Raw genomic sequence first — 57,671 nt, 5'->3', positions numbered from 1 at the left:
TCACCGATTTTGAACAGTTCCATGCCGACCGCATGGCCTCCCGCATCCTCGATATGGGTGATGTGCTCACCCTTATTGAGCAGGCTGAACGCACCTGGAGTGAAGAACAACAGGCCGAACTCGCTACGAAGATGAGCGCCGGGGAATTCGATCTGAACGATTTCCTGGTGCAAATGAACCAAATCAAGCGCATGGGTTCCATGAAGAAGTTGCTCGGCATGCTTCCGGGCATGGGCCAATTCCGGAAGCAGCTGGACGAATGGGATGAATCTTCCATGGTGCGTATCGAGGCGATCATCCAATCCATGACGCCCGCAGAACGCGCCAACCCGAAGATCCTCAACGGTTCGCGCCGGCAGCGTATCGCCGCCGGTTCAGGCACCACCGTGCAAGAAATTAATTCGTTGATCGAACGGTTCACTCAAGCCCGCAAAGTTATGCAGCAAATGTCGAGCGGTATGCCCGGCATGCCAGGAATGCCCGGTGCGGGCGGCGGTTCGCGGCGGCAAAAGCGGGCTCAAAAGCGCCGTTCTGGAAACAAGAAGGGCCGTTCGGGTAATCCCGCAAAACGGGCCCGGCAGGAAGCCGAAGCCGCAGCAGCTGCACAGCGGCGCGAACAAGCCCGGGCGGCTAACCCTTCCGGGTCTGCATTTGGCGGTGCGGGTGCGGGCAGTGCCTTCGGCGCAGGTGCACAAGACGCGAATCTTGCGGCCGGTTTGGGCGGGCTCGGCCTGCCCGGTAACGCGGGGCAAACCGGCGGGGAACAACCAGATATCGACCTGGACGAGCTGAAGCGTTTCCTGCGGTAGACGAGGCGAAGCGTTTCTTGCGGTAGACGAAGGGAAGCGTTTCCTGCGGTAGTTAGTGGTGTTGGCTACCGGCGTCGTGGTTGCACTTACTTTTCCGGTGAGGGCGCGGCAGGCTGGCCGAGGCTTAGCGCGAGGCTTGACGCGAGGGGGTTAGCCCCGGTTCCGGTTCGGGGCCCCATTTGGCAGCTAGTTCGTGTTTGGGCCTTGTTCGCCCGCAACCCCAGGTTCTGGAACAGGTTCCGATACCGGTTTGGGGCCCCGTTCGGCCCCAGGTTCTGGAACAGGTTCCGGTTCGGTGAGAGCTTCGATAACGACGTCGGGAATCGCATCTACCACCCCGCCCAAAGGTACATAACCTTCGGGAATGTCTTCGTAGGAACGCGGATCTTCCAAGGGTTCTACATGAATAAGTACCCGCAGGCCCGGCACCGCTGCGCGCAATTCTTCGGCAAGGTCTTCCGCTGCCTCATGCCCTTCCCACACCGTCCACGAACCGGGGACTAGCATGTCCAAGTTTGCGTATGAATCGCGCCCAGAAACCCGCGTTTGCAGCCCGTGGAAACGGATATTTTTTCGCGCGTGGCTACGCAAGATCTGCACTATTTTCTCGATTTCGGCAGCAGGGAGCGCAGCATCCATCAGCCCGGCCAAAGATTCACGCACGAGTTTTGTTCCCGTAAACAGAATATTGACGGCTACCAGGATCGCAATAATCGGGTCGAGTTGCTCCCAACCGGTTACCGCCACCAAACCGATCCCAACCACGACGCCGACGGAGGTAGCCACATCGGTGAGCAAATGTTTCCCATCCGCTTCCAAACTAATTGAGCGGTGTTTTGTACCTGCCCGCAATAAAATAGTGCCCACCGCGCCGTTGAGTACCGAGGCGATTGCTACTACGAGAATGCCCCAACCCAGATCTGAAAGCGGTTGCGGATGGAGCAGATGATCCACCGCCGAAACGATAATCACCGCTGCGGCCACGAAAATCATGGCGCCCTCCACCGCGGAAGAAAAGTATTCTGCTTTCGTGCGCCCATACTGATAGCTGATATCAGCCGGCTTCCCGGCGGCAATCAGCGCGAGCAGAGCGATTACCGCGGCCACCAAATTGACCAGCGATTCTGCGGCATCAGAAAGGAGGCCTACGGAGTCCGTCAAAAAATATGCCCCCGTTTTCAAAGCAATAGTGATGACTGCGGCTGCTACCGACAGCCACGCGTAGGCAATTAGATTGACTTTCTTTGGCTGTGTGTTTTGTGAGTGTTTCACCTGTTCCGCCTGTTCCGCCTGTTCCGCCTGTCCTACCAGTTTGGCGTTTGCGTCTGCTGCGCGTCTCGCACCTGCTTGCACCTGTTGCTTGTCCTGCACTTTGCTATTGTCCCGGAAACTCGGCCGTTTCGCCATCTCGGGCAAGGAGCGCGGCGGAAGACCAGGGTGCGGAACTCCGCTGGCTAGCAACTAGCAGCGGTGATGCGCTCCACCAGAATAGGAACTGTTATAACCCCGGATTTTCTGGCAGAATAAACGGTTGTACTTGGAAGGTCTCAAGCCCTCTCAATTGGGATGCTTCTTTGTTCATGGGCGCGAATGGTGTGCGTAGTTACCCCCAACGTCCCTTCGGGTCCGCTTAAGTCAGAAAGGCATGACCGCACAAGTGGCAGTCAAAATTCGTTTGAAGCGCATGGGTAAGATCCGTGCGGCGCAGTACCGGGTTGTCGTCGTCGATGCACGTAAGAAGCGCGACGGCCGCGTGATTGAAGAGATCGGCTACTACGATCCGAACACCAATCCGTCCACGATTCTTATTGATTCCGAACGGGTCCAGTATTGGCTCGGCGTGGGCGCACAGCCTTCGGATCCGGTCCGCGCGCAGCTCAAGGTGACCGGCGATTGGCAGAAGTTCAAGGGCTATCGTGATGGCCAGGAAGGCCGGCTGCGGTTCCCGGAAACCGTTAACAAGGAAGAAGCTCGCAAGGCGGCAGTGGCGGAAGTGCAGGATGAAGCTGAAAAGCATCGCGCTGCCGTAGCCGAAGCCAAGGCCAAGGAAGAAGCTGAGAAGAAGGCTGCGGAAGAAGCAGCGGCAGCAGAAGCCGCGGCGGAAGAAGCAGGCTCTGCAGAAGCTGCAGCTCCGGCCACTGAGGAGAACTAATGCTAGTTGAAGCGCTCGAACACCTGGTTAAGGGAATCGTAGATGCGCCGGATGAAGTGGAAGTTGTTTCCAAGGAAACCCGCCGCGGTGAACTTCTCGAAGTTCGCGTGAATCCGGATGATCTGGGCCGTGTTATTGGACGCGGTGGGCGCACAGCTAAAGCCCTACGCACGGTAATGAATGCACTTGCCGGGCGCGGTGGCGTGCGAGTTGATGTGATCGAAACCGATATCGCCTAGTTCAGCAAGTTCAGCAAACTGAGCTAGTTGAGATAGCGGCTAACTGGTGAGGCCGGTCCACCCCGCAGGGTGGGCCGGCCTTTCCTGTACATGCCACCGCGGGTGCGTTGATCTACCCGGGGCCGCGTTGAGCTGGCCGTGGACGGCGGTGCTCTGGCCGGAAGGGCGATGGGCTAGTCAGGGTGGTGTTTAACTAGCTAGGGATGGTGTTGATCTGAACGGGACGGGGTAACCTACCCGGTACGGGTATGAAGATTGCGGTGGTTCGGCGTCGTCGGGAACAAGGCTCCGGCATGCGATAATGAGGCGCTGGTAGGCGGCATCGGGGCGCTCTGCAAAAAGTGGGTACGGCTCCCCGCCGCCCCACGGGCGCCGTATAAACCGCCATAATAGAAACGGCACAAGTGCGCACAAACGGCACGAATGGGAGACGTAATGCAGCTGACGGTAGGCGTGATTGGCGCCGCGAAGGGCCTGAAGGGCGAGGTGCGGCTCGAGGTCCGTACCGATGCGCCGGAAAAACGTTTGCGAATCGGTAATAAGCTCGAAACAGATCCGGCGGAATTTGGGCCGCTCACGGTGGCCCGCACCCGCGAGTACAAAGGTTCGCTTTTCGTTATGTTCGAAGAGGTGAAAAACCGCAATACCGCGGAAGAATTGCGGGGCACGCGGCTCGTGATCGAATCGGATGAAGACGAACCGGAAGATGACGCCTGGTATCCCCACGAACTCGTCGGGCTGGAAGCACTGGATCCGGAAGGCTATGAATTGGGGATTGTGGCCGGGCTCGAACACGGTGTGGCCCAAGACCTGTTACTCGTACGCGAACAAGATGGGCGGATCACGCGCGTTCCCTTCGTTAGCGAAATCGTTACCGAAGTAGATATAGACGATAACTGTGTGGTGATGGATCCACCGCCGGGCCTGTTCTCGGAAGAAGAGCTAGTTATCGTGGATGGCGACGCCGAAACTCCGGCCCCATCCGCTCCGGCACCGGCAGAGGAGCCCGAAAAATAGTTATGCATATTGACGTCCTTACGGTATTTCCAGAATTCTTCTCCGTCCTCGATCTTTCACTCTTGGGTAAAGCCCAGGAGAAAGGGCTTCTCGAAATCGCGACCCATAATCTGCGCGACTGGACGCACGATGTCCATCGCACGGTAGATGACACCCCGGCCGGCGGCGGGGCAGGCATGGTAATGAAACCAGATGTGTGGGGCGCGGCCATCGACGACTTGCTCGCACGGCGTTCCCAAACTAGCCCGGTAGGGGAGGCCCCGGAAAACGCCACCGCGGCAGCTATAAAAAACGCTACCGCCTCACTCTCGGAAAGCGCCCTAGCGCCGGCCCCGGAAAACGCCACCGCACCGGTTCCACAAAACACCGTGTTGGCAATTCCGACGCCGGCCGGGGTTCCGCTTACGCAGGAAGCATGCGGCGAACTTGCCCACGCGGCACATATTATTTTTGCGTGCGGCCGCTATGAGGGCATTGACGCCCGGGTAGCCGCGCATTACGCGCAACGCGGCTTGCACGTATTTGAGTATTCTTTGGGCGATTATGTGCTCAACGGTGGGGAAGTTGCGGCTCTGGCACTGATCGAAGCGGTGGCCCGGCTGATTCCCGGGATGGTTGGCAATCCGGAATCTTTGGTAGAGGAATCGCATGGGCGGGCCGGTTTGCTCGAATATGACAATTACACTCGGCCGGTTGCCTGGCGCGGTTTGGAAGTGCCAGCAGTGTTGCTTGCGGGCGATCATGGGAAAGTGGCGCGCCTGCGGCGCGACCAAGCTATTGCCAAAACGGCTACGCGCCGCCCGGATATGATCGCTCGTCTGCAAGCAAGCGATCTTGATAAAAAAGACCGTGCGGCCCTTTCCCAGCACGGCTGGTATCTGAGCAAAAACAGTGCCCACCCGTGCCGTCTGCAAATCGAAGAACCACATCGGGATGATTTTTCGCGGCTCGCGGCGCTCGCGGCTCGCAATTTCCCGGATGCTTGCCCACCCGAAATGACGGAGGCGGCAATCGCGGAGTTCATTGCTGAGAATCTGAGCCCGCAGCGTTTTGCAGAGTATTTGGATCCGGATTCGCCGTGGCTTACTCTCGCCGCCTACGCGAATGGGGAACCCGTGGCTTATACGCTCAGTCTGATACCGGAAGGAAATGGCGTGGCCGGGCTGGAAGATGGCGCACCAGATGCTCAGATTGGGGATTTGCGGGAAGGCCCTCTCGTAGAACTCTCGAAGTTCTATGTGGATCGGGACTGGCGCTCTTCGGGGCTGGCCGGCGCGCTCTGGCAGGCAACTTTGCAGGAGTATCGCACGCGGCTCGCAGCTTATAAAGCTCCGTATGTGTGGCTGGGCACGAATGGCAAGAACCGGCGTGCACACAAGGCCTACCGCAAACTTGGGTTCCGTAAACTTGCCCACCGCAGATTTACAGTAGGCGGGATTCTGAACGAAGACCTTGTATTCGGCCGTCCGATTCTCACGGACTGGCCGGAATCCGAGGAATAGAACCGGAGCTGCAGTAATACCAAAGGAGCCAGAAAGACTAGGCGGTTAGAAAGGCTAGGGGCCACGGCCGGCCCAACACGCAAACTAGCCATTTCGGATGCGGTACGAAATCGCGGAATTAGCCCCTTTGGATGCGGTACGAAATCGCGGAATTAGTCACCGCGGGGGATGAGCGGAGCGAAACTGGTGTACATTTGCTGCGGTGATACGGGTGCGTGCGCGACGAATCTCTCGTTTTATGTGACTGGCGACAAGTGGATTATGCGCGCGCTTGTGGCATAATGATTTGGTTGTTTCTCGCACGTAAGTGCGTTTGCCCGCCGCAGGGGGTAGAGCACGCGAGTCTAAAACGTTGTACATATCGCTGCTGACCTGCGCGCAGTGGCGGAAGGTGAAAACTGATGCAGACCCTTGATGCTGTTGATGCCGGGCAGCTCCGCGATGACATCCCGGAGTTCCGTGCCGGTGATACCGTTCGCGTGAACGTAAAGGTTGTTGAAGGAAACCGCACCCGTACCCAGGCCTTCGAGGGCGTTGTTATCGCCCGGCAGGGTGACGGTATTCGGGCTACTTTCGACGTTCGGAAGATTTCCTTCGGTATTGGCGTGGAACGTAAGTTCCCCGTGCATTCTCCGTCGATCGAATCGATCGAAGTGCTCTCTCGTGGTGTTGTGCGCCGCGCGAAGCTTTACTATCTGCGTGATCGCCACGGTAAGGCGGCTCGTATTCGCGAACGTATCGCGGATCGCTAGTACGCCGCGGCCATGCAAGCCGCAGTATTGTCTATTGGGGCTCGTCGCGGTTGCGACGGGTCCCAATGTTCTACTTTCAGCGATAAGCGCGTTTGTCATACGTTCAGCGATAAACGCGCCGTGCCGCAGTGAGTTATCGTAGGGAAATGTGGAAAAATGCCAGAAGGAACTGGGAGTGCGATGAGCTCACAAGCAGATGAGGAAATGAGCGAAGACCAAGTTGTGCGCCGTCGCGTAGAAACTGCGGAAGACTCAGACACCCTTGACCCTTCGGCTGATGCGGAGCTTGCTTCTTCGGTTGGTGCAGAACCTGCCTCTTCAGATGGTGAAGTAACGGAAGAGCCACCAAGCATTCCGCCTTCGTTCCCACCGTGCTCCGCACGCCCGTCCTACGTGGAAGGGGGCGAAACCGAACCAAAGGTAGTAACCAGTAGTGCCCCGGGTACCAGTAGTGTTGCCAGTAGCGGGGCAGGTACCGGTAGCGCTAGTTTCGTTACTGCTAACGACGCCGAAAGTAAGGATGCGGAAGAAACTCAATCCTGGCAGCGCACGCTACTTGAAATCGTCGCGGTAGTAGCCTCCGTCCTTTTGGTGTCCGTAGTGATTAAAACCTTCTTTGTCCAGGCTTTCTCCGTCCCCTCTGGCTCGATGGAAACAACGCTGCAACCGGGAGATAAATTCTTCGTTAACCGCATGGTGAAATCGGAAGATGAAATCCGGCGCGGCGACGTCGTCGTCTTCGTAGACCCGGGTGGTTGGCTCACGATACCGGCCGAACAGAAGAACCCGGTGGCGGAAGTAGGCCAAAAAATCTTGCAAGGGGTCGGCATTCTTCCCGCAGATACCGGCCACTATTTGGTCAAACGCGTGATAGGTAAGGGCGGGGACCACGTGGAATGCTGTACCGCGGAAGGACGAATTTCCGTGAACGGCGTGCCTATTGACGAGCCTTATTTAGCTCCCGGAATTTCGCCTTCGCTGGAAGCATTCGATGTGACCGTTCCGCGCGGCAACCTGTGGCTCATGGGAGATAACCGTTCGAATTCGAAGGATTCGCGTTGGCACCAGCGGGAAACCGGGAATGGTTTCGTGCCGGTAGATAACGTGGCGGGCCGTGCCTTTATAATCTTCTACCCCTTTGATCGGGTCGGGAAGATAACAGATAACACCGCGGCGTTCGCAAACGTGCCGGATCCGGGAGGGGTTGCGGTTGGCGGTCAGTAACGGCCCCACTGGTCGCCGCGGCGCTAACAGCCAGCGCGGCCACGCCACTCGCCGTAGCTCCAACAACGGGCGCGGCGCTACCACTCCTCGTAAATCGGCTAGCCGGCAGGGCACCCAAAAGCACCGTAAATCGGCTAACCGGCACGATCCCACTAGAACTTTGGAAAAGGAGATGCTTGCCGAGCTTGCCGCCACCGGCACGCACACAGCGGCAACGGTAAACTCGGCGCGCGCGCAAGGGCAGGCAAACACAAACCCGGCTGGTAGCAAAGCGCGCGGTCCTATTTTGGCCGGCGTTGATGAGGTAGGCCGCGGTGCGATTGCTGGGCCGGTGTGCGTAGGAATTGCCCTCGTGGACGAAACTGTGCCCGATACTTTTCCGCCCGGCCTGCGCGATTCAAAAATGTTGAGCGAAAAGGCACGTGAAGGCCTCTATAGTGCGGTGCGGGCCTGGCCGCTTGCGGTGGAAGTCGGGTATGCGAGTGCGGCAACGGTAGATAGCTTTGGAATTATTGGGGCTTTACGGGCGGCCGCGGCGGATGCGTTAGCCAAACTCGCCGCACGTGGCTACACGCTCGATGCGGTTTTGCTAGACGGCACGCATAATTGGTGGACAACAGAGCCAGACGCACTGCTCGAAATAGGTCCCGTGCTTCCTGCCATTCCGGTACGCACGGTTCGGAAGGCAGACGCGGACTGCGCGGTAGTGGCCGCGGCGAGCATTGTGGCAAAAGTTGAGCGTGATCACGTAATGGTCGCGCTTGCGGAGCAATATCCCGGCTACGATTGGGCGAGTAATAAGGGGTATGGGAGCGCCGGTCACGGCGCTGCGCTAAGCTCGCTCGGGGTGAGCCCCCAGCACCGTGTGTCCTGGCATTTGCCTGGGGTGAGGAGGAACCAGCATGAGCGAAATTGACGGTTATGAAGCAGAGTGCGAACTTGCATTATTCCGCGAGTATCGCGATGTAATTAAGATTTTCCGGTACGTGGTAGAAACCGAACGCCGGTTTTACCTGGCCAATGATGTAGACGTGAAAGTGCGAGCTTCACGTGCCGGCGACGTCTTCTTCGAAGTCACTTTGACGGACGCGTGGGTATGGGACCTGTACCGTTCCTCCCGGTTTATTCGCGGAGTGCGAGTAGTTACTTTTAAAGACGTAAATATCGAAGAACTCAACCAAACCGATATCACCCGAGAGCTCGATTTGGGCCCCGATTTCGGCAGCCCAAGCATCGGCCAGTAACCACGCTGAGTTGTGCGGTCAGTAACCGCACTGCGTTCCGCGGGCGCCGCGCCAATATTTGGCGCAGGCGCCTATTTTCTGCACCTACTCTGGGCCGAGTTTCCTGGGTTACAGGTCTGAGCACGCGGGTTTACTGTGCTACACGTGTTTATGTTCTAATCGCGCGGGTTTACAGGTCTGAGCACGCGGGTTCACTGGTCTGAGCCCCCTGATTTTTTTGTGCTAACCGCGCAGGTTTCCACAGTGTGCTTGGCGTACCTGATATTCACAGGCGAACGACGCCGTTGCCGCGCCGCGCTCGGGTTTGGCCACAATGGCGCCATGACCACGAAGAGTACATTTATTAGGCCCGGGCCCGATTTGGAATTACCGGAACTCCCAGCCCGGCCCAGCCGTCAAGAAATAGGAGCCTGGGGTGAAAATATTGCTCGCCGATATCTGGAAACAAGTGCCGGGCTAGAAATACTTGCCCAAAATTGGTGTTCCCCGCATCGCACCGGCGAACTCGACCTGGTATGCAGGGACGCACAGGCCGGAGAACTAATCGGGGTGGAAGTCAAAACGCGGCGCGGAGCCAACCAGGTTCCTGCTCTATTGTCATTGACCACACAAAAACGGCAACGTTTGCGCGCTTTGTTATATGAATGGTTGGCCGCACATCCGCAACCACATGCGAATCTGCGTCTAGATTTTATTGGCGTGGAAGCGGGCCATAAAACTTGCCAGGCTCTGTATCACCTGAGGAATATCTAATGCGGGTGAAAGTAGCGCACGCAGTAGCCATCAACGGGGTGGCGGGAGCAATCGTCCGGGTTGAAGCGGCAAGCCTGGCAGGAATACCAAGTTTCACTGTTGTCGGCTTAGGCGATACCGCAGTTTCTGAATCCCGGGAGCGGATTAAAGCCGCTTTTGCGGCCACCGGTTTGGGTTTTCCCCGCACCCGGATCACCGTTAATCTTTCCCCAGCGGACCTGCCGAAAGTTGGTACCGGTTTCGACGTGGCAATCGCCGGAGCGATTATGGCCGCTGCCAGCGGCCGCGAACTACCCGCCAACGCGGTTTTTATTGGCGAACTCGGTTTAGACGGTTCGGTACGGCAGGTACACGGGGTATTACCGGCAGCGCTAGAAGCTGCCCGGCAAGGTTTCCATACCGCGTTTGTGCCTCACGGGTGCGGCCAGGAAGCTGCCCTGGCCGGTCTGGCGGTACAAGAACTGTGGCATTTCAGCCAGATCGCGCGCCTGTTAGAAGTAGACGCTCTGCCGGTACCGCCCGCACCGGTAATGGAAACAAAAACAACAGCGGCGGAATCGGTACCCGATATGCAAGACGTATTGGGGCAAGAAGAAGCGCGCCGGGCGGTCGAAATAGCGGCGGCGGGCGGCCATCATGCTTTGCTCACCGGGGCGCCAGGTATTGGTAAATCCATGTTGGCACAACGCTTACCCGGGATTTTGCCGCCCCTATCGCGGGCCGCGGCGGTAGAGGTAGGGGCAATCGCGAGCGTGCTCGGCGAATTTTCGGGCACCCTTTCCCACACCCCGCCCTTCGCTGCTCCGCATCACACTGCTACCGCGGCGGCTTTAGTAGGTGGCGGTAATCGGCCGCGGCCGGGAGCAGCCTCCCGCGCCCATCACGGTCTGCTGTTTTTGGATGAACTTCCAGAGTTTCGGGGTAACGCTCTGCAAGCTCTACGCCAGCCCATGGAAACCGGGGAAGTCCAGGTTTTTCGGGCTCGTGGCGCTTTGCGTTTCCCAGCCCTGTTCCAACTGATTGGGGCGGCTAACCCGTGCCGCTGTGGCAAATATATTGATAGCCCGGCGCAATGTTCTTGCCCGGTCCGGGAGCGGATCCGGTATTGGAACCGAGTAGGTGGGCCGATTCTGGACCGCTTCGATATCAATATTGTGATGCGCAGGCCGAGCCGGGCGGCGCTGGCCATGGCCAGCGCGGAAGCCAGTGCGCCAATCGCACAAAGAGTAGCCCAAGCTCGGGCGCGGCAAGAACGCCGTTACCGAAACTGTGCGTGGGCTACGAATGCGCGGGCGCCCGGTTCGTGGATACGCCAACACACGCATCTGCCCGATACGGTACAAAACCAGTTCGAACAATTACTTACCCGCGGCGAAATGAGTATGCGCGCTCTGGACAAAATAATGCGAGTGGCCTGGTCCATTGCAGACCTGGCCGGCCGCAAGCATCCGGAACTGGATGATTTTGCCGAAAGCTACGCCATGCGCCGCCACGGCATAACGGCCAGCTAAACCCACCGCTACGGCATAACCCCCAGCTAAGCCCACGGCTACCGCCAGCCGGTACACCGATACACGAGTTGCCGGGCTTATCCGCACAGCTCTCTTGGCGCACTGGTGTTTTTCCGAACAGATTTTGAAGGCCAGCCAGCTGATTTCGTTATGTCTCGAATGCCGACAGTCTTATTACGGCCGGCTGCTACGAGTCATTAAGACCGGCCGCCACGAGTCTTACAACAATATGAAACCTCGAGCTCCGAAAGGATAAAAGCGCATGCACGATACGTACTCGCGCCCAGATGACCCCGAAAACCAGCCTGCCGCCACACCGGGTGCTACCTACAACCAGCACGTCGCCACACCGGGTGCTGCAACGGCGTCTCCTCGCCACCCGCAACAAATAAATGCTGCCAGCGAAGCTACCGACGAAGCGACCGCCAAAGCTGCCGGCGAAGCTACCGACGAAGCTGCCGAGCAACGCGCCGCCATGGCCTGGACGCGCCTGGCCGAAGGTGAAGATTATGCCGCGATGGCCTTGGTACAGGAAATGGGATTCGCCCTCGCCTTAGATTTTGTGCGCAATCCGCATTCCACTCGCGCTCTTCCGGAGCCAATCAGAAAAGGCTTACAACGCTGGACGCCGCGGCTAGACGACGCGGCTTTCGCACAGGACTTGAACAATGCCCGGGCGAACGGTTTGGGTTTCGTGCGTTGGAACGGTCCGGGTTATCCGCGCCAGCTTTTAGACGCTGCTTTTACATCCTTGCAGGCCGTACCACCGCTCGGTCTGTGGTACAGCGGCGATATTTCTTTACTGCACCAGCCCAGTTTGGCACTTGTCGGTTCGCGCGCAGCGAGTGCTTATGGCACACGGCTGGCCACCGAGTTTGGGTTCGAAGCAGCCCGGCACGGCATTCCGGTAGTTTCCGGTGGAGCTCTCGGGATCGACGCCGCGGCTCATCGTGGTGTTTTGCAAGGCGGCGGGAAAGCCATCGTAGTGTTTGCCAGTGGAGCGGATCGGATATATCCACGTGCCAATGCGGAGCTTTTCGCGGAGATTCGCCGCACCGGCGGCCTGATAATCTCTGAATCCCCGCCTGGCGCGGCCCCACACCGGCACCGTTTCCTTTCCCGAAACCGTATTATTGCCGGGGTTTCGGCAGGCGTCGTCGTCGTGGAAGCGCCCTATAGATCTGGCGCGATTTCCACCGCCCGCCACGCTCTTACGCAAGGCCGCCCCGTCGGCGCGGTTCCAAACGCGGTGGACGTGCCGCACGCTTTAGGGTGTTTGCGGCTATTACGCGAAGGGGCGATTTGTATTCGCGGCGCGGCAGATGCCCTCGAATTGTTGGGCAACGACGCCGTTTCTCCCGGCTCGCATTCCCAATTGGCTTTGGATATTAGTCCGGGCTTGGCAAAATCAGACCCTTTGGCCGGTGATCCGCTAGCCGTGCGTATTCGCGATGCCTTGCCAGCAGTGCGGGCGGCAAGTACGGAACGAATCGCGGCCACAGCCGGGCTGGGAATTGCCGAAACTATGCGGGGATTGGGCCGTCTAGAACTGGCGGGCGTTGCCGAACGGAAAGCTGCTGGCTGGCGGCTCACTCAAACCGCGCGCGAAGCCAGTGCGCGGAACGCAAACTAATAGCCTAAGCAGAACCGGTGCGGGCTATGGTTGAAGCATGGCTGGTACGGTGGCGCAGATTCTCGAAGAATATAAACGTGACCTTTCCCTGCGGCGGGGTTTTTCGCCGCACACGGTGAAGGCATATACCCGCGAAGCCCGCGAATTTTTGCAATATTTGGCCGAACTTGCCGGGCAAGATCCAAGTGAAACCCTCGACTTGGAAAACCTAACCTTGGGGGATGTGCGGTCGTGGCTGGCCAGCACCCGCGAGGGGCACGCGCTGGCTTCCTTAGCTCGCCAGTCTGCTTCGGTGCGAAGTTTTTCGTCCTGGCTGTACCGGGCCGGATATACCGAAGTGAACGCGGGGGCGCGGCTCAAATCTCCGCGAGTTGCTAATGAAATCCCGCGAGTTTTGACTGAAGAACAAGCCGCGCAACTATTAGATACCGCCAAGGAAAAAGCGGATACGGGGGAGCCGTTACTCGTCCGAGACTGGGCGATGGCCGAAGTTTTATATGCCACCGGTATCCGCGTAGCTGAACTGTGTGCTTTGGATGTGAACCAAATTGGGGCGCGGGGAACAATTCGCGTGATCGGAAAGGGCGACAAAGAGCGGATAGTGCCCTGCGGAGTGCCGGCAATGCGCGCCTTGGATAAATACATTCAAGTACGCCCGGAGCTCGTAAACAAACCAACTACGGCTCTTTTCTTGGGCGCTCGCGGCGGGCGGATTAATCAGCGGGCTGTGCGCGAGGTGGTGCATCGCTTGGCTGCCCAAGCCGGCGTACCCGATATTAGCCCGCACGGCTTACGCCATTCCGCGGCCACTCATCTCTTGGAAGGCGGCTCAGATCTGCGCACGGTGCAAGAAATCCTCGGGCATAGCTCCCTGCAAACCACCCAGCGCTACACCCATATTTCGGCGGAACGTTTGCGGGCCGCATTCGAACAAGCCCATCCGCGCGCCTAGCTTGCGGCGCATTCCGCATTGTTGCACGCATCCGTTGGTAGCGACTGTGTCGCCGCAGCTATGTGCCCCAATGTATCTACGGCGTTGCTCGTACCGACAGCGCTGGTAGTACCGTCTGCGCAGTTAGCAGTTAGTAGAGGCGGATTTCGCGGCGCCGCAATAAAGACAGCGGGTCCAGGTAAACCGAACCACGCCGGGCACCCCAATGGACAGCCACAAAACCTTCCGGCACCTTGTCACTATGCCCGGCCTGCGCCCACCCGATTACTTCCCCAGCCGTTACTTTCTGGCCGCGTTTCACGCGCGGTTCTACTGGTTCATAAGAAGTGCGAATCCCATTGGGATGTTCAATCGAAATAACCTTGCGATCAACTAGCATCCCGGCATAAATAACCGTGCCGCTACCGGCTGCTAATACCGGCTGGTCAAGCACAAAAGCCATATCCACCCCGCGATGGCCGGGCAACCAATTCGGATCGGGAGCGTTGAATCCGCGTGTGATAATCGGTTCTTCACCGCTGGGAGAAACAAACCGGTGGCCCGAAGATTCGTTTTCCATGCCGGGCAGGAACGGCCCGAAGAATCTTGGGGAAATGTATCCCGGTGGCGCCGGAAAATGGCCAAGTGGCGCTCCCCGCAAAGCCCGGGGCAGTGCAGCCGGTAGGGCGCGTGGCGGTGCATCCGGTAGGGACTGCACCGGCGCGGCCATAAATGGTTCCAGGGGAGCAGCTGAAAGCGCAGCCGCGGGCGGCGCTGGCAGAGCGATTAATACGGCGCAAATCAGAAAACTATAAAAGCGGTACCACATAGAAACAGCATGGCCGCAAGTGGCAGGTGGGCGGCGTCGTCGGCACGAAACTGGTGGATTACCGCAACGCGTACACAACTGTGGAAACGTGCCCGGCACGGAAATGAAAAGAAACCGCGCCGGAGAAGGCAAAGCCGAACAAAACCCGAGAAGGCAAAGCCCAACAAAACTCAACAAAACCCGATAAAACCCTATAAAACCCGATAAAACCCGGCAAGACGCCGGGAAACATGGGTAGCCACAGCGTCCGCGAAAACACGGCAAGGGAAAACTTGCTACGCAAAACACGGCAAGGGAAAACCCGCCACACATCACTCGGCAAGCTAGAAGTGGCGCATAGCGCACGCCAAACCGTGTAGAACACTCGAGAAAGTGCCGTCTTCTCCGGTAAGATAGGCAACCGGCGTGGGTCTACCCGCGCCGAAAATACGCGTGCTTCCCGATAGCGCATGCGGATCGGTCCTGGGGCAGATAAACAAGTAATTGAGATGCTTTGGGAACCGCATGCTGGAAGTGCCAGGGTGCGCCGGCAATCCCGCCGCGCACAAGAACCGATTAATCGCGCGCGCAGGCGCGCCTGAGGAGGACCGCCACATGGCCGTCGTAACTATGAGCCAGCTGCTTGAAGCTGGCGTGCATTTCGGACACCAGACTCGTCGCTGGAACCCGAAGATGAAGCGCTACATTCTGACGGATCGTAACTCTATCTACATTATCGATCTGCGGAAGACGCTTGCCGATATTGACCGCACCTACGATTTCGTGAAGGAAACCGTAGCGCATGGCGGCAACATTCTTTTCGTGGGCACCAAGAAGCAGGCGCAGGAAGCGATTCGTGAGCAGGCAGAACGTACCGGAATGCCGTATGTGAACGAACGCTGGCTGGGCGGTATGCTCACCAATTTCCAGACGGTTTCGAAGCGTATTCAGCGCTTGAAGGAACTGGAGCAGATGGACTTCGAAGACACCGCGGGCAGCGGCTTGACAAAGAAGGAACTGCTCATGCTTTCGCGGGAGAAGGACAAGCTGGAGAAGACCCTGGGTGGTCTGCGCGATATGACCAAGCTGCCTTCTGCGGTGTGGATTGTTGACACCAATAAGGAACACCTGGCGGTTGCGGAAGCACAGAAGCTTAATATTCCGGTGGTTGCCATTCTGGATACGAACTGCGATCCGGATGACGTGGCTTACCCGATTCCCGGTAACGACGACGCTATCGGTGCAGTACAGCTCCTGACGCGCGTGATCGGCGATGCGGTGGCGGAAGGCCTATTGGCCCGCAACCGTGGCAAGGCCGAAGATGCAATGCCGGAATGGGAACGCGAAGTTTTGGCCGCGGGTGCAACTGAAGATGCAGAAAAGGAGCAGGCTGAGGCTGCAGAAGCTGAGGCTGCGGAAGCTCCGGCTGAGGAAGCTCCGGCTGCGGAAGCTACCGAAACCCCGGCGCCCGCTGCGGAAGCTAAGCCTGCCGCTACGGAAACTGAAGCTGCGGCCCCGGCCGAAGCTGCCAACTAAGAAAACGAACTTAAGGGCTGAGGAGAAAAATGGCTAACTACACAGCCGCCGATGTCAAGGCGCTCCGTGACAAGACGGGCGTAGGCATGATGGATGTTAAGAAGGCGCTCGACGAAGCACAGGGCGATGCCGCGAAAGCGGAAGAGATCCTGCGTATTCACGGTGCGAAGGCCGCGGCTAAGCGCGAAGGCCGGACTGCGGCCAACGGCCTGGTTACGTCCAAGGTTATTGATACCGAAGCAGGCCAGCGGGGCGTGCTCATCGAAGTGAACTCGGAAACTGACTTCGTGGCCAAGACCGATCGCTTCATTAAGATGGCAGAAGAAATCCTCGAAGTTGCGATTGATAGCAAGGCAACGACGGTGGAAGAACTGCTGGCCGCCAAGCTGGCCGAAGGTACCGTGGCAGATCGCGTGACCGAAGAAATTGCGGTTATTGGCGAAAAGCTCGAAGTTTCCAACCTGGAAGTGCTGGAAGGCGAAGTTGTGGATGCTTACATGCACCGCACTGACCCGGATCTACCGCCGCAGGTAGGCGTTCTAGTTGCTACCGATGAAGCTGGCCGTGACATCGCGCATGACGTGGCCGTACACATCGCGGCGCTGAATCCGAAGTACCTCAACATTGAGGACGTACCGGCAGACGTTGTGGAAACCGAAAAGCGTATCGCCACCGAAACCACGATCGCTGAAGGCAAGCCCGAAAAGGCCGTGCCGAAGATCGTAGAAGGCCGCATGCACGGCTTCTACAAGCAGGTTGTACTGCTCGAACAGGGCTGGGCGCGCGAACCGAAGAAGTCCGTCAAGCAGGTTATCGCTGAACACGGCGGTAAGGTGACCGGCTTCAAGCGCGTGCGCGTTGGCGATTCCGCTACCGAAGAGGCCTAAACTCTTCGCTACCGGTGTGCCCCAGGTACACCGCTAGTTCGCTAGCGGATCGTTACTGATTCGGCAGCGGTTCGCTGCTGGTTAGCTGTTCGCTGCTGGTTAGCTGTTCGCTGCTGGTTAGCTGTTCGCTGCTGGTTAGCGGTTCGCTGCTGGTTAGCTGTAGGTCGGCCAGCGGTTCGCTACTGGTTTGCCAGTGTGCATAACTAAAAAATAAATACTGCGTGTACTAGTTCTAATTAGTGCACATAAATGTGGGGCGTCACCGCCGTGGCGCCCCACATTTATGCTCATTTCTACCAAATCTGTACCAATTCCGCGGTTCGTGTGAACGCCCTCGAATCGGCTGGTGGCAGCATGAAATCTGCTTCGGCCCTGCCGCCCACATTTTCGGTAACGCCGTAAGAACCCCATCCCGGCCCGTCAGCCAGCACCATTTCCGCAGGTCATAGGCGTAAAGTCCCAGGTGTTGTTAACATTAAATTCCGGCGCGGCGGCGTGCGGGTGCGGAAACGCCATATATGCTGTACGCATTAAACACTCAAAGAGGAGGAACAGTGGCCTCTACACATGCAACTGTCCCGGCCGCGGCAGAACTAGCCGTGGAAAACGCCCAAGCCGCATATCTTAAAACGCAAAGGCCTCCAGCCAAAGCATTCTACTTGGCAATCGCCGGCGGTTTTCTGGTGGGCGTCGGATACATTTTCTACGTTACTAGCCAACAGGGGATGGCCGATTTTCCAGTCGGTCCCGCAAAAATTTTGGGCGGTATGGCATTTACCGTCGGCCTCGTCGTAATAATTCTGACCGGCGCCGACCTTTTCACCTCCACCACCATGACGGTGATGCCGCTCTACTCGCGCAAAATAACACCGCGCCGCTGGCTCGCCCACTGGGGAACTTCACTTTCCGGCAACCTGCTTGGAGCTTTGCTACTTGCCGTGATCGTCTTCGCTTCCGGGCAATACCTGGCAAATGGGGGAGAATGGGGCAGAGTCGCCCTTGAAACCGCATACGGAAAAATCCACTATTCCTTCCCGCGGGCGTTCCTACTGGCCATGCTCGCCAATATCATGGTGTGCCTGGCCGTCTACATTGCCCAGTCCGGGCGTACGACGACGGATAAAATTCTGGCCTGCTTGGGCCCCATCCCGCTATTCGCGTCTTCCGGTTTTGAACATTCGATTGCGAATATGTTCTTGCTTCCGCTCGGATGGATGATCAAGGAATTCGGGGGAGCTAAGTTCTGGGAATCCGCGGCCGTACAAAAAGCCGGCATAACAGCGGAACAGTTCGCAGATTTCGATATTTCTGCGATCGTGATCAATAACTGGATCCCGGTGCTCCTCGGCAATATTGTGGGCGGCGCGCTCGTAGTAGCCACCTATTTCTATTTCGGTTTCGTCCGCACGGCCGAAAAAGCGGCCGCAACAACCGGCGAATAATAGGCAGCAGCTACCGGCAAAGCTAAACGAGCGGTAGCCACATCAAAACTCGCAGTAGCGGCCCGGGTGTGGTGGTCCCGATCGGGACCACCACACCCGGGCCGCTGGGCCATATCTACTTTGCGTGCTTTTCGCTTCGCGCGGTGAGGGGCGCCTATCGTGCTTTTGAGCTCCCGCGTTTTCGCGCCTATTGCGCTATTCGTGCTTATTGTGCTATTCGCGCTGCCGCCCGCGTTAGTTGTACTGGGCGTGCCATCCGCACCTTAGTTCTTGAACTGATGGACGGGCGCGGGGATATTTCCACCCCGGCCAATAAATGCGGCCGAAGAGTAGGGCGAAACTTCCATTACCGGCGCCGAGCCCAAAAGCCCGCCAAATTCGACGGTATCTCCAACTTTTGCGCGCGGAGCTGGGATAACTCGCACCGCAGTGGTCTTCGAATTCATTACGCCGATTGCCGCTTCGTCCGCAATCATGCCCGCAATCGTCGCCGGCGGAGTATCACCCGGAACTGCAATCATATCTAGGCCTACCGAGCAGATGGCCGTCATAGCCTCCAACTTCGCCAAAGAAATCGCGCCGGTAGCGGCAGCCTCAATCATCCCTTCATCTTCAGAAACGGGGATAAAGGATCCGGAAAGTCCGCCCACGCGCGAACAGGCCATGAGCCCACCCTTCTTGACCGCATCATTGAGCAGGGCCAAAGCGGCGGTGGTGCCATGCGCGCCAACCCGTTCCAGCCCGGTTGCTTCCAAAGCGCGGGCTACCGAATCGCCTACGTCCGCCGTCGGCGCTAGAGAAAGATCCACAATCCCGAAGGGAACACCTAAGCGTTCGGCGGCTAGGCGGCCCACCAGCTCACCCATGCGCGTGACCTTAAAAGCCGCTTTCTTAATGGTTTCAGCGAGTTCGGAGAAGCCGGCATCCCCTGCGCTGTGAATGGCGCGAGTAATCACCCCCGGCCCAGAAACGCCCACCGAAACCACGGAGTCGGGCATTTCGGGGCCGTGGAAAGCACCCGCCATGAAGGGATTATCGCCTACCGAATTGGCGAAAACTACGAGTTTGGCAGCGCCTAACCCATCCGGGGTGGCATGTGCGGCGGAAACCACTACTTCACCCATTTGGGCTACGGCATCCATATTGATTCCGGCCTTGGAAGAACCAATATTGACGGAAGAACACACTAGGTCTGTGCTGGCCAAAGCTTCCGGGATAGAGGCAAGAAGCGCGCTATCAGCAGGGGTACAGCCCTTTTCTACCAGCGCGGAAAAACCACCAATGAAATCCACCCCGACTTCTCGAGCCGCAGCATCAAGCATGTGCGCCCACGCGGTGAGGTTCTTTTCCCGCGAAGCGGCCGCAACCAAAGCGATTGGAGTTACCGATATCCGCTTATTGATAATCGGAATCCCCAGCTCTTTTTCGATTTTTTCGCACACGGGCACAAGCTGCCGGGCCTTGGTAATAATTTTTTCCCGGGCCCGTGCGCGGGCCTTTTCGCCGTCGCTATCCGCGCAGTCAAGCAGGGAAATGCCCATGGTCACGGTACGAATATCGAGCCGGTCCTCATGGATCATGGCCAGTGTTTCCAGAATATCTTTTTCAGTATTCATAGAACTTGGCCTCACAACCTATGCATAGCGTCGAAGATTGCTTCTGATTGCACGCGGATTTCCAGGCCTTCCGTTTCTCCCAAGGCGTGCATATCAGCCTGCAAACTGGTGATATCCAAATCTTCGGGCAAAGAAATCTCCAAAATCATCGTGAAATACTCAGACATAATCGTCTGCGAAATGTTCTTGACGTTTACTTTTCGTTCGGCAAGTTTAGTGGTAACGGCCGCCACGATTCCCGTGCGATCGCGGCCTGTAACAGTCATGATGGCTCGCATGAGGACCAGTCTCTCACACTCGGCGCGCAGGTGAGGGCCCACGCCCACTTGGCGAGGCGGTTGGGTTGGGGAGGCGCCGCCCGCACGTGGCGTAGTGCCGGTCCCCACTTGGCGAGGCGGTTGGGTTGCGGAGGCGCCGCTCGCACGTGGCGTAGTGCCGGTGCCCACTTGGCGAGGCGGTCAGGTTGGGGAGGCGCCGCCCGCACGTGGCGTAGTGCCGGTGCCCACTTGGCGAGCGGCGAGATTTATGCGGCGCTGCCGGCCGGCGCGGGTTTAGTTTCACTTTGGGAATCTGCGGGCCAAACGCTTTGCGCTGGTAATGTTATTTCTGGTTGATTCCGAAGCAGGAATCCGGGTGGAGGAAACACGAAGCGAGGAGAAGCATGACTATATTGGGGCGGCCAGCAGCGGAAGACGGCGTGCGGCGCGTTTTGCTTAAGCTTTCGGGCGAAACCTTTGGTGGCGGCGGGGTCGGAGTGGATACCGATGTGCTCACGCGGGTGGCTTCGGAAATCACCGCGGCCGTGAACCAGGGCGTAGAAGTAGCGATCGTGGTGGGCGGCGGTAACTTCTTCCGCGGTGCTGAATTACAACACAGCGGTATGGACCGGGCCCGCGCCGACTATATGGGCATGCTCGGCACGGTTATGAACGCGATCGCTTTGCAAGATTTTATCGAACGGGCGGGCACTCCTTGCCGCGTTCAAACCGCAATCCAAATGACCCAGGTGGCCGAGCCTTATATTCCATTGCGAGCCATCCGGCACCTGCAAAAGGGCCGGGTGGTTATTTTTGGAGCTGGCGCCGGAATGCCGTATTTCTCCACCGATACCGTTTCCGCCCAGCGGGCTTTGGAACTGCGGTGCGATGAACTCCTCATGGGCAAAAATGGGGTAGATGGTGTTTATAGCGCAGATCCGAATGTGGATTCGGAAGCCGTAAAGCTCGACCATTTGACCTACGCAGACGTAATCAAACATGATTTGCGGGTGGCTGATGCGGCTGCCTTCTCCCTGTGTCGGGATAACAATCTGCCGATACGCGTTTTCGGCATGACCATTGCGGGCAACGTCACTGCCGCCTTGCGCGGGGAGAATATCGGGAGTCTCGTCACTAGCGGGGACGTCATAAGCTAGAGTTCACCATGGATACATCAGGATGCCGGCACGCCGCCCCTGAGTATAAAAACGAATTAGCAGGAATACAGAGGTAGAAAATGATTGAGGAAACTCTCCGCGAAGCGGAGGATGGCATGCAAAAAGCGGTCGAATTTACGCGTGACGAATTCGGCCACATCCGTTCTGGCCGCGCTTCGGCCGGTTTGTTCAACCCCATCCTGGTCGACTATTACGGCACGCCAACGCCCTTGCAACAGTTGGCAACGATCGTTATCCCCGAACCGCGCACGGTAATGATCACGCCATTTGACCCGGGTGCCAAGGCCAATATTGATAAGGCCCTGCGCGAATCCGATCTGGGCGTCAATCCTTCCGACGACGGCAATGTGCTCCGCATTAACCTGCCCGCGCTCACCCAAGAACGCCGGCAAGAATACGTAAAGCTGGCCCGTACCCGCGCCGAAGAAGGCCGGGTTACCGTCCGCGGCGTGCGACGCAAGGCCATGGATGCGCTCGCGAAGATGCAAAAAGATGGCGACGTGGGCGAAGATGAAGTACGCCGGCAAGAAGAACAGGTAGAAAACCTGACCAAGAAGTACGTAGGCGAAATCGACACCCTGCTGGAAGCCAAGGAAAAGGACCTCATGGAGGTTTAGGCGTAGCCAAACACACCTCGTGAGGAAACGTTGATGTCCACAGATCCTTCGTCAGTTCCTAGCACGCCGGGTGGTCCGGTATCACCGGTGTCTGCGGGTTCACCGGGTATACCGGTGTCACCGGTCTCCGCGAGCTCGCCGGGCGCGCCGGAGGCCCTAGCCCCCAGCCGTTCCGGGCGGGGAGCGAGCTTGCGCGCGCATTTGCAGCCGCATCCGCCTACTCCGCCCGCCCCTTCGGGATCGCGGGCCGGCCGGAACCTAAAACTTGCCATACCCACCGCCGTCATTTTGTTGGCGTTAGTGGCCTTATCGGTGGCTTTCCGAATAGAGATCTTTGTGATCCTGGTAGCTATTGCCCTATGCATAGCTATCTGGGAGGTCGCGGGTGCCTTTCTGAACCGCGGGATCCGCATCGCCGTAATTCCGCTCATGGCGGGGGTGGTGGCGATGGTGGCGGCCACCTGGTGGGGTGGTTTACTGGCCGGATTCGGTGCGTATATTGCCACCGCCTTCGTACATGGTCTGTGGATTGGGTGCCGCGAACTCATAGCCACACGCCGCTCCCGGGATGCCGCCCCGAGCTCAGGTGATACCGCGGCCAGTTCGCCGCTTCCCGCATCCGATGCGAAGACCCCCGCGCGCTCCGGGCGCGACGCCGGTGCCGGCGCCTTTGCAGCTGCCTGGATTGGCCTGCTGGGTACGTTTGCAGTGGCACTGGCGGGAACAGAGGCTGCCGCCGCACATATCGCGGTCCTAATTTTGATGCCGGTGGCCAATGACACGGGCGGCTGGGCGGCCGGGGTACTGTTCGGCAAACACCCGCTAGCTCCCAAGATTTCTCCGAAGAAATCTTGGGAAGGCTTTGCCGGCTCGATCATTTTGGCATTAGTGTTCGCCTTCCCATTGATGGGATTGTGGCTTGGCCATCCCTGGTGGGTGTGCGTGCTTATCGCAGTGGTGGCGGTAGTGTGTTGCACCGGTGGTGATCTAGCCGAGTCCATGCTCAAACGAGAACTCGGAGTCAAAGACATGGGGAGCATTTTCCCCGGGCACGGCGGTATGCTAGACCGCTTGGATTCCATTCTTATGTGGGCCCCGTTTTGCTATCTAATTGTGGCCTGGGCGGGCGGCATACTATAGGCGTGGTCGTCACCGCTGCGTAAGCTGTAGCGGCGTCCTAAAGTGGGGTTGGCGCAGGAAGCGAGGAGAGAAGCGAATGGCCAAGAAAACATTTAAACGGGTCAGTCCGTTTGCGCACGGATACAACGTGGAAGAAGTGGATTCCTTCCTCGATAAAGCCCGCCAAGCTTATTCTTCAGAAGACGGTTCCCTGGACGAAAACGACGTCCGCTCGGTCGGATTTTCGCGCGCGCGGCGCGGCTATGATACCGCCGCGGTAGATGCGGCTCTCGACCGGCTGGAAGCCGCGTTTATTCACTTGCGCCGGGCCCACGTTATCTCCAACCAGGGCGAACAAGCATGGCTAAAACGTTCATACGAAGCCGCTAAATCGCTCTATCCGCGCTTGCTGCGGCCACGCGGGGAACGTTTTGCCGACGCCGATGGTTGGGGCTACCGCAAACAGGAAGTGGACGCCCTCATGGGCCGTTTGGCCCGATATTTCGACGGGGAAGCAGAACTGACTTCGCATGAATTACGCAACGCGCTCTTCCCCGAAGCAAAAAACAGCGCCGCCTACGATGAAGCAGTGGTAGACGTCTTCATTGAACGGGCCGTATCTGTCCTCACCAGCGTCGAATAAACCTAAGTTCGAATAACCCCAATCCTTGCTACCTGGCTTGTTGCCCCGGCTTGCCACTGTCTTTTTCCCCGGCTTGCCACGGTTTGTTGCCCCGGCTTGCTTGCCGGGCCTCCTACTGGCCGGGTTTGCTACCGGGCCTCCTACCGGCCGAGCTGGCTTGCCGGGCTTGCCGCCGACCGTTCCGCTAATCTCAAAGTGCGGTCAGATATTCGTTTTCGCGCTGCGCGGTGCCATACTCTCGATGTGGCCAAGTATCGATATAAGCATCGGCCTCGCCCAGAATGGAGGAAATACTCGTGATACCTCTAAGATGGCGAGGAAAGTCTGCGGTCTCTTTACGGCGGCTTTATGGCACTGATAAAGCTGCCGCCCTGGAATTTCTGGATCGTGACCCGGTAAATGCCGTCCTCGCGCGAGTCAACGTCGAACGCATGGGGCTAGGGCCGGCTTCCGCCCTCGCTAAATATAACGATGCCCAAGAAATTACAGCTCTAGCCTGGGATGGCGGGAATGTTATCCCGCTCGGATTCACTCCCTCCGGGCTAGATGAGCTCGCCGATTCCTTACTTTCCCGGCGCCGTATTGCCAGCTCTTTTGTCGGCCCGGCCACGCAAGTAATGGGCCTGTGGGAACGGACCCGCCACGATTGGGGACCGGCACGTGATATCAGATCCTGCCAGCTTTCCATGGTGATGGATCGCCCTTCCGCAGTCGCGCCAGACTCGCTGGTGCGCCCGGCCCGGTTCGCTGAAGCCGGGCTTGTTCTACCGGCTTCGGTGGCCATGTTTACCGAAGAAGTGGGATACGACCCGATGATTTACGGCAATTCCTATGCCCACCGGGTTTCTACGCTTATTTCTGCCGGGCATACTTTTGTGCGGGTTGAAAACGATGCACTTACCGGCCAGCCCCGCGTGATATTCAAAGCTGATATTGGGGCCCTGGCGGGCGGCGTCGCCCAAATACAAGGCGTGTGGACGGCACCGGACCGGCGCGGCCAAGGAATAGCTACTCACGCGATGGCCGCCGTGGTGAGCCACATTCTGGAAAATATTGCCCCCACGGTATCTCTCTACGTCAATAATTATAATTTGCGGGCCGTGCAGGTTTATAAAAAAGTGGGCTTTACGCGGCGTGAGGATTGGGCAACGATTCTCCTCTAGCTGGCACCGGGCATAGCCGCGGGGCGTTACACTGGGCAAGTGCTAAGAATGTCAACGCTGTTTGTGCGTACCCTGCGTGAGGATCCCGCCGATGCGGAGGTACCCAGCCATAAATTACTTGTTCGCGGGAGTTACATTCGCCGCGTGGCGCCCGGTATTTACACCTGGTTGCCACTGGGCTTGAAGGTTTTGCGGAAAGTAGAAACGGTTATCCGCGAGGAAATGGATGCCGCCGGTGCGCAAGAAGTGCTGTTCCCGGCACTGCTACCGCGTGAACCCTATGAAGCCACCGGCCGTTGGGAAGAATACGGACCGCAGCTGTTCCGTTTGCAAGACCGGCGGGAAAACGATTTTCTGTTGGCACCTACCCACGAAGAAATGTTCACCTTGCTGGTCAAGGACCTGTACAGCTCGTACAAGGATCTGCCGCTCACGCTCTACCAAATCCAAACCAAGTATCGGGATGAAGCGCGGCCGCGGGCGGGCCTGATCCGCACCCGCGAGTTCCTGATGAAGGACGCCTACTCCTTCGATATGGAAGATGCCGGCTTAGAGGATTCTTATGCGGCGATGCGTGCGGCCTACCAAAAGATTTTCCAGCGGCTCGGCTTGCCGTACCAGATTGTGACGGCTGTGGCCGGGGCGATGGGTGGTTCGAAGTCGGAAGAATTCTTGTACCCGACGCCGGTGGGCGAAGATACGTTCGTGCGTTCTGCGGGCGGCTATGTGGCGAATGTGGAAGCGGTAAAAACCGTGCAGCCACCCGCGCAGGACTTCGCTAATGAACCCGAAGCTGAGCTGGTTTCCACGCCGGATGCGAAGACGATTGAGGACCTGGTAGAAGTTGCGAACCGGGTGCATCCGCGGGAAGATCGACCCTGGCAAGCCGCAGACACCTTGAAGACAGTTCTCCTCAAGCTCACCCATCCAAGCGGAGAAACTGAACTGGTAATGGTGGCGGTGCCAGGAGATAGGGAAGTAGATTTCAAGCGTGTGGAGGCCTCCTTGGCACCCGCCGAAATCGAAATGGCAGATGCGGAAGCAATCGCCGCCTATCCCGAATTGGTTCCCGGCTATATGGGTCCGGGCGTTTTCGGCCCGCAATCCGCCCGCCGCACCGGTTCTACCGCAGCCACAACTAATTCCGCGGTTTCTGCGAACGGTGAGGCTGCCGGCAAGGCTGCAGGTAAAACCGCAGGTGACGGCGCTACCGCGGAAGCTGAAGCGGGAGAGGCCGTGCCGCCCTTGCGCTTGCTGCTGGATCCCCATATCGCGCGCGGCAGTAGTTGGATCGCGGGCGGTAACGAAAACGAAAAGCACTTCTTCCACTATGTTTACGGCCGCGATTTTGAAGCCGATGGTTTCATTGAGGCAGCGGAAGTGCGGGAGGGCGATCCGGCCCCGGATGGTTCGGGGCCGATGGAACTGGCACGCGGAATCGAAATTGGTCATATCTTCCAGCTGGGCCGTAAATACTCTGAAGCTTTGGGTCTTACGGTTTTGGACGAAAATGGCAAGAGCCGCGTGGTTACCATGGGTAGTTACGGGATTGGCGTTTCTCGCGTCATGGCCTCGCTGGCGGAAGAACATCATGATGAGCGGGGTATTGTGTGGCCGGTGGCGGTTGCGCCAGCGCAGGTACACGTGCTGGCTACCGGTAAAGACGCCGCGGTGTTTGAAACGGCAGAAAAGATTGCAGCCGAGCTCGAACAAGCCGGGGTGGAAGTCTTGTTTGATGACCGCCGCAGGGTTTCGGCCGGCGTAAAGTTCAAGGACTATGAGCTTTTGGGAATGCCCTACGGGATCGTGGTAGGCCGCGCTTTGGCCGATGGCAATGTGGAATTGCGCAACCGGCGCACCGATGAACGGGAACTGGTCCCGGTAGACCAGGCCGTGGCCACCATGCGTAAGCTCCTGGCCGCCCACAACGAATAGCCACCGGTAACGCAATCGCGAATAATGCCGCAGTAGCCCGCGCCGTAAAGCGCGGGCTACATAGCGTTACGGACCAGCGGGCTCGGTTCGGGAGCTCGGTTCGGGGGTTCTGTCTAGCGGGCTCCATCTGGCGAGCTCTATATGGCGGGTTTTGTCCAGTGGGCATTGTCTAGCGAGCTCTATCTGCGAGTTCAGTCCCGCAAAATGTTAGCTATGTGTTCTAGGCCGGTCCGGGGTTTTGTAGGCCGGGCAGGGCCGGAGCCGTGGCACGTTCGGCGTCGTCCAGGTAGAGCGAACAGGCGAAGGTGAGCGCCGCGCGCGGTTCCCCCGGTCCGGAAACAAGCACCCCCGCATAAGTGTTGAGGCCTTGTGCAAGCAGGGCCGGGCTGGATTGATCTTCCGGATACGGGGAGGCAATATCGCGCATATCTTCCATCCCGGTTTGGAGCATGCCCTCCTCGAAAGCAGTGAGCTTATCAATACGAGCTAGTTGGGCATCGCGCTGGCCGGGTTCCAAACGGGAAGTGGCTGTTTCAATCCACTGGCGGGCGGCTGCGGCCTCGCGCAGGAAATGCGGATCGGCGCCCGCAAAACTGCGGCCCACCGAAACCGCATCCATTTGCACGGTAGCGCCGGCCGCGAACTCGCAACTAGGTATTTCCAAGCCGGCTGCCTGGGCAATTTGCATCGCATCGAAATGGCTACGCAAAGCAATCGAAAGATAAAGCGGGCGGGAATTTGGCGCTGCGCCCGTAACCGCAGCGGTTTCACTACTGTCCGTACCCGCAGCGGTTTCACTACTATCCGTATCCGGCACCACGGTTTCTGCGGCGGCAATCGCCGCTTCCCGTAATTCTTGCACCTGGTTCAGCAAATTAGAGGTCTGCGGATCTGCGGGTGCAGCGGTATCCAACGGCGGATTCGTATACGGAGAAGGCGCCCCACTAGGCCAGGGCTGCCACACCCCGCCCAGCTGCGTCAGGAACTCGTTCGCATGCGCCTGCACCTGCTCATAAACGGCGGAAGTGCCAGCGTCACTGCCCGCGCCAGCGCCGGTTGCGGTGCCACCTGCATTATCGCCACTGCCACCAGCATTACCGCCCCCATCACCTGCGCGCCCGTTTGCTCCGCCGCCCGCGTTCCCATGCGCCAAGGCCGCCGCGGTTTCCGCCACCCGGGCCGCCTGGATCGCAACTTTTTGCCGGGCCTGTTCCGCTGGTGAGGCCGGCGGAATCTGCGGTTTAGTTTCACCAAAACGCACGCCCAGGCCGGCAAAGATGCCAATAATAACGATGAGGGCGAGCACCGACCAAGCAATAGCGCGTAACACCGGGGAGCTGCGGTGAGGCGGCGGGGTAGACGGCGTCGTCGCTACCCCGGAAGCGCTAGCACCGGGAACGCTAGCGCCGAGAACGCCAGCACCGGAAGCGCTACCACCGGAGGCACCGGCCTCGTAAGCGGCAGGATCATAAGCACCAGCAGGAGAATTCTGGCGGCGTTTTTTCACAATGGACCTCCGAACGCGAGAGCGCAACAATCGTTTTATTCTCTCACGGGCTAGGAATCTCTCACGAACTTGGCACGCGGCGGCGAAAGCCACACAAAGCAAGGTAGGCTATAGGGCATGAATCGACGTCATCGCAATCAATCACCAGCAGGCCGCGGCGCGCAGCGAGAAAACACGCCGCGCTCGCGAAGCACTGCCGAACGCCGGCAAGTGCGGGAAGAAATTGCGCAGGCGCTGGTAAGTGTGGTGGAAAACGCGGGTCTCTACCTCGAAAATGTGCAGGTAAGCCGCGGGTCGCGCCCCATTGTTTCGGTAACCGTAGACCTGCCGGAAGGTCCGGGCGGTGTAGATTCGCAACAACTCGTGGATATTTCCCGCGAAATCTCTGCCGTGCTCGATGAGATTGATGTAATTGCTGGCGCTTACCAGCTGGAGGTAACGACGCCGGGTACGGATCGGCCGCTGGTGGAAGCCCGCCATTTCTCACGCGCTATCGGGCGGCTCGTGAAAGTGACGCCACGCGAGGAAACGCCCTTCACGGAGCGGCTCGTGGCGGTGGAGGGTGATACCTTGGTATTCCGCGGGGAATCTGGCGAACGGCGGTTATCGATCGGAGAGGTTGCGAAAGCGCGCGTCCACATTGAGTTTGACCGCCCTAAGAAGGATTAGGAGAAATCGTGGATTTCAAAATCCAGATGAATGAGCTCCGAGCTTTGGAAACCGAGCTGGGAGTGAGCGTGGACGTACTGATGACTACGATCCAAGATGCGCTTTTGCACGCTTATATGCGGATGCCCGGGGCAGTGCGGGGTGCGCGCGTGGAGCTCGACCAGAAAACCGGGGGCGTAACCGTATGGGCTCCGGAAGTCGACGAAGAAGATAACGTAATTGGCGAATTTGACGATACCCCCAATGATTTCGGGCGGATCGCGACCACTACCGCAAAGTCAGTAATCGCCCAACGTTTGCGGGAAGCAGAAGCCGACCGGGTGCTCGGTTCCTTCAAACATAAGAAGGGTGAGATCGTTTCGGGCGTGGTGCAGCGCCGAGCCGGGCGGGACGCCGATTCGCGCGACCTCATCGTGGATGTGGGGGAGCATGAAGCAATCTTGCGGGCCGAAGAACAGGTGCCCACGGAACATTTGCACCGCGGTGACCATATTCGCGCCCTGGTTTTGGATGTGGCGGTAACTCCGCGCGGTGCTTCCGTGCGGCTTTCACGTACCCACCCGGATTTCGTGCGGCGCTTGTTCGAATTGGAAGTTCCGGAAATTGGGGATGGCACGGTAGAATTGGTGGCCCTTTCGCGCGAACCGGGGCACCGCTCCAAGGTAGCGGTGTGGTCTGCCGATCCATCCGTGAACCCGAAGGGCGCTTGCATTGGGCATAACGGGCAGCGCGTGCGGGCCGTGACCCAAGAATTAGGCGGAGAAAAGATCGATATTGTTGATTACGACGACGATCCGGCGGTATTCATTGCCGAATCACTTTCCCCCGCGCAAGTAGTGCGAGTCGATATTCTCAGCAAAGATCATCGCCAGTCGCGCGCGGTGGTGCCGGATGGGCAAGCATCCCTGGCAATTGGCAAGGAAGCGCAGAATGTGCGCCTGGCCGCCAAGCTCACCGGCTGGTCCATTGATATCCGCAAGGAATCCGATATGGCGGCGGGTAACTATCCAGAAGCCCAGGCCGCGCGGGCCGCAGGAATTATCGCGGAACCACACGAGGCAGCTGCGGAAATAGCGGAGCCTGCGGAAGGCGCGGAGCCTGCGGAAGTTGCGGTAGCCGCGGAAGAAACGGTGGTAACTGAACCTGTGGAACCTGCCGAAGCTACGGAGGCGGTGGAAGCTGTGGAAGTGGCGGCGGCAGCGGGAACGTTAGATACGCCGGCCACAACCGAAGCTCCAGCTACAACCGATGCGCCAGCTACAACCGAGACGGCGGAAAAGCCGGAGTAGATCCGGCACGGTCGCGCAGTCGGAATAGCCGTACGTCCGGCACTGTGAGAGCAATCTCGCGGTAGTCGAATACTGATGTGGGCAAATTCGTACTAACCTTTTGCCTGAATTCCAGGTAAAGTAGTCAGGGCGTTCTTTGGGGTGGTTACTTATGAATCCACGCACTTGTGTGGGTTGCCGCGCAAAAGACGAGGCTAAGAATATGGTGCGGCTAGTGCTTCGCGATCACCATGTGCTCGCCGATACGCGACGTCACATGCCGGGCCGCGGCGCATGGATTCACGGTTCTGCAACTTGTATTAGCCGTGCTTTGCGCAGTGGCGCCTTGCCTCGAGCTTTCCGGAGCCGAGTGGATGCCACCCCATTTACCGCCACGATCATTACGAATGATCAATAGCAATGTAAGTTCGCCCGGTAGGGCGATGACCCGAGATACAGAAAGCGGGTTGGAAGCCGATGGGCACCCGATGAGTACCCAGCGATGAGCTGCCAGAACTAGAGAGGTCCGCGCGCGCCTTGCCCGGACCCCAAAGAAGGAGAACTGTGGCAAAAGTCCGCGTCCATGAACTCGCCAAGGAACTTGGCACTACGAGCCGACGCTTGCTCGATGTGCTCAAGGAAAATGGAGAATTCGTCAAATCTGCCTCATCTACGATCGAGGCACCAGTTGTGCGTAAGGCGCGCAACTATTTTGAAGCACATCCGGAAGAACTCGATCCGGCCTCCGCAAAGGGAGGGAAGAAGGGCGGCCAAGCACGCCGCGCCGCAAAGCCGCGTAAGCCGCGGCAAGGAACCCGTGCGGCGGTAGATCGCCCGGCCGGTTCCGACGCAATTGTGGTCGAATCGCCGCGTCCCGATAAAGACGCAGCACCGGCAGAAAAAGCTAGCCAGCCGGTAGCGAAGGATACGGCTAAGCCGGCCACTAAGTCAGCGCCGAAGCCGGGTCCCAAGCCCGGGCCGCAGCCGGCGCGCGGCGCCAAACCGGCCAGCCCGGCCAAACCGGGCGGTGTGCAGGCAGAAGCTAAGCAGGAACGTGCCGCTGCCCCCACGCCAGCTGCAATGGCTACGGGTGGAAAGCCAGGCCGGGGTGCGAAGCCCGGTGGCCGTGACGAAAAGCCTGCGGCGAAGCCTGCTGCACCACGCCCGCAAGCGGCGGGTAAGCCTACCCCTAAGCCGGGGCAGGGCCGTGATGGGCAGCGCAAGCCGGCCGGGCGCCGGCCGGGAATCCCCACGCCGATGGGAGCCGCCCAATCAGCACGTGCCGCGCGCGCCGAAGCAGCGCCGCGGCCCGGTAATAATCCGTATGCCACCAAGCAGGGTATGCCCCGGCCCGGTGGTGGGCGCGGGCGCGGCAAGGCCCGGCCCGGTAATAATCCGTATGCCACCAAGCAGGGTATGCCCCGGCCCGGTGGTGGGCGCGGGCGCGGCAAGGCCCAAGGCGATCAGGGCGCGGGCGCGGGAACTGCGCCACGTCCGGCACATTCGGGCGGTCCACGGCGCGGCGGCCCACGGCCTTCGCCAGCTATGATGCCCAGCCAGATGGCAGGCCAACATCCGGGCGATTCGCGCGGACGGGGCGGGCGCGGGCGCGGCGGTCAGCCGGGCCATCGCCGGCCTGACGGGGGCGGTTTCACCCGTTCGGGTGGGCGTACCCGCGGTGGTTCCACGGCTGGTGCTTTCGGGCGGCGCGGCGGCGGTGGCCGGCGTGGCCGGAGCCAGCGGCGCACCCGGCGCGAAGAATTCGAAGCAAAGTCTTCGCCCACGGTACGCGGCGTAAATATTCCGCATGGCAATGGGCAAACCCTGCGCGTGCGGCAAGGCGCCTCCGTGGCCGATTTCGCGGAACAAATTGGTGCTTCCAGCGCAGACGTCATTACCGTCTTGATGCGCATGGGCGAAATGGCCACCATGAACCAGTCGCTGGACGAAGATACCTTCAAGCTTCTCGGCGATGAACTTGGCTACCAGGTGGAAGTACTTTCGAAGGAAGATGAAGATCGCCAGATCCTCGAATCCTTCGATATCGATCTGGAAGCCGAAGAAATCCTCGATGACGATGAAGATCTGGTGCCGCGTCCGCCGGTCGTTACCGTTATGGGTCACGTTGACCACGGAAAGACGAAGACCTTGGACGCCATTCGGCATTCTTCGGTGGAAGGTACCGAATCGGGCGGGATTACCCAGGCGATTGGTGCCTACCAGACCCACGTCAAGTACGAGGGCGAAGATCGGGCCATTACCTTCATCGATACGCCCGGGCACGAAGCCTTTACCGCGATGCGTGCGCGCGGTGCCAACGTCACCGATATTGCGATCCTGGTGGTTGCTGCCGACGACGGCGTTATGCCGCAAACGGTGGAAGCAATCAACCACGCCCTATCGGCGAAGGTTCCGATTGTCGTGGCCGTCAACAAGATCGACGTGGCCGGTGCCAACCCGCAAAAGGTCCGTTCCCAGCTCACGGAATATGGCTTGGTGGCAGAAGACTACGGCGGGGATACACTCTTCGTAGATATTTCGGCGAAGAAGCGCGAAGGCATTGACGATCTGCTAGAAGCTGTGCTGTATGTGGCCGATGCCGAATTGGACCTGCGGGCCAATCCGAACCGGCCGGCACGTGGGGTGGCAATCGAAGCGAAGCTGGACCAGGGCCGCGGTGCCGTAATCACGGCGCTAGTGCAAGTTGGTACCTTGCGGATTGGCGACCCCCTCGCCGTCGGCACCGCGCATGGCCGTGTGCGTGCCATGTTCGACGAAAACGGGAAGGCCGTGGAAGAAGCCGGTCCGTCCCGGCCCGTCCAGGTACTCGGTCTTTCTTCGGTTCCGGCCGCTGGGGATACCTTCCTCGTGGCAGATGATGAGCGCACGGCCCGGCAGATCGCCGAACAGCGCGAAGCTGCCCACCGCGCGGCCACCTTGGCTCGCCGGCGCAAGCGCGTCTCCCTGGAGAACCTGGGAGATGTGCTCAAGGAAGGCAAGGTCGATACCCTCAACATCATTATCAAGGGCGATTCTTCCGGTGCGGTCGAAGCGCTCGAATCCTCGCTCTTGGATATCGAGGTTGATGATGAAGTCCAGCTGGATATTATCCACCGGGGCGTGGGGGCAATCACCCAGAATGACGTCAACCTTGCCACCGTGGACAATGCGGTCATTATTGGCTTCAACGTCCGCCCGGCAGAACGGGTTGCTGAATACGCGGATGAAGAAGGCGTGGAACTGAAGTTCTACACCGTTATCTACGATGCGATCAACGACGTCGAAGCCGCGATGAAGGGCATGCTCAAGCCGATCTACGAAGAAGTCCAACTGGGGACCGCGGAGATCTTGCAGCTGTTCAAGTCTGGCAAGGCCGGTATGATCGCTGGTTCTACCGTGCGCAAGGGCCGCATCAAGCGCGGCGCGGACGCACGGCTGGTACGCGACGGCGTCGTAGTGGCAAAGGACTTGAAGATCGTCTCCCTGCGCCGCGAAACGGATGACGTTGCGGAAGTGCGCGAAGGCTACGAATGCGGTATTACGCTCGGCTATCGCGATATCAAGGTAGGCGATTTGATCGAAACCTTCGAAATGCAAGAAAAGCCGCGTGTCTAAGCCAAATGTTTAGGCCAAGTGCCTAAACATGGCGCCGTGCCGCATCGAGCAAGGTGAACGGTACGTTGCAACCAATAAGTGCGAGGCCGGGTGGGGAACACGGATTGCCCTGCCCGGCCTCGCGAGGTTTAGGGCCGCTCTGCGTGAGGGCACCGCTCATGACGTAACTGCGCTCGTGGCGTATATAGGCAGGTCCCGCAAAACTGCTCCGCCCCTTATGCGGCGGGCTAAGTATGGAACAAAAAATGGCCTGCCAGCCTTGCTTGTGTAAGCTGTGCTAACAGTGCACCAGCCTTTTGCCTCTACCCGGGGCGGGCTGGAACTGACTGTACGGTTGCTTGAAAAGGCATTGCCCACAGGTTTGCTTGGCGCCGGCCGAGTAGTTGTTTTGGCACTAACAGAGTGCGCGAACTACTGTTGGCTGGTACTGACGAAGTATGTGGTAGCAACCGCGTGCTGACAATGAAAGTGGCGATCCCCGGGAAGGTCGCGGTTACTTAGCGCCAAGTTGGTCAAATGTACGCAGTGGGCAAGCAAATGATGAGGAGATAGTTATGGCTAATCCCCGTGCCGAACGTGTGGCAAAACGGGTACAGCAGATCGTGGCAGAAATGCTCGGAAATCGGCTGAAAGATCCCCGCCTGGAACTAGTAACAATCACCGAAGCGCGGGTGACGGGTGACCTGCAACAAGCCACCGTATATTTCACCGCGCATAACGAAGAGCGGATGAAAGACGCCGAACGTGCCCTAAACGCGGCGCGCGGCATTATCCGCAGCGAAGTTGGCAAACAATTGGGCTTGCGGCTCACGCCAACCATCGAGTTTGAACTCGATCGGCTTCCCGAAACTGCGCGCAGTTTCGAAGACGTGCTTGCCGCAGCACGGCACCGCGATGCCCAGCTAGCGCGCCAGCGTGGCACCGAATATGCGGGAGACGCAGATCCGTATCGCAAACCCCGCGAGGCCGAGGCAACTGCGGCGGCTGAGAGACAATTCGAAACGAATACGGAAGCGACGGCCCACCGGGAGGCCGCAGCCGGAGCGCAGGCCGAGCCAGAAGCACAGGCCGGAGCAACTGCCAGCGCAGAAAGTGATAATGCAGGTGAGCGCTAGCTCCCGCGCAACCTCCAATGCAAATAGCCGAGCCCGGGCCATCACGGTGGCCGGGCTCGCCTTATTCGCCATGTTTTTCGGCGCCGGCAATCTTATTTTCCCGGTCATGCTCGGCACCGAAGCAGGCACTAATGTGTTTCCGGCCCTCGCCGGTTTCTTGGGTACCGGAGTGCTGTTACCGGTGCTCGCAATCATCGCGGCTTCGTCTTCTAAAGATGGCACCCCGCGGGAAGTAGCGGAAAGAATCGGGAAGATCCCCGGTACGGTTTTACTTTTCGCCATGTTCCTCACCACCGGCATGTTTTATGCGGTACCTCGCGTTTCCGCGGTGTCCTATGAGATGGCTATCGCCCCGCTGGTCCCTGGCGCAGATTCCGGGGGCGGCATCGGCCTGGCCATTTATTCCTTCGTTTTCTTCACTGTCGTGTACCTGCTGGTGAGCCGGCCGAGCCGCGTCGTGGAAAGAGTGGGCGGCTATCTCACCCCCGCGCTCCTAATCTTGATGGCAATTCTGGTTATTACCGTAGTCATCAAGCTTCCGCCCGCTGGTAACCCGCCCGCGCCGAAATATGTAGATAGTCCGGTTTCTACCGGCCTCCTACAAGGCTATTTCACGATGGATGCGATAGCCGGATTCGTATTTGGGTTGATTATCGTTACGAATTTGCGGAATACGGGTTTTGCTACCCAGCGGAGCTCTTTCCGGGCCACTTCTGCGGCCAGTCTGGTAGCCGGCGTTTTCCTCGCCGTCGTCTATATTGGTTTGGCAATGATAGGCACCCGGGTTGCAGGCGATGGCTACGCAAACGGAGCAGAAGCACTTTCCGGTGTGGCGCAACAGTTCTACGGCACGGGTGGGCAGGTGCTATTCGGGGCCATTGCGATCCTGGCGTGCCTTACCACGGCTACCGGTCTGCTTACCTCGTCTACAGCTTTCTTCCGTTCGTATTTCCCCAGTATTAGCTATAACACCATGTTGGTGGGCCAGTTGCTGATTGCTTTCGGATTTTCCAATATGGGGCTAGAGGCGATCCTCAACCTGATCGAACCGGTAAACCAACTCGTCTACCCGGTAGTTATTACGCTCGTGGTAACAACCCTGGTAGACATTTTGATTCCCGGGCGGCTGTATTGGACGTACCGGATATCGGCCTGGGTGGCGGCTTTCGTTTCGCTTTTCGAAGCGCTGTGGGCCACGAAGCTGGAAATATTTGCCGGCTTGCGGCCACTACTTGACGCTATGCCGCTGGGCACAAATCATTTGCCTTTCGCGGTACCTGCCGTAATCGCTTTCGTGTGCGGGTTCGCCATAGACATTGCCCAGGGGCGTCTCCGCCACGCCCTTGCCCAGCCGAATCTATCCGGAAATACAGGAGGCACTGCCAAATGACGCACCCGCAAAACGGCGATAACGGTAAAAAATCGAAAAAAACGCGCGGCCCGCGGCGTGAGCGTTTGCGCCGCGAGCTTCCGTGGGGCGAATTACCGCGCGGTTGCGATGCGGGGAACGGAGTCCTGGTGGTCAACAAACCTGCCGGGGTTACTTCGCACGACGTCGTTGCCGCTATCCGCCGTTTAGCGGGTACTCGGAAAGTGGGGCACGCCGGTACGCTCGATCCGCTGGCTACCGGCGTGTTGGTAATCGGCGTGGGAAACGCTACCCGGCTGTTGCCCTACATTGCGGGAACCGAAAAGGAATACCGAGCTGGTTTCAGATTCGGAATCGGTACCGATACGGAAGATTCCACCGGGCAAGTGCTGCGCGCGCCCGGCTATACTCCTGCGTCTGGGAGCAGTGCCGAGGCCGAAATCCGGCGGGCATTAGAAACCCAAATAGGGCAAATCTGGCAAGTGCCAAGCGCTTTTTCGGCAAAGAAAATTAACGGCCAACGCGCCTATGCTGCCGCCCGCGCTGGCCAAGAAGTCGAGCTGGCCCCAGCGCAGATCGAAATTTCGGCGCTAACTGTTTGCGGGCAGGCGCGCCCCGGTACCGCCGCGGTAGAAGTCCCTGCCCCTGCAGAAAGTGCAGTGCCACAAACCAGGGAAGTGCCGGTAGTGGATATCGACGTAGACGTAGTGTGTTCAGCGGGAACTTATGTGCGGGCCCTGGCACGCGATGCGGGCCGCGCGGCCGGCACAGAAGCCCATATGACCTCTTTGGAACGGCGGCGCGTAGGCGGGTTTACCCTCGCTGAAGCACGCACCATCGAACAACTTGCGGCGGAAGTAACCGCATCTGCCGTGAGTACCAGTGCTGATACAACATCCAGCCGCACCGAGGAAACGGAAACGCACGCCACCGGGGAAACGGAAACGCACGCCACCGGGGAAGCGGAAACGAACAACACCGGAAAAACAGAAACGAAGAACGCCGGGAAACAAGACACCGATAGCCTCGCAAACCCGCGCGGAACGCTACGACTAATGCCTCCGGCACAAGCAGCTAGTCGGGCATTGCCCGTGGTCACAGTGACTGCCGCCCAGGTTTCTGCTTTGCGGCATGGCCAAGGCATTCAAATACGAGAATGCGCCACGCCGGTAGCACTCGTGGACGAAACAAACAATCTGGTGGCGATCGGTGTGCGCCGTGGCGATTTAATCGGCCCCAAGGTAGTTTTCCCAGCCTGAGGACTAAAGTCCTGAAATGGTTCGCTGATTTTGCAGATGTTTCCCAGAAATGAGGTACTATGGTCCCATGGACGAGAAGCTGGATACAACAGGTCTTCCCAGGGACCTAAGCGACGCCGTCGCTTACCGGTGGGCAGCGTTGCTCGCAAAAATAACCTGGGCAGTGCTCATCATTGGCATCGCCATTGGTGTTGTTTTCTGGGTCACCGCAAGTGGTGATTTCGGGCAAGATCTTGGCGCGCTGAGCTGGTGCCTTACCGGCGCTATTTGCGTTGCCCTGATGTCTGTACGGCAGGGAATACTAGGGGAGCGTAAGTAATGAGCATATTGATGCAAGGTATTACTTATAACACCATGATGGCGCTTGTTACCGGCGCAATTATGGTCATGGTGCCACTGTTTATGCGGGCCGCGGGGCGCCCCAATCGGCGTACCGTAGCCGGCTTTGGCTGGACTTTCGCCGCGCTGGGTGCATTCCTCGGTATTACCGGTTTGCACATGATGCTAACTTGGCCGCTAGCCCAAATTGATGGTGCCTTCTGCTGCGCCGTCGATAACATCACCTTCGGTGAACCGGCCGCTTTCTTCGGCTTTCTCACCTTCTTCGCCGGGCTCGCGATTATCCGCGGTGAACGTGCCGAGGATCGTGGGGAGCGGAAGTTCGACGTCGTCGCCACCCTGCGCCCTATTCTTTACGTGGCCGCAATCGGTGGTATCGGCCTAATCTTCTTCGGGATTGCGGGCATGCACTTCGGAATGTGGCGCCCGCCGGACACCGAACCGATCGCGCGCCTCATGGCGGGTTCCCTGCTTGAACCGCTCCTGATGATGTTCTTGTATTGCGGTACGGGGCTGGCAGCGATGCTTTCGCCCTTCGCACCGGAAAACAAACACATTGGAAGGTTCTTTACGCTGGCTACCTGGGGTTGCGGTGTGCTCTGGTGTTTCCTAGCATTCACCGTGTTCTACAGCCACGTGGGGTTCTTCCCGCCGGCCGCCTAGACTTCTGGAAGAAACGCGCAGAAATCACGCGCCCGCTGAACTCGCCGCGTAAAATAGTGCTTTGGCAAGCCGGGGTAAACCTGGCGAGCCAAAGAGACGCAATGGCAGTGCCGCCACTGGGAATCGCTAACACCACTGAGAAGCAGTGAGTTAGCACCTATAACCGGTGAGTATCAGCAATACCACTAGCGTCAGCATCGCTGAACGTGTGGATAACGGGTTGCGAGCAAGACCTGAGGCAAGCTCGAGTAACCATAAATCGCCGGTCGGCTAAAGAAATATATCTGCCGGCAGGCACCGCCAACAGATCACAACTCAATACTCGCTAAACGGGCGCGAGGCGATACCGGGCGCGGGCCACTACGAGAAATCAGCAGGGGCCCGCGCCTGTTTGTATTTGCTGCTTCTTTAGGCTCTCTGGTTCGTTCGGGCTGCTCTGCTGGGGACGCCGAACCCGCTAAGTAGCAGCGATTCCCGCTAAGTAGTGGCGATTTCTAGTTTTGCTGGGCGGCGGCAACTTCCTGCCAAGTGGAGAGCGCGGCGTCGTTAAAAAGACAGAAGGTGATACTGGCCGGCCCGGGGTAAGCGCGCGCAGTTTCGAGACCTATGCGCGCCACTTCTTCCATCTTCCAGCCGTACACGCCCGCGGAAATTGCCGGGAATGCTACCGAGGTGGCACCGAGCCGGTCCGCTTCTTGCAAACTATTGCGAAAAGCCGCTGCTAAAAGTTCCGGGTCGGTTTGCCCGCGATGCCGATTCGGCCCCACCGTGTGGATAACCCAGCGTGCTGGTAAATCGAAACCCGGGGTGGAAACCGCCTGGCCAACCGGAAGCCCCGCGGGGAGCTGTTCGCGGCGAAGCTGTTTGCAGGCTGCCAAAAGTTGCGGCCCGGCGGCGCGGTGAATTGCCCCGTCCACTCCGCCGCCGCCTAATAAACTCGAATTGGCGGCATTGACGATCGCATCTACCGCGAGCTCGGTAATATCGCCACTAACCAAAGAAATACGCGTACTCATATCCCCACTCTTCACCAATTCCGCGTTTTCTGCACGCACCAACCCGGCGCCACAAAACCGAAAAACCTCGCCCCGCGGCAGACCGCAAAAACTCGAGCATCTAAGAACCCAGCATGGGAAGAACCGGGCACGCCCAGAATCTAGCATTCGCCAAGAACCCAGCCGCTAACCCGCCAAGAACTTAACCCGTTCAGAACGCGGCCGCCACTTCCGCCCGCGTAGGCGCATAAGCCCCATTTGCAGAAACCGTTATCGCCGCGCAAGTTTGTGCGATCTGCAAAGCGATCCCGAAGTCTGCAAAACTGGCTTGCCGCAAGCGCTCGCGGGCCGCACCGGCAGCGATAAAACGGTCTCTATACAGCCCGGTTAAAAGCCCGGCCATAAAGGAATCACCCGCACCCACGGTATCGCCTACCGGTACTTTACGAGAGGCCAGCGCATGGAAAGGCGTTTCCCCGCGCACGCTCACTAGCGCCGGCTCAGCCCCGCGGGTCACCACTAGCAAAGGAATGCTGATTTGCGCCCACTGCGCCAAAATCTCCGATAACGCTAGCCCCGGATATAGCCAATGCAAGTCTTCATCGGAAACTTTCACAATATCGGCCAGTTCCACGAGCGCCATTATTTTCTTCCGCGCCGCATCTGGATCTCCCATCAAATCTGGCCGGCAGTTCGGGTCATACGAAATCGTGGCGCGCCTGGCCTGTGCGGCGGCCAAGGCCGCGATCTTTTCCCCACTCGGGGAAACTACCGCCGAATAAGACCCGATATGCACATGCCCAATATCGCCTAAGTTTTCCAGCGCGGGGATATCCGATTCGACCTCGAAGGTATAGCTTGCTTTCCCATCTGCATCGAGGCGGGCGTGCGCTACCGACGTCGCCGTTGCTTGCGCCGAACCCGGCACGATTCGCACTCCCAGTTTGCGCGCATGGGCAGCGATTTGCTGGCCGCGCGCGTCTTTTCCAAACCAGGTGGCAAAATCGGTGGGAACCCCCAGCCGCGCCAGTCCGCCTGCCACATTGAACAAACTCCCGCCCACGACTTCGCGCGGGGCCTGCCCGGCCGCCGCAATTGAATCAATGAGCGCCTCACCCGCAACTAAAATCTGCTCGTTCATTTCTCTTCCTGCCTTAGTATCGGTTGCTTTTACGGTTAGTTTTTCGACGCCGCCGCTAGCCGCGCCCCACACTAGTCCAGCCCGCGGGTAGCCATACCCGTAGGTGGCCATGCTCGTAGGTGGCCCCGCCCGTAGGTGACCCCGCCCGCCACTTCGCCAAAACTGTCCGAGCCGGTCTGGCCACCTCGTTAGGCAGGCGGCCAGGTATGCGGGCGGTAGTGCGTCGGCACCACCCGCAGCTAGCTCTGCCAGGGCTGGCCGGGCCCGCAGGGTTTACATAATTATGCCGTCTAGCCGGTCGGGACGTTGGCGCCGCCCGGTCCCCGCTTTTTGCCAGGGGAGAGGGCCGGCCAATGGTCGATAGTTCAGCCCCGCGGCAGCAAGGAAGGCGAGATGTGCGTCCATGCGGGCGCGGAAATCTGAGTTCGCCGCGCTCGCGGCGGCTGCTTTGGTTTCGGTAACGGTCTGCGCGCTCGCGGCCGCTGCATTGCCCGCGGTAGCTACCGGTGCGCTAGTTGTTGCCGGTACCGGAGCTGCGGCGGGCGCGGGCACCGGGGTGGCGTGCCAAGCTAGTTCCGCGAAAGCAAGGGCGCGCGGCCATGCGCAATACTGCAGTTGGCGGTAGTTTTCCACGTATTCCGTCCACACCATGAATTGGGTGCCAAGCACATTGCGTGCGGCCGGCGCGGGCAGCCCCGCACTCGGGTCATAGGCGCATACATCCGCAACTGTGGATAGCGCGCCCTGGGCATAGGGTTCGGCGCTATCTAGGCTTTGGTAGTTGTTAAAGTAGAGCAGCTCGGCCGGGCTCATAATTGTGCGGATGTCTGCCGCCGCGATCTTTTGGCCCCGGTTATGGCCGCGCCAAGCCTGGCAGATCAGGTTCGGGGCTTGCTGCGTGGCCGGAACGTTTTCGAAAGCTTCATCCCAGGCTACGGCTTGTACCCCGCGTTCATCCAACCAGCTGGCGAGATAGTTTGTGAACCAAGCTTGTAGGGCGTGCGGGCCGGCAATACCATGCTCGGCACAGAACTGCGCGGTGGGTTTATCAAGTTTCCACGGCCCGGGCGGTACCTCGTCACCCCCTATATGAACAATATGTGCCCCGGTTACTTCCAATACTTCTTCCCAAATGTCGGTAACGAAACGTAAGTTTTCTTCCGTGAACCGCAGGGTCCCTTCGAAAACACCCCAGGTGCGGGCCACCGGCCGAGTGGCAGGTGCGGTCGGTACGTCTTGCGCAGAGGTAGCGCCGAGTTTGGGATAAGCGGCGATTGCGGCAGATAGGTGCCCGGGGAATTCAATTTCGGGAACCACGGTGATGCCTAGCTTTTCCGCCAATTGGCAAATGTAACGGATTTGGGCTTGGGTATAGAAACCACCGTGTGGGGTCCGATCCGTACCGTGCAAGGGGCTAATCGTTTCGCTCCGCCAGCTGCCCACGGAAGTGAGCCGCGGATAGCGGCGCGATTCGAAGCGCCAACCCTGATCATCGGTCAAATGCCAATGAAAAACATTGATCTTGTAATAGGAAAGCCAGCCCAGAAAATCCGCGAGGTCTGCCACGGGAAAGAAGTGGCGGGCCGTATCCAGGCCGCAACCGCGCCAGGCATAGCGGGGTTGATCCGTAATTTCTGCGCAGGGCACCACGAGCTCTTCCGCCACGCCGCATCTGGCCAGCGGCGGTGCCGGTACTGTTTCCGTGGCCGGTGCCGTGGCCGCTGTCGGTGCGGGCGCCGTTGCCGGCGTCGTTGCCGCTGCAGGCGGCGTTGCCGGTTGCCTAGCTTCCGTACCCACTGGCGCGGTGGCCAGCTTTACCGCCCGCGGTGCGGGCGCGGGAACTTGGGCTAGTTGTAACAAAGATTGCGCTGCCCAGATCGCCCCGCGCCGCCCGCCGGCGCATATCAATACACCGCTGGGTTGCACCACGAGGCGGTAGTCTTCGGCGCCCAGTTGCGAATCGTGCACGGTGCGCAGGTGCGGGCCCGGCAGATTTTCGGTACCGATCTTTTCCGGGAAGGGCAAACCGGTGGAGCGGCGCAAAATCCACGCCGTAGCGGCCGCGAAGTCCCCGCTCACGATAGTCGTAGCATCGAGGCGTAACACGCCAGGTAGAGCCCGGAAACTGCGGGGGCGGGGAAGGAGCGGGCAAACGTTCATCATTATTCCTTGACCGCGCCTTGTTCCACGCCGCGGAAGAACTGCTTTTGGAACACCGCGAAGAGGATAATAATCGGGACCAGTGCGATCACGGTGCCTGCCGCCACCACGCGCGGATTCGAACCGAAGGAGGAGTTCAGGTATTGGATTCCTACCGTGAGCGTGTACTTTTCGGGGTCAGAAAGCACTACCAAGGGCCACAGGAAATCATCCCAAGCGCCGATAAATGACATGAGGGCAACCACGGCGGCCATACCACGCACGTTCGGCCACACCACGAGCCGCAGCCTTTGGAAAGTAGTGGCGCCGTCCAAAGTGGCAGCATCCAAAATCGCGGTGGGAATGGAACGGGCAGCGGCCGTCATGAGCAAAACATTCATGGCGCTAATCGCCCCGGGGAGGAAGACGCCTACCAGCGTATTGGCCGCGCCAAGCGCTTTCACGGTCAGGTACTGGGAGGTAAGAGTTACTTCGCCGGGAAGTAACAACGTGGACAAGATAATCGCAAAGGCGATCGCTTTCCCGCGGAATTTCATGATCGCGAAAGCGTAGCCCGCCAAAGTAGCAAAAATGACATTGGAAACCACGATAGCTACGGCTACCAAAAGCGAATGCCACGCATATTGGAGCACCGGCACATTCCGGGTCACTTCCGCAAAGTTTTCCAGCGTTGGGTCATCTGGGATGAGCTGCGGCGGGAAACCAAAAGCGTCTTCGTTCTTGCCTTTGAAAGCCATCGAAAGCTGGATCAGGAATGGTCCCACCGAAATGACGAAGATCAAAAGCAAAAGCACGTAGCGGCCAATAGTTAGCAAGGGCCGGTTGGTCCGGCGCATGTGCATCCCAGCACGACGCCGGGTGGGAACCGTACCGGACGGCGCGGTCACTACCTGGGTGGTGGGAGCGGCCGGCGGGGTGGCGGGCATGGCGGGCGGGGCCGGTTGCGCGGACGGGCCGGGAGCGGCCTGCGGGCGCGCTACCGCAGAATTATCTTGGCGTGGATTATTCATTGGTTACCTCCTGGCGATGCCCGGTGTGCTGGGCCCGTTCTGCTCGCCGTTGCCGCGCGATGAGTTTTTGTTGTTTGGCAAGTTTGCGGGTGGCCCGGATTTCTGTTCCCTGGTTGATGTAGGCAACCAAGACGAGGGGGAGGAAGGTAAGGAAGAACAGGGCTACGGAGATCGCGGAAGCATATCCGAGGTTGCCGTTCAGTCCCTTACCGGCCTGTTGGATCATCATGACTATGGATTGTGACTGTCCGCCGGGCCCGCCAGTTCCGTTGGTGAGTACGTAGATTTCGGAGAAGACGCGGATTGCGGCCACGGTGACTAGCGCGGAAATGAGGAGCATAATGCCTCGCACCCCCGGAACCGTGACGTTCCAGAAGCGGCGCCACCAGCCAGCCCCATCAATTTCGGCGGCTTCGTACAGGTCTTTGGGTACATTGGCCAGGCCTACCATGTAGATCACCATGTAGTAGCCCAATCCTTTCCACACGGTAAGGGAGATGGCTACGAAAACAATCAGCCACCGTTCGGTGAGGAAGTTAATTGGCTGATCGGTCAAATGCAGCCATTGCAAGGTTTCGTTGATGATCCCTTGGGAATCGAAAAGCCACGTCCAAATAACCCCGATAACCACCACGGAAGCGATTACCGGCAGGTAGTAAGAAGTGCGGAAGAAGGAAATTCCCGGTACTTTCTTTTGCACCAGAACGGCCAAAAGAAGCGGCAGGAAAGTAAGCAATGGTACGCACACGATTACGTACACGAGCGAGGTCATAATCGCGAATTTGAAGCGTTCATCAGAAAATAGTTGCGCGTAGTTTTCGAGAGCTACGAAATTTGGGGTGCGCAGGGGCCGGGCGTCCGTGAAGGAGAGGTAGATCGTGTTCAGGAACGGCCAGATAGAGAAAACAAGCACCCAGAGGATCGCCGGGGCAATCAACACGTAGGGCGTATACCAACGGTGCCATTTCATGATTTATCACCGAGCCAGTTGACTATCACCGTAAATCAGTCCTTTCAGCAGGGGCGGCAGGGAGCGAAAACTCCGCTGCCGCCCCTTGCTTGCATATGGTTACTTGTTGCTGTGTTGCTACGCGCGTGCGCGCGGTCTTAGCTGGCGGTAAGGGCCGGTTACGGTGCCCGATAGTGCGGTGGTTTGCGTGCCGCACCAGCCAGCCCTTTACCTGCGAGCCAGGGGTAAGAGCTGTGAGTAGCGGTTAGCGGCCGCTATTTCACAGCATTTTGGTTGGCATAATCGGAAATCTTTTGCAGGGCGTCTTCGATCGGCACGTCACCACGTACCGCGAGCGCTACCTGTTGTTTCGTGTATTTGCCCATGTCTTCGGTGAAGTCGACGCCCGTGGTGGGGGCGGCGGTCTTCATGGCTTCGGCGGCCGTGGTGGTCGCGGTTTTTTGCAGGTCATTCTTGATGACGGAAGTGAAGGTGTCCGGGTTGGAGTTGCCTTCTTGGGTGCCGGGGAAGAAACCTTGGGCGATTTTTACGAATTCCACTTGGTTGTGGTTATTGGTGACGTATTGGGCGAAGGCGCGGGCCAGTTCTGGATTCTTCGAATGTGCGGAGACGGAGATGCCTTGCACGAAGAGTGGCGGGTTGCCGATACGCGGGGTGGCTACAGAGACTCCGAGTAGGGAGGGGGCTTCCTTTTCCAGTTCGGAGGCGAAGCCAGCCGAGGCGGTGGTCCAGGCGGTGCGGCCTTGCTTGTAGAGCATGGCGTTGCCGGTCCAGTCTGCGTTGAGCGCTTCGGGGGTCATCGAGCCGTTGGCGTAGGCGTCCTTCCAGCGCTGTACGAGTTTCACCCCTTCGGGGGTGTTGAAGTCGTAGGTGCCGTCGTCTTTCTGGAATTTTACGCCGGCATTGGCGAAGGCGTCGGCGTCGGGCAGGTTGGAGATCATCTTGACTTCGCCGTTGGTGGCTTTTGCTACCTTATCGGCGGTTTCGAAGAGTTCGTCCATGGTCTTGGGGAGCTGGTCTTTGGAGACTCCTGCTTTTTCGAGGAGTTCGGTGTTGAACCAGTTCATGTCGGTGCCGAGGTACCACGGGTAGCCGTAGGTGCCTTCTACGCCGGGGAACTGGTAGGCCGAAATGCCGCCCGGAACGTATTCTTTCAAAACGTCTTTGTTGACGGTTTCGAGGTTTTCTACCATGCCGGCTTTCGCTAGTTGGGCGGCATATCCGGGTGGCAGGTTGACGACGTCGGGTAGTTCGTCTGCGTTTGCTTGTTGCAGGACTTTATCTTCGTAGCCTTCACCGGGCTGATCCATCCATTTAATGGTGGTGCCGGGATGTTCGTTTTGGAAATCTGCGATTAGCTTTTCAAAATAGGGCGTGAAGCGGTCATTCTTCAGCGACCAGGTTTGGAAAGAAATTTCGCCGGATAGTTTGGTGCTTTCGCTACTGGTTTTATCGGGTGCGGCCGATTTTGTGTCTTGTGACGCCGTACCTCCACCGGTGCAGGCGGTGAGGGCGAGGGCGCCCGCCCCGATAACCGCAAATAGTTTTGCGTATTTCATGGCACTTCCTCCTTGAAGTCCGTTTGGAAATCTTCCGTTATTCCTCTCCGGCTAGGCGGTGGTCTCCGCTTGCTGGGGATGGAAACTTGCTTTGGCTACTGGCGGCGTGGCCGGGCTGGGGGTGGGTGCGGTGCCGAGGACGATGCGTCGCACGTCCCCAGCCCGGGCATGGGCTACCCAGGTAGCAAAGAATTCGTGGCGCGGATCCAGCAGGTCGCGCCTTTGTGGGCAAATATTTATCCGCAAAGTGTTTCGGGGCGGGCCCGCGGCAGAGCTGGGAGCGGCCGCGTTCTGGGCGGAACTGGTATCGCTTGCGGGGGAGCTGGTTGTTCCAGCGTGGAGGCTGGTTGCGCCGCTCGAGGCACTGGGGTGGGGGCTGGTTGCGCCGGCGCGGCTCGCCGTACCGGCACGGGTGCCCCACTGGGTGATCGCTTTTTGGAAAGCCTGGCCTTGTGGTTTTAGTTCTCCGGCGCTGTTGAAAAGCCCGAGGCCGTATTCCACTTCTGGGAAATCTGCGAGGTGGCGATCCACATCGTGGGAGCACCACCAGGTGATTGCTTGCAGGTGCGGGGTAGGCCCGCCGCCATGGGCGCCCAAAAGGGAGTCGATAGTTTTGGTTAGGAAAGTGGCGGCTGCGGCGTCGTCGTGCAGGTAATTTAGTGGCGCTCCTAGTTCTTGTAGCCACAAACCGCGCCCCTCCGGTGCGCAATCAAAGATCTCTGCCCAAGCATTAGCAACTTCGCACAGGTAGCGAGCGAACCAGGCGAGTTCGGGGGCGTCGGCCCCGTATGCTGGGCCTACGCCGCCAAAAATCCAGGAATGGACGGTGGTCAAATCTCCTATCGCGGTGGCCTGTTCGGGGGTGAAGGGCTGGTCGGGCGCAAACCACAAATCGTCATCAAAAGAATGCGTGTGGATCCCGTGCGGCCAGGCGGCCTTTGCCGTCCGGTAGAGCGTTTCCAGCCAGGTACGGGCCTGGTGGGAAGTTAGCGCTTGCGGGGAAGGGTGGCGAGAGGCAGCGAACTGGATAATCTCGTTACCTAGGCTGAGCCCGCGCGCGTGCGGAATATCGGCGAGCGCGCCTGCCAAAGTGGTAATCAGGTTTTGCTGGGCCGCAACGACTTGCGGGTCGGTGAAAATATTGCGTTCGTGCCAGCTGAGCACCCACGAAGGTAGGAAATCGTAGGAGGAAAGGTGGCCTTGCAAAACGTCCACGAAAATATCCAGCCCCAGATCGTCGGCGACTTCCGCCACGCTGACCACATCACGAATGGCTTGCGGACGGATATAGGTCCGGTTGGGTTGCAGGAGCGTCCAGAGCGGGAAAATCCGCACGTGATCCGCCCCGATTTCTTTGAGCGCCGTGAAATCTGCTTGCACTTGCGCGCGGTCGAAATCTAGCCAGGAATAGAACCAGCCTTGCCGCGGCGTGTAATTGACTCCGAATCTCATAGTGCACGCTCGAATCGAATCGTCGCGATCTGGAAGGGGGCGAGTTCTAGCTGCCAGGCCTTACCATCCCACCGTATTTCCGGCCCTGCATAGCCGGATTCTTCCGGGCTGCGGTACCGTAAATCGGTACACCAGGCGCGGGAAAACTCGGGAGCTTGAATGGTTACGTGGCTAGTAGCACCGCGGCCCTCATAAATGCGTACGACGGCGTTGCCCGAACGGTCGGGAGCCATGGCCACCGATTCGACTACGGCCCCTTCCACGCGGAAGAGCGGAGCTACCGGGCTTGCCGCCGGGACTGCCGGGCCGGCTGGGCCTACCTGGGCTGTTGGGGCTGCTGGAGCTGCCACGACTGCCGGGCCTGCTGGAGCTATCGGGCCTGCCGGGGTGCCGGAAACATAGCGGGTGCCCAAGCAAATATCTTGACCATCAGCAATTGCCGCCTCCACGCTGGCTCCCGGGTGGAGCCGGAAATTCCAGGAGAACTGGCCTTGGTCTTGTTCCGGATCGGGATACCGGGCGCATTTCAGCAGGGTTGCCCGCACGCGCGAATACGTGCTGCGCCGGCCTTCCTGATGGCGCGTAATATCCCAACCATAGGTCGCATCATTAGCGATCGCGAGGCTAGCCCCGGCATTTGCTAGCCGCAACCAGCGGTGGCAGGAAACTTCGAAACGGCTCGCATCCCAAGACGTATTCGTGTGAGTGGGCCGTTCGATATAACCCATCTGCGTCTCGTATTGGGCCCGATCGGTGTGAATCCGAACCGGGAATGCCAGTTTGAGAAGCTTTTCGTGTTCGTGCCAATCAGCATCCACGCGTACGCGCGCGAACTCTTCTCCGGGCCGCAACTGCCACGTAATGCGCAACTCAGAATCGCCATACCGGGCCGTAGAAACTGCCTGCACCGCCGTGCCAACCAATTCCGCGGTTTGGGCGGCTATTCCGGTGCTTACTAATTCCGCGGTTTGTGCAGCCACCCCGGAGCCAGCTAATTCCGCGGAATTAGTAGCCTGCAAAAATTCGGTGCCGCCAAACTGCAGGTCTAGGCGTTCTTCCGAACCGCGATAGAAAGGATCAATATCCCAGGCATCCCACATATTGGGGAAGTCTTGATGCACCTGGAAAGTGCCGGCCGCTTCTTGCCGCGGAATATATTCGCGCCCGGAACGGTCTTGCAAAGATACACAAGCCCCGTCCGCAAAACGCAAAGTTAGCAGCCCGTTGCTCAAATAATCCGGCCCGGCCTCCAAATTGTTTGCAGTTGGCCCAACTTCCGAGTTTTCGCGCGCGCCCACGTAGCCCACCGCGAAAGGCGGCACGCCATCTTGCGTAAAGGAAGTGGCATTGGCCCGCAAAACCGTACCGGTCGGGGCACCGGGCTCTGCTGTGGTTCCGGGTGCAGTCGCGGCACCAGTTTCAACCGGGGCGCCAGCTTCAGCCAGGCCACTAGTTTCAGCCCGGCCGCTAGTTTCATTTGCTGCCTGGCTCGTCAAAGCCTGCAAAGCCTGCTTTGTTAAGGCTTCGCAACGCTCGCGCAGATGGGCGTAAATACCGGCCACTTCGCGGTAGACCCAGGAGATGGCAGAACCGGGAAGAATATCGTGGAATTGGCACAGCAAAGCTTGCCGCCACAAAGCCCGCAGCTCTGCGTAGGGGTATTCCATCAGGCCGCGCACGGCCGCCGTCGTACACCACAACTCGGTTTCCCTAAGCAAAGCTTCCGTTTCCCGGTTGCCGCGTTTGGTAGCCACATGCGAAGTGAACGTGCCCCGATGCAATTCCAGGTAGAGTTCCCCGGCCCACACCGGCGGCTTTTCGTAGGCTTCGATAGCCCGGTCGAAGAAATCATGCGGGGAAGCCGAAAGCAACCGCGGAGCACCGGCCAGATCACGCTGCCGGGCTAGGCGGCCCAGCATTTCGCGGGTTGGCCCACCGCCCCCATCCCCGTAACCGTAGGGCAGCAAGGAAACCGAAGTATGGCCCTTATCGCGAGAATTAATCACGGCGTGACGGATTTGCGCCCCCGTAACATCGGAACCATAAGTATCTGCGGGTGGGAAGTGCGTGAAAATCCGCGAACCGTCAATACCTTCCCACAAGAAAGTGTGGTGCGGGAAAGCATTCACCTGATTCCAAGAAATCTTTTGCGTCAAGAACCGCTTGATTCCAGCTTCCCGCGCAATTTGTGGCAAAGCCGCCGAATAGCCGAAGGAATCGGGCAGCCACACCTCGCTACATTCCACCCCGAAAGCTTCTTCGAAGAAAGCTTGCCCTTCCACAAACTGGCGGCACATAGCCTCCCCACCGGGAAGCACCGCATCCGATTCCACCCACATGCCACCGACCGGCACAATCCGGCCCTTTGCCACCCAGTTACGTACCCGGGCGAACAATTCCGGATCTTCCTCGGCTAGCCACGCGGCATGCTGGGCGGCCGGGAAAGCGAAGTACATGTCTTCGCCCTGCTCTAAAAGATTGACCACATTGGCCAAAGTACGGTTCACTTTGCGGGGCGTTTCCCGCAAAGGCCACAGCCACGCCGAATCGATGTGCGCATGCCCGACGGCGTAAATCTGCGGTGCTTCCACATGGGCAGGAGTGGTCAGCACCGGCTGCAATAGTTCCCGGGCCCGGGCAGCGGTAGCCGGAATATCAGCCAGGTCCAACTGGTCCAAAGCCGCAGAAAGCGTGCGCAAAATCAACCAGTCATGCCCGTCCAGCTCCGGTTTTGCCGCCACCATCTCGTGCAGCACGCTCATATCGAGCGCGAGCTGATAAACCTGGCCGTGCCGCAAAACCACGCTGGCCTGCACCAGTTGGTAAAGCGGGCGGGCAGAAGAAGTACGAATATCGCCCTCGTAAGTAACTTGGAAAGGCGGCACATCAAGCAAGATCGGGTTCGCTGCCGCTTCGATCGTGAAATCAATATCGCCGCTAGCGCTGAGAACCTTGCGAGCAGGAATCCACAAATTCTTCGGATTGATCGCCTTCACGGTAGGGCCGATATGTGCCTGGTCTGTGCCCGCCGGGGCTCCCTCCGGGACAACCGTGCGGTGTACCAGGCCCTCCGCCTGAAAACCAGGGGAGTGGTCCTGCCACCCCAGGTTCACCAGGATCTCAACCTGGTCAGCAGCACAAGTACTATCCGGCCCGCACGTACTATCCGGCCCGCAAACACCGTCAGCGCTCGCGGTATCAGCAGTGCTTGTGCGGGCACCAAGCCCAAGCAGTTCCTTGATTTCGGGAGCAAGCGGCGCGGTCTGCGCTCGCATCCGCATCCACACGGTTTCCCACGCCCGACCCCAATACTCACCAATGGCAAGCGGACGGAACTGCGAGAAAGGCGGGACCTGCGCTGGAGTTACCGGTTTCGCTTCCGGATCTGGCACCTGCCAGCAGGTTACGTCTAAGTCGGTAAGTTCTGTATAACAGGCCGGGAGAATCTTCTCCGCGAGCGCGCGCCGCACGCGGCCTTCCAAAATACTGCGATTATCGTGCATTTGTGATGCCCCGTATCTGCTGGTCATTACTGAGAAAGGCGGATAGAACGCCGGGATGCAAAAGGGGTAAACAGTTTCCCGAAAGGCTTTTGTGCCTTCCTGGGATACGCGGCCCTCCTTTGACCGTAAGGGAATTCCGTTTCCCGCTTTTCTGTAGTTTTGCCGCTGTTACTCTTTCGCGTAGAAGCTACTGGGTAAGGCGGAAATAACAGCTGTTACGGCCGGATTGTCGCAACGCTAAATGTGGGTGGAAGATTGATGACTCCTTTGGCATCTACCATATGAGCGTAGCGACTAAAGCGGTTTAGTGCAAGTGTTTTCGGGATGGTAATTCGAAGTATTTTCCGGAGAATTTCGCTTGGCCGGACGCCGCTGTACCGCTTAGTTTTTGTGGGTACAATCAGTGGTAATTAGCGAGTCCTAAGCGGGCCCATTAGAAACTACGAACCTGCGGGTAGAAGCAGGTATTTGTACGCTTGAGCGGGAATGTTTGCACATGGTAGCGGGCACGGCGAGAGTAGAGAGTAGAGGGAACATAGCGCGATGGCCAGGCCGACCATTAGAGATATTGCCGAAGCGGTTGGCGTTTCGCCAACCGCAGTATCTTTTGCGCTCAATTCCAAGCCGGGAATTTCCGAAGCTACGCGCGCGCGGATTTTAAAAACCGCGAAAACTATGGGCTGGGTTCCTAACCAGCATGCGCGGGCCCTTTCCAAATCCCGCGCCGACGCCGTTGGTCTTTACATTGCCCGCCCGCAAAGATCCATTAACACCGAGACCTTCTTCTTCAAATTCATTCTCGGGGTGGAAAGCGGGCTTACCGAGTATGAGCTGGACCTGGTTTTGCGTTCCGGGCACAACGTAGCCGAAGAAGTAGAAACTTACCACCGCTGGTACGGGCAGGGGAGAGTAGACGGGGTGATCGTCGTCGATCCGCGTATTGACGATCCGCGCGTAGAAGTACTCAAAGAACTGCGCATCCCCGCCGTATTCGTGGGCCACGAGTTTGCTGGTTTCAGCGCGATCACCATTGATGAGGGGGACGTGATGCACGCGATCCTCAGCCACCTGTTGGCACGCGGCGCCCACCGCGTTGCTTACGTGAGCGGCATGGCGGATCTTTTCCACACCGCGGAACGTGCGGAGGCTTTACGTTACGAAGCTGGCCGTGCCGGAATTGAAGCGGTAGTTTCCGGGGGAACCGATGCTACCGAACAAGCCGGTTTTGCTACCACGATCCGCTTGCTTTCCGCCGCGCGCCGCCCCGACGCCATCATTTTCGATAACGAAGTATTGGCGCTCGGCGGGCTAGAAGCACTCCGCCGCCACGACCTCAAAATCGGGCAAGACGTACTCGTGGTCTCCTATGAAGACTCACTGATTAGCCGCGTAGTCACTCCGCCACTTACCGCAGTTTCGCGCGACCCCGGCCTGCTCGGTACCAAAGCCGCACAAATTCTTGCCCGGGGCATCGACACCGGCACTACCCATACCCAGGCACAAGCCGGCGGCACCTTGGTAATCCGCGATTCCACCGCCGGTTACGTTTCGCCGGCCTCCGCTCGATCTGCCTAAACTTTCCTCCAGCTGTTGCACGCGGCGAAGCCAAGCGAGCACGCCGCTTGCCGCACACACCGCATGCCGCAAAACCGCATGCCGCAAAACCGCGTGCCGCAAAACCGCGTGCCGCAAAACCGCGTGCCGCACGCCGCTTGCCGCACGCCGCTTGCCGCACGCCGCTTGCCGCAAGCGGGGAAGCTGGGTAAAGCGCAGGCGCGCCGCAAAAGCTGACCGCCGGCGCAAGCTCAACTGAGCTCACAACCGGCGGCCAACGGGAAATCGGATACAAATACTTTCTAGCCCACTAGCGGTTTAGCTACTCCCGCGTTTCGCGCGCCCGCCGCCACCAAATGGCAGCCCCGCCGCAAGCCAGAAGCATCAAACCGGCAAAAATGCCTACACCAACCTGCGTTCCAGTAAACGAAAGCCGGCCCCGTTTGCCCTGCTCAGTACGGTCCGCGCGGCTGCTACCGGCAGGCTTTTGGCCTGCCTTATCAGCAGACGCCGAACTTGGTTGCGCGGTCGGCGCGGTACTTGGCTCGGTGCTCTGTGCCATGCTCGGCTCGGTGCTCGGTCCGGTGCTTGGTTTCGTGGTCGGCGAGGTACTTGGCGCGGTGCTCGGTTTCGTGGTCGGCGAGGTACTTGGCGCGGTGCTCGGTTCGGTGCTTGGTGGAGTGACCGGCGCAGGAGGTACCGCGGGAGCAGGGCCGGACGCTTCGATTCGTACCGTAACCGAAGCCTTATTACCGGCCGCGTCCGTTGCGGTGAACCGCAAGATCCGCACGCCCTCCCAATTCGGAGCGCCGCTAACGGTGCGGGTCTGCGGATCATAGGACAAACCATAAGCCGCCAAATTAGAATCTCCGGTTGCCCCATCCGCAGTCGTATCAGTGCCAGTAGCATCGGCGCTTGGCGCTGCTGTGACTACCTGGTTGTCCCCTGCATCTGTAGCACCTTCTGTTCCTGCGAGTTTTTCCGTATCAGCCAGCTTTTCAGCCTGCGGTACGGCCCGCTTCGCCCGCGCGGACCGAGTATTTTGCGCAGGTGTAGCAGTGGCAGTATCCGTAGCTGGAGCCGTAGCCTCCGGCGCTGCGTTCGCGTTAGCCTCACCATCTTGCAGATCTGGTTCAATACTCACCGCCACCTCTGGGGCGGAGAAGTTATCCACAGCCCGCACTGTTATCGGTGTGAGACTTCCACCCGCGCCAATCTTCTGCTCCGTCCACGGGCTCACCCAAATCTCGGGCGCGGCGGCGTCGTCGATCTGCCCACCCGGAGATACCGTTACCGGTGCCGAAACATTACCCGCATAATCAGTAAGCAAAATGCTTACCGGCGAGGCAAGCTCACGTTCGCGCGTTAGCCGCGCGTTCTCGTCCGCGGAAGAACCACGCGTGGCACGCAAAGTTTCCCCATGGTCATTCGGCGCGGCCAAATCCAAGGTTTGCCAATCCTGAGCAGAAGGATTACGCAAATGGAAAGAATCGGCCTGTACAACCAGATCCTGTTGAGCCAGCGGCTTGGCGTAAGCGTCATGGTAGCGGCCGCGCAAGCTCGTTGCCGCGCTACTACCATCAGCTTGTACCGCACTCACCGTAGCCCGGAACGGCAGACCTTCCGGCGGAGCCGGCAAAGTCACCGTAGTTTGCGTCCCCGGCACCTGCACGGAAGCCTTGCCCGCATACAGTTCGGGAGCATAAATATTTTCCAAAGTTACGGTGTAGTTTTCGGGTGCGCCCGCACTTGGCGCCTCCCACGAAAGCGTGACCTCACCGGGCTTTGTAGCCTGCTGGAAAGCCTTTTGTGGATCCAAACCCGAATCATAAGTTAGCTTTTGGGGCATGTGCTTGCCCGGAACCGCCAGGTCACAAGGCTCCGAACGGCTCCCATCCTTGCCAATCGCGGTGAGCCGCAGGGTCCAATTACCGCTCAAGCCTAGATTCTTCACGTAATACGTATCGCCGTAAGTTTTCCCGAGGCGGTGTACGGTGCCGGAAGCATCCACGCCTTCAAGCAGATAGTAGTCAACATTCGCGAAGTTCCCCGGCTGCCAAGAAGCAACCATTTGCCCATCGCTATGCAGTTCATCTATCCGCAAACCAGCAGGCGCATCCGGCTTTGCTTGGCCGTTACTGAGCGCCAAGGCCCCCAGATTCACCTGCAAGCCGTCCTGTTCACCGGTAGCTACCAAACTGATCATAGAAATGCGTTTGCCAGCATACTTAGAAAGGTCAAGGGTAGCGTTTTGCCAGCCGTCACCGGCTGGCGCGGCGGGCAAAGGCAAAATCGCTGCGTTATTTGCTGCGTCACCTGCTGCACCTGCTGCGTCATCTGCTGCGGCACCTGCGGCACTTGCTTCCGCATTAGCTGCGGTAGCGCCCGCAAAGTCTAGACGTACCGCCAGTTGCGGGTGCGGTGCCGGCGCGGTTTCGGAGCTGTTTTCGCTCGCGGTGGCCTCCGGTTTTGGAGTGCTGTTTTGCCAAGTAAGGGCCAGGTTCGACGCCGCAGTTACTTCCAGATCGGTTTTGAACAGCCGGAGCGTGCTAGTCCCGTGCAGGTTTCCATACCAGGCCAGGGAATTACCGCCGGCCCAAGCTCCGCGCGGCGTGAAAGGCGGAGTGGTAGGCGTACCATTCAGCTGGAAACGCGGTTCGGTACCGTAATCGAAATCCGCTTGCATCTTCGTATCGGCGCCGTCATTGGTTATCCACCACTGCCAGGAAGGTAGAATTGCCTGCGCGCCCATATCCGACCACGCGGAATCATTAGAAACCTGGCCGTCCGTGTAGGAACGCAGGCCTTTCCCGGTCGAAAAATCGGTGGCGAAATTCTGCCCGCTAATCACAGAACGCGCCGGCGTAAAATCGGCTACGCCCGGCCAACCGGACTTCGTTACGCCCACTTCCGGGCGGGTTTCTACCGCCCCTGCCTGGGTCACATCCTGGCGCGGCCCAGAGAAGTACATACGTTCACGCTGCGCCACCATCCACTGATATTCGTCTTGCTGCATGAAGGGGAACTCGGGAGAGGTACGGCCGGTGGCGGTTTTAATGTCGTCATCCAAACCCCGCTGATACATATCGGAAGGGGTGAACAGTGCCAAAGAAGTAACCGGTGAATGATTCTCGGCCGAAGTGAAAGAGCGGTCCACATTACCGGGGCTGGCAAAACCAGTTTGATTCGCTTCAATGCCCGCAAACACTTCCGCGTAAGGGTCATAACCGTGGCTCTCCGCAAAGCTACGCATACTATGTGGGTCGCCGCCATAGTTCACGAACACAGAATTGTGGATCTGCCCGTGCTCTTTGTCTTTCAGCCAGGAAGCCTTGGCCTCATCAAAGCTCGAATTCACGTCATACCACTGTGTCCACAATCCTTGGGCCGTTAAATAGGCCATGAGCGGCTTGAACTCGCTCGGGTCGCTCCCGCGTTCTTCCTGGTTCAGGAAGTAGCCGTCAAAGCCATAGTATTTAGCCATTTCCACGAGTTTGCGGCCAATAATGTAACCTTCCGAATCCTTATCAAACATTTCGGAGAAAGTAAGGCCGGGCCGGAAGAAGGGATCGAAATAGATGACGGCAATAGACTTCACTCCATTACGGTGAGCGGCGTTAGTGTATTGCGGCGTCGGAATGGAAAGCACCCCGAACTCAAACCCGCGGTTTCGCCAATCAGAGGTGGGCGGGTCATACAGCGACTGCGGGACCCCCTTCGAAGCCGCCCCGTGCCAAGGTGCCCAATAATCGGCATACTGCCAGAAATTCAGCGTGTGGTCCCCAAAAGTATTGTTGTAGGTGGTGGAACCGAAGAAAGAGTTCCCATAATCTCCTTGCATGAGCATAACCTGGGCTTTGCCATCAAGTTCGGGACGTACCTGAGTTGCTGGATTATGGTCGATGCGAGACTGCAAGGGCACGGTAGCGCGCAACTGCGCGGAGAATGGATCTGTTTCCGGGCTCCAATCGCGAATATCTTGTACCCGATATCCGGCGACGACGGGTTGGGCACTTCCCGGGCTAGCCTCCCCGCGTGGTGGGTAAGAATCTGCGCCAAAGGCGTTTGGTATAGCAAAGGCGCCGAGGGCAAAAGCCAGGCCTGCGGCCACGGCTTTATACCCCCGATGTTTTGGTGTCTTTCTCATCGAATGTTCCTTAAATAAATAACGAGAAATTAGGGAATTGGGAATCGGTGAGCGGAAAATGATTCACGTGGCCAGACCGCCGCAACTATCCGGCAACTTTGCAGGTAGTGGCATGACAATATGGCCGGTGGTAGATCGGCCCGCGAGCTAGCTTGGTACCGCTCCGAGGCGAGTAGCAGCAAGCAACCGCGCCGCCAAGCTAAGGGCTATAAAGTCTGGCTTACGCCAGTATTTAGGCCTGCACGGAGAGTCCGATTTAGGCCTGCGCGGTGAGCTTTAGGGCACCCGCGAAGCACGGGGAGAGCGGCAACCCATCCATGAGCATGGCCTGGGCGGCATGGTATACATCGGGTTTACCCGGCCAAGTGATACGCGAAGGCTGGTTTTGTGCATCCAATTCATGGATCC

48 protein-coding genes (2 of these 48 cut by a window edge) are annotated in these 57,671 nt (G+C 58.8%); 32 read left to right on the top strand and 16 right to left on the bottom strand.

Translation table 11 applies throughout. The annotated features are described in order from the left end of the window. Positions 1-809: the final stretch of a signal recognition particle protein gene (gene ffh / locus BLT47_RS00725; protein ID WP_049618768.1), read on the top strand. Its footprint begins 841 nt before the window's first position; the window shows 809 of its 1,650 coding nt (coding positions 842-1,650); its start codon lies off the left edge, out of view; the stop codon is at positions 807-809. 186 nt (positions 810-995) lie between these two features. On the opposite strand, the gene BLT47_RS00720 is transcribed toward ffh, so the two are convergent. Beyond that, complete coding sequence (locus BLT47_RS00720) at positions 996-2,180, bottom strand: cation diffusion facilitator family transporter (RefSeq protein ID WP_256332484.1); 1,185 nt, start codon at positions 2,178-2,180, stop codon at positions 996-998. 274 nt (positions 2,181-2,454) lie between these two features. Here BLT47_RS00720 and rpsP point away from each other — a divergent pair, with 274 nt between their 5' ends. The 12 genes from rpsP (at position 2,455) to BLT47_RS00660 (ending at position 13,788) form a co-directional block, all read left to right on the top strand. Then, a complete protein-coding gene (gene rpsP, locus BLT47_RS00715) occupies positions 2,455-2,961 on the top strand; it encodes a 30S ribosomal protein S16 (protein WP_065414629.1) in 507 nt (168 codons plus the stop codon). Beyond that, positions 2,961-3,200 (top strand): RNA-binding protein, encoded by a 240-nt coding sequence (locus BLT47_RS00710; protein ID WP_049618767.1) that lies wholly within the window; start codon positions 2,961-2,963, stop codon positions 3,198-3,200. The genes rpsP and BLT47_RS00710 overlap by 1 nt, the downstream gene beginning before the upstream one ends. A gap of 423 nt (positions 3,201-3,623) precedes the next feature. Next, positions 3,624-4,217 (top strand): ribosome maturation factor RimM, encoded by a 594-nt coding sequence (gene rimM, locus BLT47_RS00705; RefSeq protein ID WP_320753530.1) that lies wholly within the window; start codon positions 3,624-3,626, stop codon positions 4,215-4,217. Between the two features lie 2 nt (positions 4,218-4,219). Then, positions 4,220-5,719, top strand: coding sequence for a tRNA (guanosine(37)-N1)-methyltransferase TrmD (gene trmD / locus BLT47_RS00700; protein ID WP_074660686.1), 1,500 nt, complete (start codon positions 4,220-4,222; stop codon positions 5,717-5,719). A 401-nt stretch (positions 5,720-6,120) separates the two neighbouring features. Further along, positions 6,121-6,471 carry a 50S ribosomal protein L19 gene (gene rplS, locus BLT47_RS00695; protein WP_049618764.1) on the top strand — a complete coding sequence of 117 codons (351 nt, stop codon included), beginning with the start codon at positions 6,121-6,123 and terminating at the stop codon, positions 6,469-6,471. Positions 6,472-6,651: 180 nt separating this feature from the next. Then, a complete protein-coding gene (lepB, locus tag BLT47_RS00690) occupies positions 6,652-7,695 on the top strand; it encodes a signal peptidase I (protein ID WP_256332480.1) in 1,044 nt (347 codons plus the stop codon). After that, a complete protein-coding gene (locus tag BLT47_RS00685) occupies positions 7,682-8,611 on the top strand; it encodes a ribonuclease HII (RefSeq protein WP_256332479.1) in 930 nt (309 codons plus the stop codon). The genes lepB and BLT47_RS00685 overlap by 14 nt, the downstream gene beginning before the upstream one ends. Next, on the top strand, positions 8,598-8,939 hold the full coding sequence (locus tag BLT47_RS00680; RefSeq protein WP_049618763.1) for a DUF2469 domain-containing protein: 342 nt from the start codon (positions 8,598-8,600) through the stop codon (positions 8,937-8,939). Before BLT47_RS00685 ends, BLT47_RS00680 begins: the two co-directional genes overlap by 14 nt. Before the next feature lie 321 nt (positions 8,940-9,260). Further along, entirely contained in the window at positions 9,261-9,692 is a 432-nt protein-coding gene (locus BLT47_RS00675) for a YraN family protein (protein WP_082159898.1), read from the top strand. Next, positions 9,692-11,203 (top strand): YifB family Mg chelatase-like AAA ATPase, encoded by a 1,512-nt coding sequence (locus BLT47_RS00670; RefSeq protein WP_074660684.1) that lies wholly within the window; start codon positions 9,692-9,694, stop codon positions 11,201-11,203. The genes BLT47_RS00675 and BLT47_RS00670 overlap by 1 nt, the downstream gene beginning before the upstream one ends. 262 nt (positions 11,204-11,465) lie before the next feature. Next, positions 11,466-12,836, top strand: coding sequence for a DNA-processing protein DprA (gene dprA, locus BLT47_RS00665; RefSeq protein ID WP_083329957.1), 1,371 nt, complete (start codon positions 11,466-11,468; stop codon positions 12,834-12,836). A gap of 37 nt (positions 12,837-12,873) precedes the next feature. Beyond that, positions 12,874-13,788, top strand: coding sequence for a tyrosine recombinase XerC (locus BLT47_RS00660; protein ID WP_074660682.1), 915 nt, complete (start codon positions 12,874-12,876; stop codon positions 13,786-13,788). A gap of 130 nt (positions 13,789-13,918) precedes the next feature. Here BLT47_RS00660 and BLT47_RS09235 read toward each other — a convergent pair whose 3' ends face one another. Further along, positions 13,919-14,347, bottom strand: coding sequence for a M23 family metallopeptidase (locus BLT47_RS09235; protein WP_074660853.1), 429 nt, complete (start codon positions 14,345-14,347; stop codon positions 13,919-13,921). 843 nt (positions 14,348-15,190) lie between these two features. On the opposite strand from BLT47_RS09235, the gene rpsB reads away from it, so the two are divergent. The 3 genes from rpsB (at position 15,191) to BLT47_RS00635 (ending at position 18,440) form a co-directional block, all read left to right on the top strand. Continuing rightward, complete coding sequence (gene rpsB, locus BLT47_RS00645; protein WP_074660678.1) at positions 15,191-16,111, top strand: 30S ribosomal protein S2; 921 nt, start codon at positions 15,191-15,193, stop codon at positions 16,109-16,111. A gap of 29 nt (positions 16,112-16,140) precedes the next feature. Next, positions 16,141-16,998: a translation elongation factor Ts gene (gene tsf, locus BLT47_RS00640; protein ID WP_049618757.1), complete on the top strand. Its 858-nt coding sequence runs from the start codon at positions 16,141-16,143 to the stop codon at positions 16,996-16,998. A gap of 554 nt (positions 16,999-17,552) precedes the next feature. Next, a complete protein-coding gene (locus BLT47_RS00635) occupies positions 17,553-18,440 on the top strand; it encodes a formate/nitrite transporter family protein (protein WP_256332478.1) in 888 nt (295 codons plus the stop codon). Positions 18,441-18,703: 263 nt separating this feature from the next. Here BLT47_RS00635 and BLT47_RS00630 read toward each other — a convergent pair whose 3' ends face one another. Further along, positions 18,704-20,056: a PFL family protein gene (locus BLT47_RS00630; protein ID WP_074660673.1), complete on the bottom strand. Its 1,353-nt coding sequence runs from the start codon at positions 20,054-20,056 to the stop codon at positions 18,704-18,706. An 11-nt stretch (positions 20,057-20,067) separates the two neighbouring features. After that, positions 20,068-20,322, bottom strand: coding sequence for an ACT domain-containing protein (locus tag BLT47_RS00625; protein ID WP_244924557.1), 255 nt, complete (start codon positions 20,320-20,322; stop codon positions 20,068-20,070). A 395-nt stretch (positions 20,323-20,717) separates the two neighbouring features. On the opposite strand from BLT47_RS00625, the gene pyrH reads away from it, so the two are divergent. Next, positions 20,718-21,470, top strand: a complete 753-nt coding sequence (gene pyrH / locus BLT47_RS00620) for a UMP kinase (RefSeq protein WP_049618753.1) — start codon at positions 20,718-20,720, stop codon at positions 21,468-21,470. 80 nt (positions 21,471-21,550) lie between these two features. Continuing rightward, positions 21,551-22,108, top strand: coding sequence for a ribosome recycling factor (gene frr, locus BLT47_RS00615; RefSeq protein WP_049618752.1), 558 nt, complete (start codon positions 21,551-21,553; stop codon positions 22,106-22,108). Here frr and BLT47_RS09475 read toward each other — a convergent pair. Continuing rightward, positions 22,105-22,380, bottom strand: coding sequence for a hypothetical protein (locus BLT47_RS09475; RefSeq protein WP_256332477.1), 276 nt, complete (start codon positions 22,378-22,380; stop codon positions 22,105-22,107). The two genes, frr and BLT47_RS09475, sit on opposite strands and share 4 nt — an antisense overlap. A gap of 40 nt (positions 22,381-22,420) precedes the next feature. On the opposite strand from BLT47_RS09475, the gene BLT47_RS00610 reads away from it, so the two are divergent. The 4 genes from BLT47_RS00610 (at position 22,421) to BLT47_RS00595 (ending at position 26,968) form a co-directional block, all read left to right on the top strand. After that, positions 22,421-23,248, top strand: coding sequence for a phosphatidate cytidylyltransferase (locus BLT47_RS00610; RefSeq protein ID WP_256332476.1), 828 nt, complete (start codon positions 22,421-22,423; stop codon positions 23,246-23,248). Positions 23,249-23,324: 76 nt separating this feature from the next. Continuing rightward, the gene (locus BLT47_RS00605) at positions 23,325-23,870 is read left to right on the top strand and encodes a DivIVA domain-containing protein (RefSeq protein ID WP_049618751.1); all 546 of its coding nucleotides are present in this window, start codon (positions 23,325-23,327) and stop codon (positions 23,868-23,870) included. A gap of 296 nt (positions 23,871-24,166) precedes the next feature. Continuing rightward, positions 24,167-25,033: a GNAT family N-acetyltransferase gene (locus tag BLT47_RS00600; protein WP_049618750.1), complete on the top strand. Its 867-nt coding sequence runs from the start codon at positions 24,167-24,169 to the stop codon at positions 25,031-25,033. Positions 25,034-25,081: 48 nt separating this feature from the next. Continuing rightward, positions 25,082-26,968 (top strand): proline--tRNA ligase, encoded by a 1,887-nt coding sequence (locus BLT47_RS00595; RefSeq protein ID WP_074660667.1) that lies wholly within the window; start codon positions 25,082-25,084, stop codon positions 26,966-26,968. 220 nt (positions 26,969-27,188) lie between these two features. Here the strand turns inward: BLT47_RS00595 and BLT47_RS00590 are convergent, their stop codons facing one another. After that, positions 27,189-28,475, bottom strand: a complete 1,287-nt coding sequence (locus BLT47_RS00590) for a hypothetical protein (RefSeq protein ID WP_074660664.1) — start codon at positions 28,473-28,475, stop codon at positions 27,189-27,191. Positions 28,476-28,592: 117 nt separating this feature from the next. On the opposite strand from BLT47_RS00590, the gene BLT47_RS00585 reads away from it, so the two are divergent. From BLT47_RS00585 to BLT47_RS00545, 9 genes are all read left to right on the top strand, one after another. Continuing rightward, on the top strand, positions 28,593-29,144 hold the full coding sequence (locus tag BLT47_RS00585) for a ribosome maturation factor RimP (protein WP_074660661.1): 552 nt from the start codon (positions 28,593-28,595) through the stop codon (positions 29,142-29,144). 8 nt (positions 29,145-29,152) lie between these two features. Further along, complete coding sequence (gene nusA / locus BLT47_RS00580; protein ID WP_231583014.1) at positions 29,153-30,433, top strand: transcription termination factor NusA; 1,281 nt, start codon at positions 29,153-29,155, stop codon at positions 30,431-30,433. Positions 30,434-30,584: 151 nt separating this feature from the next. Further along, entirely contained in the window at positions 30,585-30,830 is a 246-nt protein-coding gene (locus BLT47_RS00575; RefSeq protein ID WP_074660658.1) for a YlxR family protein, read from the top strand. A 146-nt stretch (positions 30,831-30,976) separates the two neighbouring features. Further along, positions 30,977-34,027, top strand: coding sequence for a translation initiation factor IF-2 (infB, locus tag BLT47_RS00570; protein ID WP_074660656.1), 3,051 nt, complete (start codon positions 30,977-30,979; stop codon positions 34,025-34,027). 554 nt (positions 34,028-34,581) lie between these two features. Beyond that, the gene (gene rbfA, locus BLT47_RS00565; RefSeq protein WP_065414620.1) at positions 34,582-35,142 is read left to right on the top strand and encodes a 30S ribosome-binding factor RbfA; all 561 of its coding nucleotides are present in this window, start codon (positions 34,582-34,584) and stop codon (positions 35,140-35,142) included. Then, positions 35,126-36,532, top strand: coding sequence for a branched-chain amino acid transport system II carrier protein (brnQ, locus tag BLT47_RS00560; RefSeq protein WP_049618745.1), 1,407 nt, complete (start codon positions 35,126-35,128; stop codon positions 36,530-36,532). The genes rbfA and brnQ overlap by 17 nt, the downstream gene beginning before the upstream one ends. Then, positions 36,529-37,770, top strand: coding sequence for a tRNA pseudouridine(55) synthase TruB (truB, locus tag BLT47_RS00555; protein ID WP_074660654.1), 1,242 nt, complete (start codon positions 36,529-36,531; stop codon positions 37,768-37,770). The genes brnQ and truB overlap by 4 nt, the downstream gene beginning before the upstream one ends. Positions 37,771-37,837: 67 nt before the next feature. Continuing rightward, complete coding sequence (locus BLT47_RS00550; RefSeq protein WP_049618744.1) at positions 37,838-38,089, top strand: hypothetical protein; 252 nt, start codon at positions 37,838-37,840, stop codon at positions 38,087-38,089. Then, entirely contained in the window at positions 38,089-38,772 is a 684-nt protein-coding gene (locus BLT47_RS00545) for a DUF981 family protein (protein WP_082159896.1), read from the top strand. The genes BLT47_RS00550 and BLT47_RS00545 overlap by 1 nt, the downstream gene beginning before the upstream one ends. Before the next feature lie 494 nt (positions 38,773-39,266). On the opposite strand, the gene BLT47_RS00540 is transcribed toward BLT47_RS00545, so the two are convergent. The 8 genes from BLT47_RS00540 to BLT47_RS09640 form a co-directional block, all read right to left on the bottom strand. Continuing rightward, positions 39,267-39,788: an O-acetyl-ADP-ribose deacetylase gene (locus tag BLT47_RS00540; protein ID WP_049618743.1), complete on the bottom strand. Its 522-nt coding sequence runs from the start codon at positions 39,786-39,788 to the stop codon at positions 39,267-39,269. A gap of 190 nt (positions 39,789-39,978) precedes the next feature. Further along, a complete protein-coding gene (locus BLT47_RS00535) occupies positions 39,979-40,908 on the bottom strand; it encodes a carbohydrate kinase family protein (RefSeq protein ID WP_074660848.1) in 930 nt (309 codons plus the stop codon). Between the two features lie 273 nt (positions 40,909-41,181). After that, positions 41,182-43,071: a beta-N-acetylhexosaminidase gene (locus BLT47_RS00530; RefSeq protein ID WP_083329955.1), complete on the bottom strand. Its 1,890-nt coding sequence runs from the start codon at positions 43,069-43,071 to the stop codon at positions 41,182-41,184. Further along, entirely contained in the window at positions 43,071-44,078 is a 1,008-nt protein-coding gene (locus BLT47_RS00525; RefSeq protein WP_256332475.1) for a carbohydrate ABC transporter permease, read from the bottom strand. The genes BLT47_RS00530 and BLT47_RS00525 overlap by 1 nt, the downstream gene beginning before the upstream one ends. Then, complete coding sequence (locus BLT47_RS00520; RefSeq protein WP_065414488.1) at positions 44,071-45,048, bottom strand: carbohydrate ABC transporter permease; 978 nt, start codon at positions 45,046-45,048, stop codon at positions 44,071-44,073. Before BLT47_RS00520 ends, BLT47_RS00525 begins: the two co-directional genes overlap by 8 nt. A gap of 254 nt (positions 45,049-45,302) precedes the next feature. After that, a complete protein-coding gene (locus BLT47_RS00515) occupies positions 45,303-46,607 on the bottom strand; it encodes an ABC transporter substrate-binding protein (RefSeq protein WP_049618740.1) in 1,305 nt (434 codons plus the stop codon). Between the two features lie 51 nt (positions 46,608-46,658). After that, positions 46,659-48,059, bottom strand: a complete 1,401-nt coding sequence (locus BLT47_RS00510) for a glycoside hydrolase 5 family protein (RefSeq protein WP_074660650.1) — start codon at positions 48,057-48,059, stop codon at positions 46,659-46,661. Then, positions 48,056-51,562, bottom strand: coding sequence for an alpha-mannosidase (locus BLT47_RS09640; protein WP_074660647.1), 3,507 nt, complete (start codon positions 51,560-51,562; stop codon positions 48,056-48,058). Before BLT47_RS09640 ends, BLT47_RS00510 begins: the two co-directional genes overlap by 4 nt. A 543-nt stretch (positions 51,563-52,105) precedes the next feature. On the opposite strand from BLT47_RS09640, the gene BLT47_RS00500 reads away from it, so the two are divergent. Next, positions 52,106-53,137: a LacI family DNA-binding transcriptional regulator gene (locus tag BLT47_RS00500; RefSeq protein WP_049618738.1), complete on the top strand. Its 1,032-nt coding sequence runs from the start codon at positions 52,106-52,108 to the stop codon at positions 53,135-53,137. A 301-nt stretch (positions 53,138-53,438) separates the two neighbouring features. Here BLT47_RS00500 and BLT47_RS09395 read toward each other — a convergent pair whose 3' ends face one another. Next, positions 53,439-57,263 carry an endo-beta-N-acetylglucosaminidase gene (locus BLT47_RS09395; RefSeq protein ID WP_218122528.1) on the bottom strand — a complete coding sequence of 1,275 codons (3,825 nt, stop codon included), beginning with the start codon at positions 57,261-57,263 and terminating at the stop codon, positions 53,439-53,441. Between the two features lie 256 nt (positions 57,264-57,519). Next, positions 57,520-57,671: the end of an AGE family epimerase/isomerase gene (locus BLT47_RS00490; RefSeq protein WP_074660642.1), read on the bottom strand. 1,399 nt of this gene lie beyond the right edge of the window; only the last 152 of its 1,551 coding nucleotides appear in the window; its start codon lies off the right edge, out of view — the gene reads right to left on this strand; it ends in the stop codon at positions 57,520-57,522.

It is taken from the genome of Actinobaculum suis (genome assembly GCF_900102025.1).
GTDB classification, from domain to species: domain Bacteria; phylum Actinomycetota; class Actinomycetes; order Actinomycetales; family Actinomycetaceae; genus Actinobaculum; species Actinobaculum suis.
This window is presented reverse-complemented; position numbering and strand designations above follow the sequence as displayed.

What these genes read in the sequence shown, in the direction of transcription:
- BLT47_RS00675 (WP_082159898.1), top strand. Translation starts at nt 9,261, where the DNA reads ATGACCACGAAGAGTACATTTATTAGGCCCGGGCCCGATTTGGAATTA.
- rplS (WP_049618764.1), top strand. Translation starts at nt 6,121, where the DNA reads ATGCAGACCCTTGATGCTGTTGATGCCGGGCAGCTCCGCGATGACATC.
- BLT47_RS00585 (WP_074660661.1), top strand. Translation starts at nt 28,593, where the DNA reads ATGAATCGACGTCATCGCAATCAATCACCAGCAGGCCGCGGCGCGCAG.
- BLT47_RS00550 (WP_049618744.1), top strand. Translation starts at nt 37,838, where the DNA reads ATGGACGAGAAGCTGGATACAACAGGTCTTCCCAGGGACCTAAGCGAC.
- BLT47_RS00515 (WP_049618740.1), bottom strand. Translation starts at nt 46,607, where the DNA reads ATGAAATACGCAAAACTATTTGCGGTTATCGGGGCGGGCGCCCTCGCC.
- BLT47_RS00670 (WP_074660684.1), top strand. Translation starts at nt 9,692, where the DNA reads ATGCGGGTGAAAGTAGCGCACGCAGTAGCCATCAACGGGGTGGCGGGA.
- BLT47_RS00625 (WP_244924557.1), bottom strand. Translation starts at nt 20,322, where the DNA reads ATGACTGTTACAGGCCGCGATCGCACGGGAATCGTGGCGGCCGTTACC.
- BLT47_RS00500 (WP_049618738.1), top strand. Translation starts at nt 52,106, where the DNA reads ATGGCCAGGCCGACCATTAGAGATATTGCCGAAGCGGTTGGCGTTTCG.
- dprA (WP_083329957.1), top strand. Translation starts at nt 11,466, where the DNA reads ATGCACGATACGTACTCGCGCCCAGATGACCCCGAAAACCAGCCTGCC.
- BLT47_RS00575 (WP_074660658.1), top strand. Translation starts at nt 30,585, where the DNA reads ATGAATCCACGCACTTGTGTGGGTTGCCGCGCAAAAGACGAGGCTAAG.
- BLT47_RS00510 (WP_074660650.1), bottom strand. Translation starts at nt 48,059, where the DNA reads ATGAGATTCGGAGTCAATTACACGCCGCGGCAAGGCTGGTTCTATTCC.
- BLT47_RS00525 (WP_256332475.1), bottom strand. Translation starts at nt 44,078, where the DNA reads ATGAATAATCCACGCCAAGATAATTCTGCGGTAGCGCGCCCGCAGGCC.
- trmD (WP_074660686.1), top strand. Translation starts at nt 4,220, where the DNA reads ATGCATATTGACGTCCTTACGGTATTTCCAGAATTCTTCTCCGTCCTC.
- BLT47_RS09395 (WP_218122528.1), bottom strand. Translation starts at nt 57,263, where the DNA reads ATGAGAAAGACACCAAAACATCGGGGGTATAAAGCCGTGGCCGCAGGC.
- BLT47_RS00530 (WP_083329955.1), bottom strand. Translation starts at nt 43,071, where the DNA reads ATGATGAACGTTTGCCCGCTCCTTCCCCGCCCCCGCAGTTTCCGGGCT.
- pyrH (WP_049618753.1), top strand. Translation starts at nt 20,718, where the DNA reads ATGACTATATTGGGGCGGCCAGCAGCGGAAGACGGCGTGCGGCGCGTT.
- rbfA (WP_065414620.1), top strand. Translation starts at nt 34,582, where the DNA reads ATGGCTAATCCCCGTGCCGAACGTGTGGCAAAACGGGTACAGCAGATC.
- BLT47_RS00710 (WP_049618767.1), top strand. Translation starts at nt 2,961, where the DNA reads ATGCTAGTTGAAGCGCTCGAACACCTGGTTAAGGGAATCGTAGATGCG.
- BLT47_RS09475 (WP_256332477.1), bottom strand. Translation starts at nt 22,380, where the DNA reads ATGGCAAGTTTTAGGTTCCGGCCGGCCCGCGATCCCGAAGGGGCGGGC.
- frr (WP_049618752.1), top strand. Translation starts at nt 21,551, where the DNA reads ATGATTGAGGAAACTCTCCGCGAAGCGGAGGATGGCATGCAAAAAGCG.
- BLT47_RS09235 (WP_074660853.1), bottom strand. Translation starts at nt 14,347, where the DNA reads ATGGAAAACGAATCTTCGGGCCACCGGTTTGTTTCTCCCAGCGGTGAA.
- tsf (WP_049618757.1), top strand. Translation starts at nt 16,141, where the DNA reads ATGGCTAACTACACAGCCGCCGATGTCAAGGCGCTCCGTGACAAGACG.
- brnQ (WP_049618745.1), top strand. Translation starts at nt 35,126, where the DNA reads ATGCAGGTGAGCGCTAGCTCCCGCGCAACCTCCAATGCAAATAGCCGA.
- BLT47_RS00545 (WP_082159896.1), top strand. Translation starts at nt 38,089, where the DNA reads ATGAGCATATTGATGCAAGGTATTACTTATAACACCATGATGGCGCTT.
- BLT47_RS00595 (WP_074660667.1), top strand. Translation starts at nt 25,082, where the DNA reads ATGTCAACGCTGTTTGTGCGTACCCTGCGTGAGGATCCCGCCGATGCG.
- lepB (WP_256332480.1), top strand. Translation starts at nt 6,652, where the DNA reads ATGAGCTCACAAGCAGATGAGGAAATGAGCGAAGACCAAGTTGTGCGC.
- BLT47_RS00605 (WP_049618751.1), top strand. Translation starts at nt 23,325, where the DNA reads ATGGCCAAGAAAACATTTAAACGGGTCAGTCCGTTTGCGCACGGATAC.
- rpsP (WP_065414629.1), top strand. Translation starts at nt 2,455, where the DNA reads ATGACCGCACAAGTGGCAGTCAAAATTCGTTTGAAGCGCATGGGTAAG.
- BLT47_RS00520 (WP_065414488.1), bottom strand. Translation starts at nt 45,048, where the DNA reads ATGAAATGGCACCGTTGGTATACGCCCTACGTGTTGATTGCCCCGGCG.
- BLT47_RS00540 (WP_049618743.1), bottom strand. Translation starts at nt 39,788, where the DNA reads ATGAGTACGCGTATTTCTTTGGTTAGTGGCGATATTACCGAGCTCGCG.
- BLT47_RS09640 (WP_074660647.1), bottom strand. Translation starts at nt 51,562, where the DNA reads ATGCACGATAATCGCAGTATTTTGGAAGGCCGCGTGCGGCGCGCGCTC.
- rpsB (WP_074660678.1), top strand. Translation starts at nt 15,191, where the DNA reads ATGGCCGTCGTAACTATGAGCCAGCTGCTTGAAGCTGGCGTGCATTTC.
- BLT47_RS00535 (WP_074660848.1), bottom strand. Translation starts at nt 40,908, where the DNA reads ATGAACGAGCAGATTTTAGTTGCGGGTGAGGCGCTCATTGATTCAATT.
- truB (WP_074660654.1), top strand. Translation starts at nt 36,529, where the DNA reads ATGACGCACCCGCAAAACGGCGATAACGGTAAAAAATCGAAAAAAACG.
- BLT47_RS00680 (WP_049618763.1), top strand. Translation starts at nt 8,598, where the DNA reads ATGAGCGAAATTGACGGTTATGAAGCAGAGTGCGAACTTGCATTATTC.
- BLT47_RS00630 (WP_074660673.1), bottom strand. Translation starts at nt 20,056, where the DNA reads ATGAATACTGAAAAAGATATTCTGGAAACACTGGCCATGATCCATGAG.
- BLT47_RS00660 (WP_074660682.1), top strand. Translation starts at nt 12,874, where the DNA reads ATGGCTGGTACGGTGGCGCAGATTCTCGAAGAATATAAACGTGACCTT.
- rimM (WP_320753530.1), top strand. Translation starts at nt 3,624, where the DNA reads ATGGGAGACGTAATGCAGCTGACGGTAGGCGTGATTGGCGCCGCGAAG.